This window comes from Apibacter sp. ESL0404, from assembly GCF_019469245.1.
Taxonomy (GTDB): domain Bacteria; phylum Bacteroidota; class Bacteroidia; order Flavobacteriales; family Weeksellaceae; genus Apibacter.
Genome location: NZ_CP048267.1, coordinates 1,038,086 through 1,095,756, shown reverse-complemented (window position 1 = coordinate 1,095,756; position 57,671 = coordinate 1,038,086). Strand labels below are relative to the sequence as shown.

47 protein-coding genes and 2 tRNA genes (2 of these 49 running past the window's edge) are annotated in these 57,671 nt (G+C 30.4%); 21 read left to right on the top strand and 28 right to left on the bottom strand.

Annotated features, from left to right (window positions below):
- The 4 genes in view from metK to GYM72_RS04610 are tightly spaced (at most 42 nt apart) and all read left to right on the top strand, a layout consistent with a single transcriptional unit that may run on beyond the window.
- Positions 1–1,109: the 3' portion of a methionine adenosyltransferase gene (metK, locus tag GYM72_RS04625; RefSeq protein WP_160556621.1), read on the top strand. It extends 160 nt beyond the left edge of the window; 1,109 of the gene's 1,269 nt are visible here — the last part of the coding sequence; its start codon lies beyond the left edge, outside the window; it ends in the stop codon at positions 1,107–1,109.
- Between the two features lie 16 nt (positions 1,110–1,125).
- Positions 1,126–1,536 carry a Holliday junction resolvase RuvX gene (ruvX, locus tag GYM72_RS04620; RefSeq protein WP_160556620.1) on the top strand — a complete coding sequence of 137 codons (411 nt, stop codon included), beginning with the start codon at positions 1,126–1,128 and terminating at the stop codon, positions 1,534–1,536.
- A gap of 4 nt (positions 1,537–1,540) precedes the next feature.
- Positions 1,541–2,116 carry a peptide deformylase gene (gene def / locus GYM72_RS04615; protein ID WP_220264878.1) on the top strand — a complete coding sequence of 192 codons (576 nt, stop codon included), beginning with the start codon at positions 1,541–1,543 and terminating at the stop codon, positions 2,114–2,116.
- A 42-nt stretch (positions 2,117–2,158) separates the two neighbouring features.
- Positions 2,159–2,728 carry a DUF5606 domain-containing protein gene (locus GYM72_RS04610; protein ID WP_160556618.1) on the top strand — a complete coding sequence of 190 codons (570 nt, stop codon included), beginning with the start codon at positions 2,159–2,161 and terminating at the stop codon, positions 2,726–2,728.
- A 136-nt stretch (positions 2,729–2,864) separates the two neighbouring features.
- Here GYM72_RS04610 and dnaJ read toward each other — a convergent pair whose 3' ends face one another.
- The gene (dnaJ, locus tag GYM72_RS04605) at positions 2,865–3,983 is read right to left on the bottom strand and encodes a molecular chaperone DnaJ (protein WP_160542127.1); all 1,119 of its coding nucleotides are present in this window, start codon (positions 3,981–3,983) and stop codon (positions 2,865–2,867) included.
- 28 nt (positions 3,984–4,011) lie between these two features.
- Positions 4,012–4,557, bottom strand: coding sequence for a nucleotide exchange factor GrpE (locus GYM72_RS04600; RefSeq protein WP_160542128.1), 546 nt, complete (start codon positions 4,555–4,557; stop codon positions 4,012–4,014).
- 133 nt (positions 4,558–4,690) lie between these two features.
- On the opposite strand from GYM72_RS04600, the gene GYM72_RS04595 reads away from it, so the two are divergent.
- From GYM72_RS04595 to GYM72_RS04580, 4 genes are all read left to right on the top strand, one after another.
- The gene (locus tag GYM72_RS04595) at positions 4,691–5,671 is read left to right on the top strand and encodes an acyl transferase (RefSeq protein ID WP_220264876.1); all 981 of its coding nucleotides are present in this window, start codon (positions 4,691–4,693) and stop codon (positions 5,669–5,671) included.
- A 133-nt stretch (positions 5,672–5,804) separates the two neighbouring features.
- A complete protein-coding gene (locus GYM72_RS04590) occupies positions 5,805–6,389 on the top strand; it encodes a YdcF family protein (protein WP_220264875.1) in 585 nt (194 codons plus the stop codon).
- 33 nt (positions 6,390–6,422) lie between these two features.
- Complete coding sequence (locus tag GYM72_RS04585; RefSeq protein WP_220264874.1) at positions 6,423–9,125, top strand: PD-(D/E)XK nuclease family protein; 2,703 nt, start codon at positions 6,423–6,425, stop codon at positions 9,123–9,125.
- A gap of 62 nt (positions 9,126–9,187) precedes the next feature.
- Positions 9,188–10,414, top strand: a complete 1,227-nt coding sequence (locus GYM72_RS04580; RefSeq protein WP_220264873.1) for an aminotransferase class V-fold PLP-dependent enzyme — start codon at positions 9,188–9,190, stop codon at positions 10,412–10,414.
- 176 nt (positions 10,415–10,590) lie between these two features.
- Here the strand turns inward: GYM72_RS04580 and GYM72_RS04575 are convergent, their stop codons facing one another.
- The 7 genes from GYM72_RS04575 to GYM72_RS04545 all read right to left on the bottom strand — a co-directional run bounded on the left by GYM72_RS04575 (position 10,591) and on the right by GYM72_RS04545 (position 19,439).
- Positions 10,591–11,391, bottom strand: coding sequence for a YgcG family protein (locus GYM72_RS04575; protein ID WP_220264872.1), 801 nt, complete (start codon positions 11,389–11,391; stop codon positions 10,591–10,593).
- Entirely contained in the window at positions 11,375–11,797 is a 423-nt protein-coding gene (locus tag GYM72_RS04570; RefSeq protein ID WP_160565188.1) for a TPM domain-containing protein, read from the bottom strand. The genes GYM72_RS04575 and GYM72_RS04570 overlap by 17 nt, the downstream gene beginning before the upstream one ends.
- A gap of 24 nt (positions 11,798–11,821) precedes the next feature.
- Positions 11,822–12,439 carry a LemA family protein gene (locus GYM72_RS04565; RefSeq protein ID WP_220264871.1) on the bottom strand — a complete coding sequence of 206 codons (618 nt, stop codon included), beginning with the start codon at positions 12,437–12,439 and terminating at the stop codon, positions 11,822–11,824.
- A 121-nt stretch (positions 12,440–12,560) separates the two neighbouring features.
- A complete protein-coding gene (locus GYM72_RS04560) occupies positions 12,561–13,940 on the bottom strand; it encodes a tetratricopeptide repeat protein (protein WP_220264870.1) in 1,380 nt (459 codons plus the stop codon).
- A 9-nt stretch (positions 13,941–13,949) separates the two neighbouring features.
- A complete protein-coding gene (gene gyrA, locus GYM72_RS04555) occupies positions 13,950–16,562 on the bottom strand; it encodes a DNA gyrase subunit A (protein WP_220264869.1) in 2,613 nt (870 codons plus the stop codon).
- 173 nt (positions 16,563–16,735) lie between these two features.
- Positions 16,736–17,239 (bottom strand): anaerobic ribonucleoside-triphosphate reductase activating protein, encoded by a 504-nt coding sequence (nrdG, locus tag GYM72_RS04550; RefSeq protein ID WP_220234290.1) that lies wholly within the window; start codon positions 17,237–17,239, stop codon positions 16,736–16,738.
- On the bottom strand, positions 17,232–19,439 hold the full coding sequence (locus tag GYM72_RS04545; RefSeq protein ID WP_220264868.1) for an anaerobic ribonucleoside triphosphate reductase: 2,208 nt from the start codon (positions 19,437–19,439) through the stop codon (positions 17,232–17,234). Before GYM72_RS04545 ends, nrdG begins: the two co-directional genes overlap by 8 nt.
- 454 nt (positions 19,440–19,893) lie before the next feature.
- On the opposite strand from GYM72_RS04545, the gene GYM72_RS04540 reads away from it, so the two are divergent.
- Complete coding sequence (locus tag GYM72_RS04540) at positions 19,894–20,313, top strand: hypothetical protein (protein WP_105297550.1); 420 nt, start codon at positions 19,894–19,896, stop codon at positions 20,311–20,313.
- A gap of 2 nt (positions 20,314–20,315) precedes the next feature.
- Here the strand turns inward: GYM72_RS04540 and GYM72_RS04535 are convergent, their stop codons facing one another.
- The 5 genes from GYM72_RS04535 to GYM72_RS04515 form a co-directional block, all read right to left on the bottom strand.
- On the bottom strand, positions 20,316–21,320 hold the full coding sequence (locus GYM72_RS04535) for a glycosyltransferase family 2 protein (protein ID WP_220264867.1): 1,005 nt from the start codon (positions 21,318–21,320) through the stop codon (positions 20,316–20,318).
- Positions 21,321–21,336: 16 nt separating this feature from the next.
- Entirely contained in the window at positions 21,337–22,650 is a 1,314-nt protein-coding gene (gene murA / locus GYM72_RS04530) for a UDP-N-acetylglucosamine 1-carboxyvinyltransferase (RefSeq protein WP_220264955.1), read from the bottom strand.
- Positions 22,647–23,291: a DUF4290 domain-containing protein gene (locus GYM72_RS04525; protein ID WP_166003667.1), complete on the bottom strand. Its 645-nt coding sequence runs from the start codon at positions 23,289–23,291 to the stop codon at positions 22,647–22,649. The genes murA and GYM72_RS04525 overlap by 4 nt, the downstream gene beginning before the upstream one ends.
- A 584-nt stretch (positions 23,292–23,875) precedes the next feature.
- Complete coding sequence (gene ccsB, locus GYM72_RS04520; protein ID WP_220264866.1) at positions 23,876–27,115, bottom strand: c-type cytochrome biogenesis protein CcsB; 3,240 nt, start codon at positions 27,113–27,115, stop codon at positions 23,876–23,878.
- A 106-nt stretch (positions 27,116–27,221) separates the two neighbouring features.
- Complete coding sequence (locus GYM72_RS04515) at positions 27,222–27,875, bottom strand: DUF4294 domain-containing protein (protein ID WP_220264865.1); 654 nt, start codon at positions 27,873–27,875, stop codon at positions 27,222–27,224.
- Positions 27,876–27,935: 60 nt separating this feature from the next.
- Between GYM72_RS04515 and GYM72_RS04510 the strand changes: the two genes are divergently transcribed.
- A complete protein-coding gene (locus GYM72_RS04510) occupies positions 27,936–29,021 on the top strand; it encodes a M42 family metallopeptidase (RefSeq protein ID WP_220264864.1) in 1,086 nt (361 codons plus the stop codon).
- 85 nt (positions 29,022–29,106) lie between these two features.
- Here GYM72_RS04510 and GYM72_RS04505 read toward each other — a convergent pair whose 3' ends face one another.
- Entirely contained in the window at positions 29,107–29,523 is a 417-nt protein-coding gene (locus tag GYM72_RS04505; protein ID WP_160565208.1) for a hypothetical protein, read from the bottom strand.
- Between the two features lie 194 nt (positions 29,524–29,717).
- A complete protein-coding gene (locus GYM72_RS04500; RefSeq protein ID WP_220264863.1) occupies positions 29,718–30,260 on the bottom strand; it encodes a YqgE/AlgH family protein in 543 nt (180 codons plus the stop codon).
- A gap of 50 nt (positions 30,261–30,310) precedes the next feature.
- Between GYM72_RS04500 and pdxH the strand changes: the two genes are divergently transcribed.
- Positions 30,311–30,955 (top strand): pyridoxamine 5'-phosphate oxidase, encoded by a 645-nt coding sequence (gene pdxH / locus GYM72_RS04495; protein WP_220264862.1) that lies wholly within the window; start codon positions 30,311–30,313, stop codon positions 30,953–30,955.
- Positions 30,956–31,058: 103 nt separating this feature from the next.
- Here pdxH and priA read toward each other — a convergent pair whose 3' ends face one another.
- The 3 genes from priA to GYM72_RS04480 form a co-directional block, all read right to left on the bottom strand.
- Complete coding sequence (gene priA, locus GYM72_RS04490; protein ID WP_255571587.1) at positions 31,059–33,482, bottom strand: primosomal protein N'; 2,424 nt, start codon at positions 33,480–33,482, stop codon at positions 31,059–31,061.
- Positions 33,483–33,576: 94 nt separating this feature from the next.
- Positions 33,577–34,503, bottom strand: coding sequence for a tRNA epoxyqueuosine(34) reductase QueG (gene queG, locus GYM72_RS04485; protein ID WP_220264861.1), 927 nt, complete (start codon positions 34,501–34,503; stop codon positions 33,577–33,579).
- 94 nt (positions 34,504–34,597) lie between these two features.
- Positions 34,598–34,669: transfer RNA gene (locus tag GYM72_RS04480), tRNA-Arg, on the bottom strand.
- Positions 34,670–34,822: 153 nt separating this feature from the next.
- On the opposite strand from GYM72_RS04480, the gene GYM72_RS04475 reads away from it, so the two are divergent.
- The gene (locus tag GYM72_RS04475) at positions 34,823–37,267 is read left to right on the top strand and encodes a cation-translocating P-type ATPase (protein ID WP_220264860.1); all 2,445 of its coding nucleotides are present in this window, start codon (positions 34,823–34,825) and stop codon (positions 37,265–37,267) included.
- Positions 37,268–38,542: 1,275 nt separating this feature from the next.
- On the opposite strand, the gene GYM72_RS04470 is transcribed toward GYM72_RS04475, so the two are convergent.
- The 3 genes from GYM72_RS04470 to GYM72_RS04460 all read right to left on the bottom strand — a co-directional run bounded on the left by GYM72_RS04470 (position 38,543) and on the right by GYM72_RS04460 (position 42,444).
- Entirely contained in the window at positions 38,543–38,680 is a 138-nt protein-coding gene (locus GYM72_RS04470) for a hypothetical protein (protein ID WP_220264859.1), read from the bottom strand.
- A 210-nt stretch (positions 38,681–38,890) separates the two neighbouring features.
- A tRNA-Arg gene (locus tag GYM72_RS04465) sits at positions 38,891–38,964 on the bottom strand.
- 30 nt (positions 38,965–38,994) lie between these two features.
- Entirely contained in the window at positions 38,995–42,444 is a 3,450-nt protein-coding gene (locus GYM72_RS04460; protein WP_220264858.1) for a DUF2723 domain-containing protein, read from the bottom strand.
- 194 nt (positions 42,445–42,638) lie between these two features.
- On the opposite strand from GYM72_RS04460, the gene GYM72_RS04455 reads away from it, so the two are divergent.
- Together GYM72_RS04455 and GYM72_RS04450 are read left to right on the top strand one after the other, a co-directional pair.
- Positions 42,639–44,141 (top strand): GH3 auxin-responsive promoter family protein, encoded by a 1,503-nt coding sequence (locus GYM72_RS04455; protein ID WP_220264953.1) that lies wholly within the window; start codon positions 42,639–42,641, stop codon positions 44,139–44,141.
- A gap of 48 nt (positions 44,142–44,189) precedes the next feature.
- Positions 44,190–45,044, top strand: a complete 855-nt coding sequence (locus GYM72_RS04450) for a glycosyltransferase family A protein (RefSeq protein ID WP_220264857.1) — start codon at positions 44,190–44,192, stop codon at positions 45,042–45,044.
- Positions 45,045–45,086: 42 nt separating this feature from the next.
- Here GYM72_RS04450 and GYM72_RS04445 read toward each other — a convergent pair whose 3' ends face one another.
- On the bottom strand, positions 45,087–45,803 hold the full coding sequence (locus GYM72_RS04445; RefSeq protein ID WP_220264856.1) for a class I SAM-dependent methyltransferase: 717 nt from the start codon (positions 45,801–45,803) through the stop codon (positions 45,087–45,089).
- A gap of 55 nt (positions 45,804–45,858) precedes the next feature.
- Here GYM72_RS04445 and GYM72_RS04440 point away from each other — a divergent pair, with 55 nt between their 5' ends.
- The 4 genes from GYM72_RS04440 (at position 45,859) to GYM72_RS04425 (ending at position 49,736) form a co-directional block, all read left to right on the top strand.
- A complete protein-coding gene (locus GYM72_RS04440; protein WP_220264855.1) occupies positions 45,859–46,746 on the top strand; it encodes a glycosyltransferase in 888 nt (295 codons plus the stop codon).
- Positions 46,747–48,228, top strand: coding sequence for a lipopolysaccharide biosynthesis protein (locus GYM72_RS04435; protein WP_220264854.1), 1,482 nt, complete (start codon positions 46,747–46,749; stop codon positions 48,226–48,228).
- Between the two features lie 93 nt (positions 48,229–48,321).
- Positions 48,322–49,146: a hypothetical protein gene (locus tag GYM72_RS04430; RefSeq protein ID WP_220264853.1), complete on the top strand. Its 825-nt coding sequence runs from the start codon at positions 48,322–48,324 to the stop codon at positions 49,144–49,146.
- Positions 49,147–49,220: 74 nt separating this feature from the next.
- The gene (locus tag GYM72_RS04425; protein ID WP_220264852.1) at positions 49,221–49,736 is read left to right on the top strand and encodes a PaaI family thioesterase; all 516 of its coding nucleotides are present in this window, start codon (positions 49,221–49,223) and stop codon (positions 49,734–49,736) included.
- 81 nt (positions 49,737–49,817) lie between these two features.
- Here the strand turns inward: GYM72_RS04425 and GYM72_RS04420 are convergent, their stop codons facing one another.
- The 4 genes from GYM72_RS04420 to prmA all read right to left on the bottom strand — a co-directional run bounded on the left by GYM72_RS04420 (position 49,818) and on the right by prmA (position 52,795).
- Positions 49,818–50,771: an electron transfer flavoprotein subunit alpha/FixB family protein gene (locus tag GYM72_RS04420; protein ID WP_220264851.1), complete on the bottom strand. Its 954-nt coding sequence runs from the start codon at positions 50,769–50,771 to the stop codon at positions 49,818–49,820.
- Between the two features lie 43 nt (positions 50,772–50,814).
- Positions 50,815–51,561: an electron transfer flavoprotein subunit beta/FixA family protein gene (locus GYM72_RS04415; protein WP_220264850.1), complete on the bottom strand. Its 747-nt coding sequence runs from the start codon at positions 51,559–51,561 to the stop codon at positions 50,815–50,817.
- Between the two features lie 119 nt (positions 51,562–51,680).
- Positions 51,681–51,968: an ATP-dependent Clp protease adaptor ClpS gene (locus tag GYM72_RS04410; protein ID WP_220264849.1), complete on the bottom strand. Its 288-nt coding sequence runs from the start codon at positions 51,966–51,968 to the stop codon at positions 51,681–51,683.
- Positions 51,965–52,795, bottom strand: a complete 831-nt coding sequence (gene prmA / locus GYM72_RS04405) for a 50S ribosomal protein L11 methyltransferase (RefSeq protein ID WP_220264848.1) — start codon at positions 52,793–52,795, stop codon at positions 51,965–51,967. The genes GYM72_RS04410 and prmA overlap by 4 nt, the downstream gene beginning before the upstream one ends.
- A gap of 226 nt (positions 52,796–53,021) precedes the next feature.
- Here prmA and GYM72_RS04400 point away from each other — a divergent pair, with 226 nt between their 5' ends.
- Positions 53,022–53,855, top strand: a complete 834-nt coding sequence (locus tag GYM72_RS04400; protein WP_220264847.1) for a hypothetical protein — start codon at positions 53,022–53,024, stop codon at positions 53,853–53,855.
- Between the two features lie 11 nt (positions 53,856–53,866).
- Positions 53,867–54,481 carry a deoxynucleoside kinase gene (locus tag GYM72_RS04395; RefSeq protein WP_220264846.1) on the top strand — a complete coding sequence of 205 codons (615 nt, stop codon included), beginning with the start codon at positions 53,867–53,869 and terminating at the stop codon, positions 54,479–54,481.
- Positions 54,482–54,617: 136 nt separating this feature from the next.
- Here the strand turns inward: GYM72_RS04395 and recQ are convergent, their stop codons facing one another.
- On the bottom strand, positions 54,618–56,813 hold the full coding sequence (recQ, locus tag GYM72_RS04390) for a DNA helicase RecQ (RefSeq protein ID WP_220264845.1): 2,196 nt from the start codon (positions 56,811–56,813) through the stop codon (positions 54,618–54,620).
- Positions 56,814–56,897: 84 nt separating this feature from the next.
- On the opposite strand from recQ, the gene GYM72_RS04385 reads away from it, so the two are divergent.
- Positions 56,898–57,671, top strand: partial view of an SIS domain-containing protein gene (locus tag GYM72_RS04385; RefSeq protein WP_370626053.1) — the 5' portion only. It continues 189 nt past the right edge of the window; 774 of the gene's 963 nt are visible here — the first part of the coding sequence; its start codon is at positions 56,898–56,900; its stop codon lies off the right edge, out of view.

The following is a 57,671-nucleotide window of genomic DNA, read 5'->3' as shown; positions in this document are numbered from 1 at the left end:
GAGAAATTAAATCCAACACATATATTGATGTTCAGCATATTACCAGAGATATTATAAAAAAAATAGGCTATACGAAAAGTGAATATAAATTTGAAGCCGAATCTTGCGGTATTTTATCCGCTTTGCATGAACAATCGCAGGATATAAACCGCGGAGTGGATAAACAGAATAAAGAAGAACAGGGTGCAGGTGACCAAGGGATGATGTTCGGCTATGCCACCAATGAAACGGATAATTATATGCCTTTGGCTTTAGATATTTCACATAGCATCTTACGTGTGTTAGCACGAATAAGAAAAGAAGGTCAAATTATGACCTATCTTCGTCCGGATGCAAAATCTCAAGTAACTATTGAATACGACGATAATAATAAGCCGATACGTATTGACACGATAGTTCTTTCTACACAACATGATATGTTCAATGAGGATGAAAAGGTTGTATTGGACAAAATTGCCAAGGACATTATTTCAATTGTTATTCCTGAAGTTAAGGCAGAATCAAAAGATGAAATAAAAGCATTATTTGATGATAATATCACTTACCATATAAATCCAACCGGAAAATTTGAAATCGGAGGACCACATGGAGACACCGGATTAACCGGAAGAAAAATAATTGTTGATACTTATGGTGGTAAAGGAGCTCATGGCGGTGGCGCATTTTCCGGAAAAGATCCTTCTAAGGTGGATCGTTCTGCTGCCTATGCTACAAGACACATAGCTAAAAATTTAGTAGCGGCAGGGGTTGCTGATGAAGTTTTAGTACAAGTTTCTTATGCTATTGGTATCACTGAACCGTGCGGTGTTTATATTAATACTTTTGGCAGTTCAAAAGTTAACCTGTCCGATGGAGATATAGCATTAAAAGTTGAGAAATTATTCGATTTAAGACCTTATGCTATTGAAAAAAGATTGAAATTAAGAAATCCAATATATACGGAGACAGCAGCCTATGGACACATGGGAAGAAAGAACGAAATCGTTACAAAAAAATTTGTAAGAAATCGTGAGAATGGAAAGACAGAAATAAAAGAAATCGAAGTAGAATTATTTACTTGGGAAAAATTAGATTATTTAGATCAAATTAAAGAAGCTTTTAATCTGTAAACTAACATTTATTTTCATGTCAAAAATACTGGCCATCGATTATGGTGAAAAAAGATCCGGATTAGCAGAAACGGATGATATGCAAATTATTGCCAGTGGGTTGGCCGGAATTATGACTTCTAATCTGATTCCATTTCTTGAAAAATATATAGCTGAAAATTCTGTCGAAAAAATAATTATTGGTTTACCTGTTCGATTAAACGGAAAACTTTCAGATGTTGAAATTTCAATTCAAAAATTAATCAAGAAAATTACTTCTCTTTTTCCAAATATTCCGGTTGAAAGAGTGGATGAGAGATTTACTTCAAAAATTGCTTCTCACTTTATAAGTTTGAGTGGAAAAAATAAAAAAAATAGAGAAAATAAGCATTTATTGGATGAAGTAAGTGCTACTTTAATTTTACAAACCTATTTAGAGAAAAAATAAAATTATGATTTTACCTATTTATGGCTATGGAGAACCTGTTTTAAGAAAAAAAACAGTAGAAATCGGTAAAGATTATCCCGATTTAGATCAATTAATTGAAAATATGTATGAAACCATGTATAAAGCACATGGAATTGGTTTAGCAGCCCCACAAGTAGGATTGAATATACGTTTATTTGTTATTGATGCATCTCCATTGGCAGAAGATGAGGATTATGTCGACATAAAAGACGAGTTAGCCCTTTGTAAGAAAGTTTTCATAAATCCGAAAATAACTAAAAGAGATGGTGAACTTTGGAAGTTTAACGAGGGTTGTTTAAGTATTCCTGATATTAGAGAAGATATTAAAAGATTGGAAAATATTACAATTGAATATTTTGATCAAAATTGGAATAAAAAAACTGAAAACTTTAGTGATGTTCGTGCGCGAATTATTCAGCATGAATACGATCATATTGAAGGAATTCTGTTTACAGACTTATTATCTTCACTTAAGAAAAAATTACTAAAAGGTAAACTTGCCAATATTAGTAAAGGAAAGGTGGAGACTGAATACCGAATGAAATTTCCTTCTCATTAAATTTTAAAATAAATTAATTAAAAATATAATTACAATATTGATATGGATCTTACTAAAATCATTGCAATTACAGGGAAATCCGGTTTATTTGAATTATTATCTCAAACTAAAGGAGGTTTCATTGTTAAAGATTTAGTTGCTCAAAAGAAATTATCTATTAATGCAAATAGTCAGGTAAGTTTACTGCAAAACATTTCAATCTATACTCAAGATTCTGAAGTATCATTAATTTCAGTTTTAGTTTCAATTTCCAAAAAACATCAATTTAAAGAAATTGAATTTGATAAAAATGATACCAATACGTTAAGATCTTTAATGAAAGATGCTCAACCGGATTATGCAGAAGACAGAGTATATAATTCAGATCTTAAAAAGCTTTTTACTTGGTATAATATATTGGTTAAAAATGGTATCATAACTGAAGAAAGCGTAAAAGCCTATGAAGACAATCTAGCTAAAGCTTCGGATGATAGCCAAAAAGAAAATTCAGAAGATTGTAACATTTCACAAAAAACAGCTACTAATGAGATATCAAATGATGATACAAAAGATGAAGCCGGTGTAACTAAAAAATCTACGAAAAAAACACCTGCTAAGAAAAAAGCTGAATAGTATAAATAATTTTAAATATTATTAATGAAAAGGTATCAATGTAAAGTTGGTACCTTTTTGTATATAAACTATAAAAAAATCTTTGAGTATAATGATACTCAAAGATTTTTTCTATATATAAATTCCGGATAACTTTTTACATGAACATATCTTTGATCTTTTCAAAAAATGTTTTATCATTTTTTGATGGTTTAGGATGAAAATGTTCATTATCTAACATAGATTCAAAAAATTCTCTCTGCTCTTTAGTTAATTTATTCGGATTAGGTGTCCAAACATTGATATGAATAAATAAATCTCCGTATCCATATCCTTGAACTTGAGGCAATCCTTTATCTTTCAATCGTAGAATTTTCCCTGATTGAGTTCCGGAATCTACTGTAATTTTCACTTTTCCCGTAATCGTAGGAATTTCTTTTTTCGTACCTAAAATAGCTTCAGGTACAGAAATATACAGTTCATAATGAAGATTATCCCCTTCCCTTTTTAAATTTTCATCCTCAATTTCTTCAATCACAACGATTAAATCTCCGGGAATTCCTCCAAATGGAGCATCATTTCCTTTACCTCTAACTTGCAGTTGAACTCCTTCTCTAACACCGGCAGGAATTTTAATGGATACTTCTTCTTCAACTTTAATTAAACCATGATTATTAGCACCCGGCGGTATATGATCCGCAACTTTACCGGTGCCTCCACAAGTATTACATACTGATTGAGTTTGCATTTGTCCAAACGGAGTATTCATGATTCTTCTCGTTTGACCGGTCCCGTTACAGGTAGGACAATTTTTTGAGGTAGCTCCCGGAGCTAATTTAAATCTTTTTACTTTAACGGTCTTTTCAACACCGTTAATAATTTCTTTAAGAGTTAATGATAAACGGATACGTAAATTGGAGCCTTGAACTTGTTGAGGTCTTGAAGAAAAGCCGCCAAAACCGCCTCCGAAGGCACTACCGAAAATATCACCAAAATGGGAAAAGATATCTTCCATATTCATTCCCCCTCCAAAGCCACCACCGGCAGCCCCTCCTACTCCGGCATGACCGTATTGATCATACCTTGCTCTTTTTTGAGGATCACTTAAAACTTCATAAGCTTCAGCAGCTTCTTTGAATTTTTCTTCAGCTTCTTTATCACCGGGGTTTTTATCCGGGTGATATTTGAGTGCTTTTTTCCTATAGGCCTTTTTTAACTCTACTTCAGTTACACTCTTAGAAACCTCCAATACTTCGTAATAATCTCTTTTAGACATAATTTTTTATATAAACCTCTTTGAGTTCTTAATTTCCAATAACTACTTTTGCATATCTAATTACTTTTTCATGCAATAAGTACCCTTTTTGAACCACATCTATAATTTTACCTTTTAGACTTTCATCAGGAGACGGGACTTGGGTAATTGCTTCATGATAATCGATGTTAAAATCATCACCGGCCTTTACATCAATAACAGTCAATCCTCTATCTTTCAAGGTATTAAACAACTTATTATAAATAAGTTTCACTCCTTCTAAAACTGAAAGATCATCCTCCTTTTTTTCAAGTTCGGTAATTGCCCGATCAAAATCATCCAATACCGGAAGTAATGATTCTAATATATCTTTGTCCGAATATTTAAGAAGATCCTGTCTCTCTTTAATTACACGTTTTTTATAGTTATCAAATTCAGCAAATAAACGGATATATCTGTCTTTTTCTTTTTCAAGTTTTTCTGTTAAGTCAGAATTATTGTTAGGTTCTGACATATTTTCAGTATCCTTTAAATTTTCTTGATTGTTATTTTCTTCAATTAATTCGTTTTCTTCGTTATCACTTTGAATTGACATGGTTAAATTCTTTATTGGTTACTGATATTTATCAATTTTATTGCCATAGTAAAAATGCTGTCAAATCGACCTATATTTAAAAAATTATTTAAATACTTCTTATTAAATTTGCATATAAAGTAAATATATTCAAATGTTGAAAAGTTTTGATATTTTTTCAATCAAATCGGAGGAAGAATTTAATTCACTCGCCATCCAAATTTTTTTGTATCAATATAAAAATAATATACCCTATAGAACTTTTGTTGATTTATTATCTATAGATTGTAATAAAATTCTCAATTATCGGCAAATACCTTTTTTACCGATTGAATTTTTCAAAACCAATACAATAGTTGATAAAAATTTCTCACCGAATTTATATTTTCAAAGTAGCGGTACTACTTCCGAAAACCTATCCAAGCATTATATAGCAAATGAAGATATTTATAAACAAAGTATTTTACATTCATTTTCAATTTTTTTCGGAGACCCTTCCGAATACATATATTTAGGTTTGCTTCCTTCTTATTTGGAGAGAAATAATTCTTCACTTATATATATGGTAAATTATTTAATGGAGCAATCGGGAAAGGTGGAAAATGGTTATTATCTACATAATTTTAATGATTTACATGTTATTATAAATCGACTGGAAAAAGAGAATAAGAAAGTTATTCTTTTTGGTGTTTCCTATGCATTGCTAGATTTTGCAAATTCTCATCCTCAACAACTGAAAAATACTATAATTATAGAAACTGGAGGAATGAAGGGAAGAAAAAAAGAAATGACAAAAGATGAATTGCTAGCAGAATTAAAAAATTCTTTTCAAACCGATAAAATTTATTCAGAATACAGTATGACGGAATTATTATCTCAAGCTTATTCTTTATCTAATAATGTTTATAAATGTCCTCCCTGGATGAAGATTTTAATTCGAGATGTGGATGATCCTTTTGAATATGTTGAGACAAACAGATCGGGAGGTGTCAACATCATAGACTTGGCAAATGTTCATAGTTGTTCATTTATATCTACCCAAGATATTGGTAAAGATGAAGGTAAGAAAGGTTTTAAAATTTTAGGAAGAATGGATAATTCAGATATAAGAGGATGCAGTCTTTTATTATTATAAAATATAAAATTTACTAATTAAGCTTTTTTTAACTAATATTTATATTTATTTTTAAACTTTTTTTTACAATAAAATAATATATTTAATAAAATTATATAAATAAGTTTAATTTTTCGGAATTGTAAATTGTAATATGTCTTATTACAGAAAATTAATAAAATATATTATTACAGGAATTATACTTTTATTCTTGTGGTTTATTCTTCATACCATTGCTATTATTATTGATGGGAACCAAGAAGATACCAGGGATGCAGACGTAGGAGTTATTTTTGGAACAAAAAATAAAAAAGACGGTTCTATGCCTATGTCTTTAATTCGAAGACTAAATATTGGTTTAAAATTATATAACGAAGGTCAAGTTCAAAAATTAATTGTTTCCGGAGGTTTAGCTAATAAAAACTTTTGTGAAGCTGATCTCATGCAGGAATATTTATTGGAACACGGCGTGCTTTTATCTGATATAATTTTGGATAATAAAGCCTTAAATACTGAAGAAAATGTAGAAAATTCATTAAAAATAATGAAAGATAATAATTACAGAAAATTAATTATTATATCACAATATTATCATATTTCACGTATTAAGCTGATGTATTACAAGCTTGGCTTTTATAATTTAGGTTCTGCAAGTTCTCATCACTATAGTAAAAGGCATCATTATATGTCATTAATAAGAGAATTTTTTGCCTATTACTATTATTATTTTTTTAAATAAATTAATTCTTTAACAAGCGCTTTTTATATATTTATGCATACAAATTTTATAGAAAAAGTAATTGATGAGTTATTGGAAAAAAATAATGATTTATCTAAATTTACTATCATTATTACCGGAAGAAGACCTATCATATTTTTTAAAAGATATCTTATTAAAAAAGGGTATAACGGATTTTTGCCCACTTTCTATACCATTGAAGATTTTATATACAAACATTCCCATTTAGTTAAAATTGAAAATATTCCTCTTTGGTTGGAAGCTTTTCAGATACAGAAAAAATTCGTAAATGCAGAGGAAACTCTTGATGAATTTTTAAAATGGATCCCTACTCTTCTTAAAGATTTTAGCGATATAGAAATTTTCTCTGATAATCCTCATAGGGTTTTAGAGCATATGGCTTCCATTGAAAGAATGGAAAATTGGGTGAATAAGCTGGATACCACCAGTGAAAAAAAATTATATTATAAAAATGTAAAATTTTGGGAAAACAACATAATTTTATATCATAAATTAAAGGATTCTTTGGAAACTAAAGGATTGGGCACGTATGGAATGATTCTAAACCATGTGTTAAGCCAATTAACAGATATTCATATTCCTGAGAATGATAAGTATGTTTTTGTCGGATTAAATGCCTTAACGCCCAAAGAAGAAAAGCTGATTAAACATTATATATCACATGCCGAAACGTATTTATATTGGGATGCCGATAAATACTATTTAAACAACAGTAATCAAGAAGCCGGAGATTTTTTAAGGAAATATAAAAATTGGAATTATTATGCAACTCGAGATTTCAAATGGGTAACTGACGATTTCAACCAAAAAAAAAATATACATGTAGTGAGTACTTCTCAAGACGTAGCTCAAGCCAAATATATCAGTTCAATCTTATCTACCCTTCCTGAAGAAGAGTTACACAATACCGCATTAGTATTAAGCGATGAATCAATTCTTCCGGCAATATTGGAAAGCATACCTAAAAATATATCCCGAGTTAATATAACTATGGGATTTCCTCTTAAAAATTCATTTTTAGCATCATTATTTAAGCAAATTTTTAAATTACACATATTTAGAGAAAAAAATACATCCAAAGGATATTACTATAACGATATCTTATCCCTTCTTCAGAATCCATTACTACATAATACTATATCTCTTATTGAATTTATATCTGAAATAAAAAGGAATAATCTTATCTATTTAACTGATTCTCTCATATATAAACGTTTAGGTAGTTCTTACTATTATTTTATATTTAAAGAATATGCAAATCCTATCGATTTGATACATAAACTTTATGAATTTTGTACTGAACAATTTTGGAAAACAGATTCTGATCATCAGGTGTTAAAAGAAAATTATTTAAAATTTAAAAATCTTTTCTCCATTTTACATACACAATTATCGCAAGATCTTTCCATTCAAAGTTTTTCTCTTCTTTATACATTTTATCAGCATGTAATCAATAATGAAACTATTGATTTTATTGGCGAACCGGTAGAGGGACTTCAAATTATGGGAGTTTTGGAAACTCGTTTGCTAAGCTTTAAAAATATACTAATGACCGGAGTTAATGAAGGAATTTTGCCGGGTGGAAAAAATGATAATTCTTTTATTCCTTTTGATGTTAAGAAAAACTACGGAATCAATACTTTTCTTGAAAGTGATGCCATCTATGCGTATCATTTTTATAGACTAATACAACACGCACAAAACATTACCTTAGTTTATAATAATTATACTGAAGGTATTAACTCCGGAGAAAAAAGCAGATTTATTAATCAATTAGAATTTGAGTCTCAACATACCATAATAGAATCTGTAGCCTCCTATGGAGGAAATTTAAAACAATCGAAGGAATTAATCATAGAAAAATCTCCTGCTGTATTGAATTCAATTCAAGATTGGCTAAAAAATCCTATTTCTCCTACTCATTTAACCAATTATCACTACAATCCAATCAATTTCTATTTGCAAAAGATTTTAAAGATTAACGAACAACAAGAGATGGAAGAGGAAATTTCTGCTTTAAATTACGGAAATTTGATTCATCATACTTTAGAATCTATTTATTCCCCATGGCAAGGAAATAAACTAACGGAAAAGGAGTTACTTTCAGCTTTAAAAAATTATTCTGTTTATTTAAATAAGTATATCGAAAAAGAATTAAATCCAGACTTATTTAAAAAAGGGCAAAATTACTTACAAAAGCTGCTAGCGGAAAAAACCATTGAAAAAATATTATTAAGAGATTTAACCGACATAAAAAACGGTAATATCATTATCTTAAAAGAAATTGAAAAAGAACTTAGTTCCACTATTAATTTACCTGAAATAGACACCTTATTTTTGAAAGGATTTGTAGACCGCTGGGATAGTTTTAATGGCCGGGACCGAATTATAGATTATAAAACATCATCTATAAATACTCTTATATTTAAGTCAGAGAGATTTGATCAAATTCAAGAAGATAAAAATTTTAAATTTTATATTCAGCTTGTTTTTTATGCTTATATGATTTTACATGAAAAACTTTCAGAATCGGTAAAGGTGGGAATTTGGAGTTTTAAAAAACCTTTTCGAGGATTGGAGATTTTAAAAATTGATTCTTCTGAAAGTTTAAACGAATCTCAAGCTACTATTTTATTTGAGGAAGTTTCCCGATTGATCTTAGAAATTGCTGATCCGGATATTCCATTTGTAGAAAAATCTTCTTTTATTAAATAATAACAAAAAAATAATTTTTAATTCAATTAAATCATTTAATTTTGAAGTTTAACTTTCTTACCATGAACGAAGATTTAAAAGATATAAAAAATATTTTTCCTATACTGAATCAGTTAGTAAATGGCAAACCTTTAGTCTATCTTGATAATGCTGCAACTACTCAAAAGCCGATTTCCGTAATAGAGGCAGAAGAAAAATATTATAAAACTATAAACTCTAATGTTCATAGAGGAATTCATACCCTTAGTCAATTGGCTACCGTGGAAATGGAAGAATCCCGAAAGTCTGTGCAACAATTTTTAAATGCAAAAAAGGATTACGAAATTATTTTTACTAAAGGAACGACCGACAGTATCAACTTAGTAGCTACAGGAATAGAACCCTTACTTAACGAAGGCGATGAAATTATTATATCCAATTTAGAACATCATTCGAATATCGTTCCTTGGCAATTATTAGCCGAACGAAAAAATCTAAAAATTAAAGTTATTCCTGTGTATGACAACGGAGATTTGATGATGGATGAATATGATCGACTCCTTTCTGAAAAAACTAAAATAGTAGCTGTAAATCATATTTCCAATGCATTGGGAGTAGTTAATCCAATTGAAGAAATAATTTCCAAAGCTCATAAAATGGGTTCATATGTGCTTATAGACGGAGCGCAAGCCGTATCCCACCGAAAGGTTGACGTACAAAATTTAGATGCTGATTTTTATGTATTCTCTTCACATAAGCTTTATGGTCCTACGGGAGTGGGTATTTTATACGGTAAAGAAAATATATTAGAATCCATGAAACCCTACCAGGGAGGTGGAGAAATGATTAAAGAAGTTACTTTTGAAAAGACGACCTATGCAGATTTGCCTTTTAAATTTGAAGCAGGTACTCCGAATATTGCCGGTAATATTGTCTTAAAAAATGCAATAGATTTTGTGCAAACTATAGGTTTTAAAAATATTAGTAAGCATGAAGACGAAATTATGAAGTATGCTAAAAATAACCTTTCGCAATTAGATAATATAATTATCTATGCTCAAAATGCAAAACATACCTCCGGAGCACTTTCTTTTAATTTAGATATCGAAAATATTCATTCGTCAGATGTCGGGTTTATTTTAGATAAACAAGGGATAGCAGTAAGGACAGGACATCATTGCGCTCAACCCATTATGCAACGTTTGGGAATAAAAGGTACAGTACGAGCATCATTTGCCATCTATACAAATAAGAAAGATATTGATCAACTGATTGAAGGGATGTATTTAGCTCAAAAAATGCTTAGATAAAACTAAATTATCATTAGTAATCAGTTATTTCAATCGTCGAATAAGTATGAAAATAATTAATTGGAAAAGTCTGGTCGGCAATTATTTAGTATTATTTTATTCCTATTCATTTCCATATTAACACGAATAAAGAATGAGAAAAATAAACGGTAGCTGATAGTTATATTTTTTAAAAATTACCAACTACCACTAGCACCGCCGCCACCGAAGCTTCCTCCTCCGCCAAAACCTCCAAAACCACCACCTCGGGAACTACTGCCCCCACTACCGCCAAATATACTTCCGCCGATAAATCCACCTAAACCACCCCAAAAATCATCATCATTATTTCTTCTTTTACCATTTCGGTCATAATATGTGTTGTTTCTATTGTTTTTATGCATTAATATATACAACAGTATAATGAAAAATAAAAATACGGCAACTATGATCCCTGAAGTAGTATCATCAGTATCCTCCGGGTTATCTGCTTTAAATTTCCCTTGAAGAACCTTTATAATTTGATCCGTACCGGAGTTTATAGCACCATAATAATCATTTTGTTGAAGATAAGGAATCATATATTGATGAATAATAGTACTGGAAGTATAGTCAGTCATGACATCTTCCACTCCCCGTCCATTCTGTATAGCTAATTTATGATCATCGGAAGCTATTAATAATAAAATACCATTATTTTTATATTTTTGTCCGATTTGCCATTTTTCACCCCATTTGGCTCCCACATAATTGATATCGTCACCATTTAATGTTTTAACAAGACAAACAATTATTTCCGTGGAGGTTGAATCGCTATAAGATATTAGCTTATTATTTAATTTATTTTGTTGCTCTTCCGTAAGAATATTAGCATAATCATTAACGGGGTAAATTATATTTGGTTTTTCCGGGATTTTAAATTCCGTTTGGCCGTAAATGAAATTATTTAAAAATAATACGCCAAAAAGGACTAAAATAATTTTAACGGGATATTTCATTGGGTAATTCATTTTCTATATTTTTTCCATCTCTTGGAAAAAATTTTTTCAATTTAGTTCCGGTTTTTAAAATTGCGTTGATTAATCCTTCTTTATAATTATCTTTTTTAAATGAAAATGTAATTTCCTTTAAAAGTCCATCCCAAAAATTTTGATGCACATATTTATGAATGTTGACATCTCCAATTACAGCAATTTTTTTCTTATTTTCGGATACATAAAATAAGACACCATTTCTATCTTTTGTTTTTTCCATACCCAATTTGGTAAAGAGGGATTGCGCTGTGGCTAACGCATCCCCCGTTAGGTTTTGGTCTATATGTACCCTAATTTCCCCTGTAGACATTGCTTCGGCTTGTCTAATGGCTTCAATAATATCTTCTTCGTCCCGGGGTGAAAATAACATTATTCTAAAAGTAGTTTTTTTAAATTATTTACCGTTTAACAATTGATCAACATTTGGGGCTTTTTCAGCACCTGCATCTGCTTTAAATGTTCCTTTTTCTTTAAAATTTCTAAAATTAGCTACAATACTTGCGGGAAACTTTTGTATATAATTGTTATAGGTTGTAACAGATTGGTTGAAGTTATCTCTATCGATTTTAATTCTATTTTCTGTTCCTTCCAACTGATTTTGAAGTCCTAAAATATTTTGATTGGCTTTTAAATCAGGATATTTTTCAATAGTAACTAATAATCTGCCTAAAGCAGAACCTAAGCCGGATTGCGCTCTTTGATATTCAGCTAATTTTTCAGGAGATAAATTTGAAGGATCAATCTGTACTGAAGTTGCTTTTGCTCTGGCTTCAATTACAGAAGTAAGAGTTTCTTTCTCATAATTGGTTGCTTTATTAACGGTTGCTACTAAACCGGGTACTAAGTCTGATCTTCTTTGATATGAACTTTCTACAGCACTCCATTTTAAATTTACATCGTTATTTAATTCAATCATATTATTATTAATGCTTACCCCCCACATAAATACTCCGATTACAATTATAGCGATTAATCCTATAATACCACCTCCGATTAAACATCCTTTTTTCATAATTTTTACTTAAATTTATATTTACTATTTATTATATTATCCAATATCAAATATTATTCCTAAAAAGTAAGGGAAGTTTTCAACTACTTCCCTTACAATATGTTGTATTATATTATTTTCTTTATAAAGCAGATTCTGCTTTTTTCATTTCTTCCATTTTATCCTTCATCTGTAAAACTCTATACGCTTCTATTAGTGCTTGAATAATTCCTTTATCTTTTTGATCATAACTGTATGCTTTCACCATATAAGGTAAAGCCTGTTTGAACATTGCTTTTCTTTTTTCGACTAAAGCATCATATTTTTGTTGATCAGCTCTTGAAGATCCTAAGGCTTTCATTTTTTCTACAATTTCTTTATCAGGAGCTAATAATAAAGCTGCCAAATTCAGATATGCTGCTGGATAATCAGGCTTAATAAGTATAGTCTTATTATAATATTCTTTAGCTAATTCAGCTGTTTTAGGATCTTTGCTGTATAATACTCCTAAGTTATAATAAGAAATATAATCATTAGGTTTTTTTACAATAGCTTCTCTTAATTTAGCAATGTATTTATCTGTTTGACCGGTTTGATAGTATAATTCTCCTATTTGAGAATTTAAATTAGTATCATTCGGAAATTTTTTCAATCCTTTTTCAGCTAAAGTCATAGCTTCATTATACCTTTTATCTGCAACTAATAAGGAAATTGCATAATTGTATAAATCTGCTTCAACGGAAGGTGATTCCTCTTTTTTAAAGTCAGAAAATCCGGAATTAGGTGCCGATTTGAATAAATTGTATTGTTCTTCGCTTAAACCGACTCTTTTACCGTTTTGTAACGCTGTATACGTGGTTGTCTTACCTGTATAACCTTCATTTAGTAATTCTAAGTACAGTTCAAGAGCTTTTTTATTATTATTGGCTGCATGATAAGAAATTGCTGCATAATATTTAAAAACTTCATCCGCATTTCCTGCTGCTTGAGTTAAATAAAAGGATTCTAAGAAATCATCAGCCGCTTTCGAAAATTGTTTTGCATTATATTCAGAAGTTGCCCTGCCGGATAATTCTTGTCTTTTTTGTTCTAAAATCGGAATTATTTTTTGAATATAGTTTGTACCCGATTTTGTTTCTTTTAAACCTGTAAAACCTTCTGATTTAAGTTTTTCTGCTTCTTCTTTAGTAAGAACAAAAGCCTTTTCTTTAGTATTTTTATTTTTTAAAGAATAAATAGGGCCTTTTTCATAAAGGGCTAATTTGGAAAATATTTTAGCAGATTCAAGAGTTTTTCCTTGTTCCAATAAAGAATTTCCTTTTATATATAAATATTTAGCATATACGTCGGGATTGATTCCGGATATATTAGAACTAAGCGTTGGTTCTACTTGCTGTATTAATGACTCTGCCTGAGTTTTATTTCCTTTCTCTAATGCATTAAAAGCATCTTTTATTTCTTTCTCTTGGCCAAAAGACCATAAACTAACTAATATAAATAGAGAAACTGATATTTTTTTCATATAATGGTTTTAATCCTGTGATTCTGAATTATTTTCTTCGTTTGATTCATTTAAATCATTTTCTGAACCGTCAGAATCATTTAATTTTTCATTTGTTTCTGTAACGTTTAGCGAGGTTTCACCATTAATAGTATTTCCATTTTCATCATATTCTTCTTCATCAACCCCTTCTTCTTTTTCAATTTTAGTTATGGCAGCAATTTCATCGTTCTTTTTAAGATTAATTAATTTAACTCCTTGTGTATTCCTGCTCATAACTCTAAGTTGTTCTACAGACATTCTGATGGCTACACCGGATTTATTTATAATCATTAAATCGTTATCATCGGTTACTTTTTGGATAGCTATCAGATTACCGGTCTTATCAGTTATATTTAAAGTTATGACTCCTTTTCCTCCTCTATTAGTAATACGATAGGCATCGGCATGAGTTCGTTTTCCATATCCTTGTTCTGATACAACTAAAATAGTGTCATTTTCAGGATCTGAAATAATAACCATTCCAATTACTTCGTCATCCTCATCGCCAAGAGTAATACCTCGTACACCTGAAGCATTTCTACCGATGGGTCTTAATTTTTCTTGAGGGAAGCGAATAGCTTTTCCATATTTGGTAGCAATCATTATTTCATCGTTACCGGAAGTTAAACTTGCGCTTACCAAAGTATCTCCTTCCCTAACATTAATAGCATTAATTCCGTTGGCACGTGGTCTGGAATAAGCTTCCAATGTTGTTTTTTTGATGGTTCCTTTTTGGGTAACCATTACTAAAAACGTATTATTTATATATTCCTCATTTTTCAAATCATGAGTTAAAATATAAGCTTTGATTTTATCGTCTGATTCGATATTTATTAAATTCTGAATAGGTCGTCCTTTAGCTATTTTGGAACCTTCTGGAACTTCAAATACTCGTAACCAGAAACATTTACCTTTTTCTGTGAAGAAAAGCATATACTGATGTGCAGTAGCGGAAACAACATATTCAAGGAAATCTTCATCTCTGGTAGATGCTGCACGGTTTCCAACGCCACCTCTTGATTGGGTCTTATATTCAGAAAGAGAAGTTCTTTTGATATATCCCATTTTAGAAATAGTTAAAACAACTTTTTCGTCAGGAATAATATCTTCAATACTCATTTCACCACCCGCAAAATTGATTTCAGTCTTACGCTCGTCACCGTATTTTTGCTTGATTTCTTCTAATTCTTCTTTAATGATAGAATATCTTAGTCCTTCGTCATTTAAAATAGTCTTAAGGTATTCGATCTCTTTCATAATGGCATTGTACTCATCTCGGATTTTATCCAACTCCATTCCGGTTAAACGAGCCAATCTAAGATCCAGGATCGCTTGAGCTTGTATTTCCGTTAATTCAAATTCTTGAATTAAGCCCGTTTTTGCTTCGCTGGGACTTGAACTTTCACGGATTATTTTGATGGCTAAATCTAAAGTATCTTGAGTAGCAATAACTTTCATAAATCCTTCCAAGATATGGGCTCGCTCTTGAGCTTTCTTAAGAAGGTATTGAGTACGTCTTACTACTACGTCATGTCTGTGCTCAACAAAATGATGAATGATATCTTTTAAATTAAGCTGAACGGGTCTTCCGTTTACTAGTGCAATGTTATTAACACTAAATGAGGTTTGTAATGCTGTATATTTGTATAAAAGATTTAATACTACATTTGGAATGGCATCATGTTTAAGTTCATAAACTACTCTCATTCCATTTCTGTCAGACTCGTCTCTGATTTCAGAAATACCTTGTAATTTATCTTCTTTGATTAATTCGGCCGTACGAGCAATCATATCGGCTTTATTTACCTGATATGGAATTTCTGTAACTACGATGGCTTCTCTGCCGTGTACTTCTTCGAAATTGGCTTTTCCACGTAAAATTATTCTTCCTCTTCCTGTTTCAAACGCAGATTTTACCCCTTCATAACCGTATATAATACCACCGGTAGGAAAATCGGGAGCTTTAATGTGCTGCATTAATTCATCAATAGTAATATTTCTGTTATCAATATATGCACAAATGGCACTAATAGATTCAGTAAGATTATGAGGAGCCATATTGGTAGCCATACCAACCGCGATTCCTGATGCACCGTTCACTAACAGAATAGGAATACGGGTAGGCATCACTTTAGGCTCTTCTAACGTATCGTCAAAGTTAAGTTGAGTATCAACCGTATCTTTATCTATATCCGATAATATTTCTTCAGAAATCTTTTTTAGTCGGGCTTCAGTATACCTCATTGCTGCAGGCGGGTCGCCGTCTACGGAACCGTAGTTACCTTGACCGTCTACCAGCTGATACCTCATAGACCATTCCTGAGCAAGCCTTACCATAGTGTCATATACTGACGAGTCTCCATGAGGATGGTATTTACCCATAACCTCCCCAACGATTCTTGCAGATTTTTTGTAAGAACTGTTGGCAGTAACTCCCAATTCATACATCCCATATAAAACCCTTCTATGTACGGGTTTCAAACCATCTCTTACATCGGGTAGAGCCCTGGAAACTATCACAGACATTGAATAATCAATGTAAGATGATTTCATTTCATCTTCAATATTAATAGGAATTAATTTTTCCCCTTCTCCTATCATAAGTGTACTTGTTTATTTTTTCTTTAGTATATAAGACCGTAAAGATAATGAATTTTTATCGAACACGCAATTAGACATGCCTTTTAAGGATTTTGTGCGATTATAGTTCGTATTTATATATCAATTTGGATTCAAATGAATTTATCTCAATGGAATATTTACTTATTAAATTTTTATATAAATTGGTTCTCTCTGATTACTATACTTTTATGCAAAAGTGTTTTTTGGACATCAATTATTCTTTGATTGGTACTTCCTCTAAATGGTAATCCTTCTTCGTATAAAGTATTCACGTATTTACCGTCTACAAGTACGTCTATATAAGGTAAAATTTGTGATAATTTTTTGGATTTATGTATTTGCTCAAAGGTAAATCCGGTGTAACACCAAATATTTTTATGCGAAGTAGCTTTAATTTCTTTGGCTAGTTCGGTAAATTCTTTTACTTGTATTAACGGGTCACCGCCCGTAAAAGTTACATTTGAAAATTCTGATTGATTTATAATCTCAATCAGCTCATTAATTGTATATGGTTTTCCATTATCAATATCCCAAGATTCCGGATTGTGGCATTCTACACATTTATGAATGCAACCTGCCGCATAAATTGAAGTCCTAAAGCCGGGCCCGTCCACCGTTGTATCCTGTATAATATCTAGTATAGATAGTTTAGTCATGAATAATTCGGTCGTTTAATTCCGCTAACTTAGCATAATTCCATCTATCGGTTGTCCCTACTAAATATCCCGTAATTCTTTGCAAACGGTCAATATGGGTGCTTCCACATTTTGGGCATTCGTCTAAATGCGCAGAAGCATTTTCATACCCACAGGGTAAACATCTGTTTCGAGTATGATTCACGGAAGAATAGCCGATGTTATATTTATCCATCATATCCACTACAGCCATGATTGATTCGGGATTGTGAGTGGCATCTCCATCTATTTCAACATAAAAAATGTGTCCACCGCGAGTTAAATCATGATAAGGTGCTTCAATTTTAGCTTTTAAGTGAGCGCTGCATTTATAATATACAGGAACATGGTTAGAATTAGTATAGTATTCTCTGTCCGTGATACCTTTAATACTTCCAAAGTCTTTTTTATCTTTTCTGGTGAATCTACCTGCAATGCCCTCTGCCGGTGTAGCTAGAATACTATAGTTGTGTTTATAATTTTCTGAAAAAGTTAAAGACTTATCCCTCATAAATGTAACTATTTCCAGTCCTAATTTTTGAGCCTCCTCATCTTCCGCATGATGTTTTCCTATTAAAGCAACTAATGCTTCGGCAAGTCCTATAAACCCGATTCCCAAAGTACCTTGATTGATTACTTTTTCTACTGTCTCTTCAGACTTTAGTTCTTCGGATCCATTCCATAATGTCGACATTAATAAAGGAAATTGTTTGGGAGCTGCTGTTTTTTGAAATTCAAAACGTTGATGCAGTTGCTCGGCAGCTATATGTAACGTATGATCCAGCTTTTGGAAAAATTGATGTTTTCTTTCAGTTTCATCATTTATTTCGCGGGTTTCTAATGCCAATCTAACTAAGTTGATTGTTGTAAAAGAAAGATTACCTCTACCTATGGATGTTTTCTCTCCAAATCTGTTTTCAAACACACGCGTACGACATCCCATAGTGGCTGTTTCGTATTGATATCTTTTAGGATCTTGTGCATTCCATTTTTCATGATGATTAAACGTAGCATCTAAGTTCAAAAAGTTTGGAAAAAAACGTCTGGCGCTAACTTTGCATGCTAATTTATACAGGTCATAATTTGGATCCTCCGGTAAATAACTTACTCCTCGCTTTTTCTTCCATATTTGGATAGGAAAAATCGCAGTTCCACCGTTTCCAACACCTTCGTCCGTACTTGTTAAAAGTTCTCTTATCACACATCTTCCTTCCGGAGAAGTATCCGTACCATAATTAATGGAACTGAATACTACTTGATTTCCTCCCCTGGAATGGATCGTATTCATATTGTGGATAAATGCTTCCATGGATTGGTGAACTCTGCTTACGGTTCTATTGATGGCATGTTGTACGATTCTTTCATCACCTTGTTTATGACCAAGTTCTTCCTTAACATAATCCTTAATCGCGTAGTCATACAGGTGTTCATAATTTTGACCGTTTATATTTTCAAGAATTTTTATTTCCTCAATATAGCTTTTTCTAACAAACGGCGCTAAATAAAAGTCAAATGCCGGAATTGCCTGTCCTCCGTGCATTTCATTTTGAGCGGTTTCTAAAGAAATGCAAGCCAACATGCTGGCAGTTTCAATTCTTTTTGCCGGTCTTGATTCTCCATGTCCTGCAAAAAGACCGTTTTCTAAAATTTTATTTAATGGATGTTGTACACAAGTTAGACTTTTAGTCGGGTAATAGTCTTTATCGTGAATGTGTATATAGTTGGAAAGGACCGCTTCTTTGGCTTCAGGACTTAAAAGATAATCATCCACAAAGGGTTTGGTTGTTTCACTGGCAAATTTCATCATCATTCCTGCGGGGGTGTCAGCATTCATATTTGCGTTTTCCCTTGTAACCTCATTGGATTTAGTTTCAATAATCTCCAAAAACATATTGCATGTTTTAGCCTTTCTTGCAACATTTCTTTGATCTCTATAGGAAATATATTTTTTTGCAACTTCTTTACGGGGACTGTTCATTAATTCCATCTCTACCATGTCTTGAATGGCTTCAACCGTCATTTCTACATTGCCTGTTTGGGATATATCTTCAGTAATTTTTTGTATTAAAAAAGAATCCACTCCATTTTCCGTATTTTGCATAGCTTTGCTAATCGCATTAAAAATCTTATTTTTATTAAACTCGACAATGCGTCCATCTCTTTTAATAACTGTCTGAATCATTTTATGTTTACTTTATCTATTGCAATTTATGTAAGATGAAAACCTTATACTTGGAGACATAAAATTTAATTGTCGCCAAATACAGGGTTATATATGAAACTTGGAATACTAATAATTGTAACGTAATTATTGAATATTCAATAATTTAAGGTAGTAAGAATACAGGATTTTTTCCTATTATTGGTCATGTATTCGATAAAGCTTCATATGTTAGTACAAAGATAATTTTATTTTTACTTAGCTTTTTTTATTTAAGAATTTAATTTTCAACATAATTATTTCTTATGATATTATTACTAAAATTTATATAAAAATATCAATTATTGATCGAATCGTCTAAAAAAATAAATAAGTCAAAATAATAAATAATCACATTTTAAAAGATCAGCATTTAGGTAGTAAAGTTATTAACAGGGACTTAAATTTGGAGATATTATTTTACTATATTTGAGACATGAAAAAACTATCAGTACTTTTATTTTTATATACTTCTTTTATCTGCTATGCTCAGGAAAAGAACCTTACCTGTCTTGACTTTAATCGGGGTGAATTCAGAAATATTAGCGAAAATTCCAATTTAAGTTCTCTTATTGTGAGAAATGGCAATAAACAGTTGGAAGTTACCAACGGAGTTGAATCTTTTAAAAGGATTGAATGGTTAAATGATTGTGATTATATATTATTTTTCTCTAATCGAGACGCTAAAAAGGACAGTTTTAAAAGATTTATTAATAAAAATGGAGGGATTAAAGTAAAGACTGTTAAAATTGAAAAAAACATTTTATACTATAATACCTATTATTTTGATGGTAAAAAAGAAATTATGGGAGAAGGAAGATTGCTTAAAACAAGTAATCATGCTTCATTTAAATAAAACTAATAAAAGTGTGATGGAAATGCCTCTTTAGGTTCCCTATTTAAGATATTTAATTTTATATAGGATTGTAAAAAGCCAAATCCATAGGAAAAAAATTGAATAAATGTTGTAAGTAAAGATATGAGACCGATTTTGATGCTCCTGTTTTTATAGCTTGAATCAAGGAAAATAGCACAGCAATAAAAAAGCAAAGGAAAGATACACCTATAATTAACTATCGATAATACTAAGGACAAAACAGTGAATATCAAAAAAAGAGAAGGATACCAAAAAGTAATTTTTGTAAAGCTAGGATGTCTTTGGTTCAATATGGGACGGGCAATTCCGAAATGATATACTTGATTAGCAAATTTCTTAAGGGAAGTTCTTCTTTTATGAAAAACCTTGCATTCAGGAAAAAATCGGGTTTTAAACCCTTTTTCCCAAAGAGTAAGACTTAAATCGGGATCTTCTCCTACCCTCAGTTCCGAAAATCCGCCAACACTTTTAAATGCTTCTTTGGATATACCCATATTAAAACTTCTGGGCTGGAATTTATTTATCGCTTTTTTACTGCCACGAATTCCTCCCGTGGTTAATAAAGAAGTCATGGAATATGAAATTGCTTTTTGTAAATCATTAAAATTTTTATCTGCCGAATCAGCTCCACCAAAAGCATCCACATAATTTAATCTTAATTCTTTACGCACATTTTCTATATAATGAACCGGAGCAATACAATCTGAATCTAAGAAAATATAATAATTTCCTGAGGCGTGTTCCGCTCCGTAATTTCTTGATAATCCTGCTCCGGAATTTGATTTGTAATAATATTTAATATCCAATACTTCTGCATATGTGGAGATTATAGGCTCTAGTTTTTCTTGAGATCCATCGTCTACAATAACAATTTCAAAATTTTTATCCGTTTGATTAATTAAACTAAACAGTAATTCCTGTAGTTCATCTTTTCTATTATATACTGCTATAATAATTGAAATTTTTAAATGTAAATCTCCATGCATAGTTTTGTTTTATTGATTATAGATCCATCCGAACAATATCGGCGCCTAAGGCCCTTAATCTCTCATCGATGTTTTCATAGCCTCTATCGATTTGATAGATATTATGTATTCGGCTGGTTCCTTTTGCTGACATGGCGGCAATTAGTAAAGATATGCCGGCTCTGATATCCGGAGAAGTCATTACTGTTCCTCGTAAAGGAATTTCATGATTTAATCCGATAACTGTTGCTCTGTGCGGATCACAAAGAATAATTTGTGCCCCCATGTCAATGAGTTTATCAACAAAAAACAGTCTGCTTTCAAACATTTTTTGATGTATTAAAACACTTCCTTTAGCTTGCGTGGCAACTACTAAAATAATACTTAATAAATCGGGAGTGAATCCCGGCCAAGGAGCATCGGAAATCGTTAATATAGATCCGTCTATAAAATTTTGAATTTTATAATGTTCTTGTGAAGGAATATATAAGTCTTCACCTCTTTTTTCGATTTGAATACCCAATCTTCTAAAGGTATCCGGTATATTACCTAAATTTTCCCAGCTAACCTCTTTGATGGTAATTTCCGATTTAGTCATGGCAGCCAAGCCAATGATACTTCCAATCTCAATCATATCAGGGAGTACAATGTGTTCGGCACCGTTAAGTTTGGAAACGCCATAAATAGTTAAATAATTAGAGCCAATTCCTTCAATCTTTGCGCCCATTTTAATTAACATCTTACATAATTGCTGGATATAGGGTTCACAAGCTGCATTATATATTTGAGTTTTTCCTTCAGCCAAAACTGCAGCCATAATGATGTTTGCAGTACCTGTTACGGAAGCTTCTTCTAAAAGTAAATAATTACCATTTAACTTTTTAGCTTTTACGGAATAAAACTTTTCTTCTTCGTCATATTCAAATTGAGCTCCTAAATCAATAAAGCCTTTAAAGTGAGTATCTAATCTTCTTCTACCGATTTTGTCACCGCCGGGAACGGGAATATAAGCTTCTCCGAATCGACTTAAAAGAGGACCTAATAGCATAATGGAACCTCTTAGCTGAGCTCCGTTTTTTCTAAATTCTTTACTTTTCAAAAATTCAAAATCAATTTCTTCAGAACAAAAGGTATAATCTCCCTTAACATTTCGGGTAACTTTTACACCCACAGTTTTTAATATTTCAATTAGTATTAAAACATCTTGAATTTCGGGTATATTTTTTATCCTAACTGATTTTGATGTTAAAAGAGTTGCACAGATAACTTGAAGAGCTTCGTTTTTGGCACCTTGCGGAAAGAATTCACCATGAAGAGGCTTTCCACCGCAAATCTGAAAAGTATTCATTATTTATTTTTGTTTTTAGAAAAATTATTTTTCTTTTGATTTCTATAGTTACTATTGTTGTTTCTATTCTTATTTTTATAAGAAGTATTTGAATTAGTCTGAACCGGCACATTCATTAAAGCTTCTTTTGAACTCAATTTTAAGGAACCGTTAGATAATTCTTCTAAATGATTAAATATTACTTCATCTTCTACCTGATCTTTGTTCCATTTCAGGTAATTTTTTTTCATTTGATTAGCGATCACATATTTCAATCCTTCTTTCTTATCACCTTCTTCCCATGATTTTGCTATTTCAATCATTTTTTTCACATTCGTTCCATAATATCTGTATTTAGATTCATTGGAAGGATAGGCCATTTTTTTGGGAGCCGTGTTCATTTCTGCCTTGGTTGGAATCGGGTAAGGTGAATCTACTTTTAATTCAAAATTGGCCATTATAAAAAGTTGATCCCATAGCTTATGTTGAAAATCCGGCACATCTCTTAAATGAGGATTTAAATCTCCCATAACATCAATGATTGATTTGGCAAATTTATTTCTTTCATCATCGTCCTCGATCGTCATACAATGATCAACTAATTGTTGAACATGTCTTCCATATTCCGGGATAATTAATTTTTTTCTTTGAGTATTATACTCCATATTTTAATTTTAAAATTAATAATACAAATATTATTTTGTGTAAAATTTACTGTAGAAAAGACTCCTTTTTTCCGACCTATTAGGTAAGCTAATGGTTTATATATAAGACCGTGTAATTTACATTAACATAAACAAATTGCCATAAAGAAATTTTTGTCATAAAATTTCTGAGTCTCTATTTATTTAGCTTATACTTTAGTCTTATAAAGTATATTTTTGTTTTTATTATATAGTAAACTGTAAACTCCTGACTAAATCATAAACATTTATGCGACTTATAAACAATGTCATCGGAAATTTTTTTTAAAAGGAACAATAGTTTTAGTAAATTATAAATCTACTATTTGTAGGTTGCAAATGTAATCATAATTCTTGATATTTTCCTTGTAATTAGTATTTATTTATCATATAGTTAATTTTTTTTCATTAATAAATAATTAATTGATGTAAATAATTTTATTTTTATGCAATTAATAAGGTTATCTAGGAATGTAATTGATTTTAACAAGCTTGATTCTCTATTAATTTATCTTTTTAGAATATTTATAACTATATTTTATATTTTGTTTATTTATTTAATTTTTTTAGAAATTGAATTTTCTTTTTTGGGCTATATATGAAGTTAATCCTAATATAGCAACCAATAATAGTACAATATATACCCATAAAGGGATAGGAACCGGATCTCCTTGTGCGTAAGAGTGTAAACCCGATAGATAATAATTTACACCAAAATATGTCATTATAATGGTCGAAAAAGCTACTAAAGATAAAAAATTAAATAGGTATTTACCCCTCCAATTAGGAACTAATCGCAGATGTAAGACAACCGCATAAACTATTACGGAGATAAATGCCCAAGTTTCTTTAGGATCCCAACTCCAGTACCTCCCCCAGCTTTCATTTGCCCAGATACCGCCCAAAAATGTTCCGATGGTTAATAAAAAAATACCAATCGTCAATGATAGTTCATTTACAATAGTTAATTCTTTAATTGAATTTTCAACTTTATAAGAAATATCTTTACGGTTTATTATAAACAAAAATAAAACTACGGTTCCTATTAAGGCACTCAATCCGAAAAAACCATAGCTGGATGTAATTACCGCAACATGGATCATTAGCCAATATGATTTCAATACAGGAACTAAGGGTGTAATTTGTGGATTCATCTGATCTCCTCCATGAGCAAATCCCATTAAGATAACTGCAACTAAGCAACCTGCCGCAGGGATAAATCCATTTCTGTTTCGATATAAGAGAAAACCGGCAAGTACACTTATCCAACTTATGAACAGTACCGCTTCGTATCCATTGGACCAGGGTTCATGTCCTGAAACATACCATCGAATCCCTAATCCCATTCCATGTATAAGAGCAGTTAGTATAACTAGGCTTAACAAAATACCCTCTAACCAAGAATAAAGCTTATAGTTTTCAGTAAATAGCTTAGTAAATGCCAATATTAGTAATACAAGTCCCAATACGGCATATATTATCATAATTTTAAAAAATACATCCCAATTATTATATCTTAATTCCCAATTGATCTTGGCTTGAGAGGGTATAATTTCTTTCCCCCATTTGAGTTGATAATCGGATATTTTTTCCAGGGCTTCATCCGCTTGATTCCAATTATTATTTTTTTCAGCCACCACTATCGCTTTAAAATATCCTCCCAACAAATTCAAAGCAACGCTATCAGTTTTCATATCGGGTAAAATCCAGGAAGTCCAGGTATGATTTTTATCGTTGGGTATCGGAATAAATTTTAAATAATACCCGCTGATTAATCCTTGCATTACTTGGAGCTTATCATTTAACTCAATTATTTCTTTATCATAATTTGATCTTTCTGCCGGCTTTTTTCTAAATGCTTTTTTAAAATCATTTTCCAAAATAAAATCGGTAGATCCATCCGGTTGGGTAGTAAATAAATTCATTAAGGAGGTATAACCTTCTGTATTTGCTTTAGTAATTTTTTTTAATTGGTCCCCTCCCTTAGTTCCTATTTTGAATAAAGGAACATTTGCCCAAAGCATAGGACTGATAGATATGGAAATAAAAAATTGATTAGCGTCCAACTCATAAAATTTTTCGCTTTTATGTAATTTTCGCAAAATTTCTAAAGCCAATGTATTCACCGGTTCTATTCGTCCCTCGGATGATTGAACCAAAAGTGCCCCAAATTTATCTGAATGTGATTTTGGAATGTGTATACTTTTACTAAAAGATTCCCCGTCTACTACTTTTGAATACGTTGTATTTTTACTATGGGTATGCTCATGAATTTCCGGTTTATGGACGGAAGATTTTGGTAAGGTGTCTAGATCTTTTTGCTCCGGATTTTGACTAAAAGCATATTGACTGAATAAAAGAAATAATAAAAGAAATGATTTTTTATGAGCAGCTATTTTTTTAAGTTGAACATTAAGTTTAGAAAATCTTGTTCCCTTCCAAAATAAAGTCATATAAATTCCCACAATTAATAATGCATAGCCTATATAGGTAAAAGTTGTCCCCCAGAAATCGTGATTAACGGAAAGGACGGTTCCTTTTAAATCTGAATCAAAACTGGATTGAAAAAATCGGTATCCTTTGTAATTGAGTATGTGATTCATATAAATTTTAAAAGGTGTTTCTTTTCCATTATCTAAAATGGATATATCGGATTCATACGAAGATGGACTGTTACTTCCCGGATAATGTTCCATAATAAATTTATTCAGTTTTAACGAAAATGGAGAAGTAGTATAGATTTTAGAACCATAACCTATAGAAATAAGCAAATTATCTAGGGCTACTTGTTTTTGAACACCGGTTAACCCTTTTTTTCCATAAAATAAAAATTCTTTAGATTGTTGATTGGTTGAGGCTTTCATGTAAATAAGATCGGGATCCTCAGTATTTTTATTTTTATCCCCTTCATAATAAATAATTTTACCCGATTGAGGAGTAATCGGTATCACAAAACTTACATTGGGAAATTGATAGAGACTGGCAAAATGTAATTTTTGTTTTTTATCGCTTCCTTCAACCGGAAGTTCTTCCTGTGTTGTCATGATCATACGCCTTCCCATCATGGGCGAAGAAATATAGATTTCTTCATTTTCTGTGGTAATATTTATGGCTCCTTGAAGATAATTATTGAAACTTAGGGTTGAATTTTGAACTTGTCGGGCACTTCCTTCTTCAATATAAATAATTTCTCTTCCCTTTGATCCTGAACAAATTACTTTTAATATTTTTTTACCTGAAGGTGTTATTTGTACTGAATCTTGAGCTCTCGGAATAAATTTTACAGATTCTAATTTTACCTTTTGACCTAAAAAATCGTAATTGGCAGAAAATTTCTTTTGAAATGGCTTAAGTAAAAAAGGAATATTTTCTGAGGTTAAAGTGAAAGGAATATCTTTATATGCTCTTGTTTCTCCTTGAAAATTTGAAATTTGTACTTTAAAGTAGGTTGCGTCTGATATAATTTCATTACTAGTCTCTCCTTCTCTAATATGCATTTGTCCTTCATAGCTGATATATCTTGTGATTGCACCTCCTAAAAAAATAAAGATAAAAGATAAATGAAAAGTTAAAATGGGCCATTTTTTTAAAGACCAAAGCTTATATTTTTTAATATTTCCTATGAAATTTAAGATTAAAATGAGCATGATCAGTTCAAACCATTTCGAATTGTATATTAATGCCTTAGCAACTGAAGTACCATAATCATTTTCTACAAAAGTTGCCCATGCCATAGAGAGAGCATAAATGACCAACATAATCGCTGTTGTTTTAGTAGAAAACAACAAGTCAAGAATTTTCTTCATTGGTTTTTTTATATTATTTTATATAAACTCCCAAAAATACATCAACTTACCTCTTCATCAAAATGTTTATAAAATAAATAGTTAAAACATGATTTTTTTTAATTTTTTAATCATGTAATTCATTGGGCGGAATCAATTCTCCTCGTTGGAAAGCTCTTTGAAGTATCGATTCTACAAAGGCATCATCACGGATATGATAAGGATCAAAAGGTTCTTTTAAATCAATATCGAAAGCTCCCGCTTTTGCATTCCACCAAAAAGCCGACCAACCGTTCCTTAATTCTTTAATAATTTCATAAACGGTTTTACCGGTGTAACGATACATTAATTTGGAAAATATTCTGCCTTCTGTTTTGGTTAATCCTTTTAGTTTACCTTCATATTCTTCGGACAGTTGCTTTTGCCTTTTTTTTAAATATTTACGAAAAGCAGCATTATTTAAATTCAAGTTTAAGGAATCATGTAAATTATTATATTGTTTGAGTGCTATAAGAAAATACGGATATACTCTAAAAACTCTTTTTTTAAGCCAGTTGTACTGATTCTTATCTAAGTTGTTGTTAAACTTAGGCATACCTTCTACTTGTATTGTTTTTAAGTCAATTAATACACTGTCTTTCCTAATGCTGTACTGGGATGATTCATAACGCATTACTGAATCAGAATTAAAATGAATACTAGTTTCTAATGAATCTGTTTTTTGACATAGAACGATGTTGAAAATCAAGATAAATAAAAGAGTAAAAATTCTTAAGTTCATAAATTTTATCCCGTCAAAAACTATTCCCAAATTTGTACATTTGTAAAAAAACAGGTTAATATGAAAAATTCAATTATAAATGAAAATTCGTTGAAATTTTTAGAAAAATATATTAATACTCCTTCACCCACCGGAGCCGAAAGTAAGGGACAAAAATTATGGATAGATTATATTACCCCTTATGTGGACGAAGTCAGAACCGATAATTACGGAACTGCTTACGGAATTATTAATCCCGAATCAAAGTATAAGGTAGTAATAGAAGCTCACGCAGATGAAATATCTTGGTTTGTAAATTATATCACTGATGACGGCTTAATTTATGTTATTCGTAATGGTGGATCCGATCATATGATTGCTCCTTCTAAAAAAGTTCATATACATACTAAAAAAGGTATCGTAAGCGGTGTATTTGGTTGGCCGGCAATTCATACTAGAAATTATACCGGAGTTGAAGAACCGCCTAAAGTTGAAACTATATGGGTTGATTGTGGTGCCACCACTAAAGAAGAAGTTGAAGAATTAGGGATTCATGTGGGATGCATCATCACATATCCGGATGAATTTTTTATATTAAATGATACATACTTTGTCGGCAGAGCTCTAGACAATCGTGTTGGCGGATTTATGATTGCAGAAGTAGCTAAGCTTATTAAGGAGAATAAAGATACGCTCGATTATGGTTTATATATCACTAATGCTGTTCAGGAGGAAGTTGGATTGCGAGGAGCTGAAATGATCACGCAAACCATTAAACCTGATATAGCTATTGTTACGGATGTTACTCATGATACTACTACTCCCATGATAAATAAGATGAAGCACGGAGAAATAAAATGTGGTAAAGGTCCGGTAATTTCCTATGCGCCGGCCGTACAAAATAATTTAAGGGAATTAATAATTGATAGTGCAGAAAAAAATAATATTCCTTTTCAGAGACAAGCTTCCAGTAGAGTAACCGGAACCGATACAGATGCTTTTGCTTATTCGAACGGAGGTATTCCTTCTGCATTGATCTCTCTTCCTTTGCGTTATATGCACACAACTGTTGAAATGGTGCATAAAAAAGATGTTGAAAGCACTATTCTTATGATTTATAATGCTTTAAAAGCAATAAAAAATAATCAAAGTTTTAAATATTTGTAATATAAATTTAAAAAGGAGCTACAAAAATAGCTCCTTTTACATTCTTTGTTATTTCCATTGTGTGATATCAATGGTTTTAAATAGTTTATGATATTTTGGAAAAATAAACAAAGTGGGTCTCTGACAATTCAAAGACATCTATTATATATAATTTATAGTTAGTTACGATTTGAGTTTTGAATGGGTTTACTTTAAATGCATGGGTTGTAATGCCTTTATTGGTAGATGAAGTGTTGAATATATATTGATTACATAAATCGCGGAAACAGCATAGAAAAATATTTTTAATTCCGTAATTCCTTGCTAATTTTTTTGAGGTGGTTGAAACAAAATTTTCAGTATGAATTTTTAAATCTGTTGATTTCTTATTTTGATGTAAATTATTGAAGTAAAGATTAGAATATGACTTACCAATAGTAGTTTGCCCATTGAAATAATTTATTCTATTAAAACAGGCAAAAATTATTAATATTAAAATTAATAATAATTTGTGAATTTTCATGATAATATTGGTTAGCTAAATAAGATAATGTTAACTTATCTGCAAAAATATTAAAAAAATTGTTAAAATTCACAATTTTATTATAAATTTCATTTTAGCAAGGTTTAATGGTGAAAAATTAAAAAATAAACAAATAATTTTTTATTATTATATCATATCATTGTTTTATAAAAAAACATTTATATTAAAGAATATTAGTTTAATTTTGGATTTTTAGGAGAATTTATCCAAATTATATTCTTTTTATCTACTTTTATCAATTGGTTTTTCCATAAATGATCTTCCCATTTTAATACATTTAACTCTTTATTATCACTTATCAACCAATCATCATTTTTAATTTCATTTTCTAATTGATTAGCTTTCCAACCGGAATATCCGATAAAAAAACGAATTTCATCCGGTTTTATAAGACTATCTTTTAAAGCTGTTTTAATATCTTCAAAATCTCCGGACCAATAGTATTTCTCGTTAATTGAGATACTGTCCCCAATTACATCAGGTCGAGAATGGATAACAAAAAGATGATCTGAATCAACCGGCCCTCCCACATAAACATCCATATCTATATCAATATCAGGGACTAACTCCGATAGTTTTTGATGATATATTTTTGTAAGAGTGAAACCTATAGTACCTTTTAACATATCATAATCTGTAATAAAAATTACACTTTTAGAAAAAAAAGAATCATAGCTGATAGGTTTTGAAATTAAAAATTTACCTTTGTAATCCATTTTTATCTTCTTTTATAACTTAGAGACATAAAATTACATATTTTTTACTAATGGAAGACTTATCTGATCGCAGAAAAATATACAAACAAGGTTCGCTAACTGAATCGGATATAACAGACAATCCGATGGAACTATTCAGAGAATGGTATTTACTGGCTGAACAAAGTGATCAAGTTTCTGAAGTCAATGCTATGGCTCTTTCAACTGTTGAAGATAATTTGATTCCCCGAACTCGCAGAGTTTTATTAAAACAATATACTTGGGAAGGATTTATTTTTTATACTAATTACCACAGTAGGAAAGGCAGAGCAATAAGTAAAAACCCTAATGTTTGCCTGAATTTTTATTGGGAAAGTCTTGAAAAACAAGTTACCATTAATGGAATAGCAGAAAAATTGGCACCTAATTTATCTGATGGATATTTTCATTCCCGACCTTTGGGTAGCCAGTTAGGTGCAATTGTATCTCCACAAAGTGAAGTAATACCTAACCGAGATTATTTGGAAAATAAATTAAGGGAATTGGAACTTTCTACTAAAACTAAGGATGAAATCAAAAGACCCGAACATTGGGGAGGATATTTAGTTAAACCATATCAAATTGAATTTTGGCAAGGCAGACCTAATCGCCTACACGATCGGATTGTTTATACATTGCAAGATATGGATTGGATTAGCCAAAGGTATGCTCCATAATTCTAATTTTAACTATTTCTACTTTCACTCAATATAAAACCCACCCAACTGTTTTATTCAGCTTTATCTAATTGTAATTCAAAAAATAGGATATATAAATTGATTAAGAAGGATCAACGTCTACATCAATTTTTACCGAACGAAACGACGAGAGACTTTGTAATTTTGAAATAGCTTCTTTTATGAACTTTTTACTAGTTTTAGTAGATTTTGTAGATGGTATTTTTAAAAGAATATTATATATAAACTGATTATTTATCCTCGGTATCAATCCTTCTTCCGGTCCTAAAATGAACGGTTCATGAATAAAATTTTTTAGATAATCTCCTACAATTGCAGCTGCTTTTTTAACCTTTTCATTATTTTTATGCTTGAAAGTCAATTCAATCAATCTAAAGTAAGGAGGATATAAATATTCTTTACGTTCTCTTAAAATACCTTCTTTTGCCAAATTATAGTTATTCTCTTTAATAAATAAATAAAACGGATTTTCCGGGTCAAAAGTTTGAATTAATACTTTTCCTTCTTTTCGTCTTCCTGCTCTACCACTTACTTGAGTCAAGAGTTGCAACGCTTTTTCTTCTGCTCTGAAAATGGGCAGATTTAATAAAGAGTCCGAACGTATGATTCCTACCAACTGAACGTCATCAAAATCAAGTCCTTTGGTTACCATTTGTGTGCCGATAAGGATATCAATTTCTTTAAGAGCCATATTTTCAAATAATATTTCATAGGCATGTTTGCGTTTCATAGTATCAACATCCATACGGGCAATATTAGCATCGGGAAAAAGCTGTTTTACCTCTTCTTCAATTTGCTGGGTTCCAATTCCTTTCGTTTCTAAAGCATGGGAATGACAGCTTGGGCATGATTGGGGAAATGCCATGGTATATCCGCAATAATGACAACGAAGGGTTGAGCTTACCTTATGATACGTAAGAGTAACATCACAATTAGGACACGACGGTGAATGTCCGCAGTCATTACATTCCAAAATAGGTGAAAATCCACGTCGGTTATGAAAAAGAATAACTTGTTTTTTCTGAATTAAACATTGATGGATTTCTTCTTGTAACCGATACGATATATTGGGGGTTACTGTGGGTTTACATAAGGAAACCATTTCTATTTCAGGAAGTTTTACATTGCCAAACCTTTCCTTAAGCTCTACTAAACCAAATTTTCCTTGCTCATGATTATAAAAACTTTCCATAGAGGGGGTGGCAGATCCTAATAGAACTTTTGAATTATTTTGTTGCGCTAAGATTTGTACACAATCTCTTGCTTGGTAAAAGGGTTTTGTGTCCGTTTGTTTATATGAGCTGTCATGCTCTTCATCAACAATAATTAATCCGATGTTAGATAATGGTAAAAAAATAGACGAACGAGCTCCGATAATTACTTTATACTTATTTTTTAAAGTATTTTTCCAAACTTCCACTCGTTCATTTTGATTGAGTTTAGAATGATAAACTCCTACTTCATCGCCAAAACGTTTTTTTATTTTACTTACCAGTTGCGTTGTGATGGATATTTCCGGTAATAAAAAAAGGGAATTACGAGAATTAGAAATTTGTTTTTCAATCAATTGAAAATATAATTCGGTTTTTCCGGAAGAAGTGATGCCATGCAATAAAACCGTCGAAAATTTTTGAAATTGCTTTTCAATCTCTCTTAATGCTATATCTTGAGCGTTAGAAAGTTTATAAGAATCTTCGATATGATCATCATATTCTTCTATACGATCTTTTTGGAGTTGAAATTCTTCTAAATATTTTTTTTCAATCAGAGATTTAACGACAGAGGGTGATGATATTTCTATCAGCTCTCTTTTTTGTATGAATGTTGCTCTCTGTTGTTGCATTTTAATAAATAATAGTAACGCTTCTCTTTGTTTTTCCGCCCTATTAATATCGACCAATGCTTTTTGAAATAGTTCTGAATCTTCAAATAAAGGATTTAATTTAATATAAGTTAGTTTCTTGGGTTTATATTTATCAATGATTTGCTCATCTAATTCAATTAATTTTTTATCATATAAAGATTTTATGGTAGGAATGATGTATTTTTTCGCTAAAAAAGCTTCTATTTCTTTTAAATTAATTGCAGTTTTAATTTCGAGATTCTGCATAATAAACGTTTCCTTTTCGTCCAACTCTTCCCAAATTATATTTTGAGATGTTTTTCGGATAAATGTTTCACTTTCCAATTTTAAAGCTGAAGGAAAAGCATTTCTATATACATCCCCTAAAGAGCACATATAATAATCAGCAATCCATTTCCAAAATTCAATTAATTTTGGAGTTGCTAAGGGGTAATCTTCAAGGATGGTATATATTTCTTTGGTTTTATATAGTTCCGGCTTCTTATTATGGAGACTTTCCACTATAGCCGTATATAATTTTTTTTCTCCAAATGAAACAACCACCCGTTGCCCGATTTGAATGTGGTTTTGTAATTCTTTGGGTATATGATAGGTAAAAACACCCTCTAATGAAAGTGGAATAATTACGTTTGCAAACTCCAATTGATATATTTTTTAAATAACAAAGATACAGTATTTAATATTTACAGTTTTTTATTTTAAACCTATAAGTATAAGAATAATTAAGTAGATATGGTTATGTTTTTTTGTTAAAGAAAATATTTCTTTGAAAACCTGAAAATTTGGTTCGTTTAACAGCTGAATTTTTAAATAGTATTTTAAAGGCTTCTTCATTAATATCATTCCAATCATTTTTAGTATAGGATAACAAATCGGGATGCGGATTAAATTTATCTTCTGTATGTGGTATAGAAAATCTATTCCACGGACAAACATCCTGACAAATATCGCATCCAAAAATCCAATCTTTCAATTTTCCATCAAACTCCTTTCCGATCTGATCTTTTAATTCTATAGTTAAATAGGATATACATTTTGTGGAATCTATGACCCTTTCGGATATGATGGCTCGGGTGGGACAAGCATCCATGCAACGGGTACAGCTTCCGCAATGATTGGTTGGAAAAGCTTCATCATAGTTCAATTCGAGATCGCAAATGATTTCAGCAAGAAAAAAAAATGAGCCTTTTTGTTTGGATAATAAGAGTGAGTTTTTTCCGATCCAACCTAAGCCGGATTTTTGCGCCCATGTTCTTTCCATCACGGGAGCCGAATCTGTAAATACTCTATAGGAAAATTGACCGACTTTATCTTGGATTTCTTCTACAAATTTTTGTAATTTTTCACGTATTACTATATGATAATCTTCTCCAAATGCATATTTAGCAATATGGTAACTTTCTGTATTTTGTTTTTCTTGCGGGTAATAATTATATAAAAAGGAAATAACTGATTTTGCACCGTCAACAAGTAATCCGGGATTAAGCCTTTTATCAAAGTTATTTTCCAAATATTTCATGTTTCCATGATAACCTTCTTTAAGCCATTTTTCTAATTTTGGAGCTTCTTCTTCCAAAAATCTTGAACAAGAGATCCCACATCCAATAAAAGAATATTCTTTGGCTTTTTCTTTTATGAAATATGTAAGTTGCTCTTTATTCAATTGGTTTGTAGTATAGATAAATTATAATAGTGAAGGTCATGTACATAAAAAAAGACTCAAAATACTGCAAACAATAGATTAAGTCTTTTCGTAGTAGCCCCAGCGAGGATCGAACTCACATCTAAAGTTTAGGAAACTTTTGTTCTATCCATTGAACTATGAGGCCTTTTTTTTAAATCTTTTGCAAAAATATGAAAAACTAGGGAAATTTAGTACTATAAATTTATTCCATAATTGTATAACATATTCCAATACTTTTCAACCTACTTTTGTATAGGTAAATAGATAGTTAAATTTATATTCAGTCTGAAATAAAATTATGAATTCTTCTAAAAAAAATAATCCGGTATATTATTACATACCCTTCAATAATAACATTGATGAATCTGATGTTTCCAAGATTACCCATGCTTTACAATCTATAAAAGAAATTGATACATGCAATTTAGAATTAAATAATCAAAAGATCCGTATAACCAGTAAATACCCTGATGAAGCCATAGCCAAGGCTGTTCCGATTCTCACAGACTTACAAGTTAAAGTTCCGGTTACTAAAAACAACTTCCCTTTACTCAACTTAAGTTGCGCATCTTGTGCCAATAGCAGTCAAAATATTCTTAGAATGCAACCGGGCGTGATAAACGCCTCGGTAAATTATGCAAATGAAATGGCATACATTGAATACATACCTTTAATGATAACCCCGCAAAAATTGAAAGACTCTCTCCAAGAAGCAGGTTATGATTTGATTATCAAAGAAAATGATGATTCGCAAAATTCATTGGAAGAAATACAAAAAAATCATTACAAAGCTCTAAAAAGGAAAACCATCGGTGCCATGATTTTTTCCATTCCTTTACTAATTATAGGAATGACACCGTCACTCATGCATCAACATTGGGCAAATTACATCATGTGGATCTTAGCTACTCCGGTTATTTTTATTTTTGGAAAACAATTTTTTACGGGAGCTTATAAACAAGCAAAACATAGAACCGCCAATATGGATACCCTGGTATCGGTAAGTACGGGAACGGCATACATTTTTAGCGTTTTTAATACATTATTTCCTTCGTTTTGGATTAAACGCGGATTGCAACCGCATGTATATTTTGAAGCTTCGGCTGTAGTTATTGCATTTGTTTTATTAGGTAAAATATTAGAAGAAAAAGCAAAAGGAAATACTTCATATGCCATCAAGAAGTTAATAGGTTTACAACCTAAAACAGTTACTATAATTCAAGGAAATGAGCAAAATGAAATTCCCATTAAGTCAGTTTCTATTGGAATGACCATTTTAGTAAAACCGGGTGAAAAGATTGCGGTGGATGGAACTGTTCTTTCGGGTAATTCGTATGTTAATGAAAGTATGATTAGTGGTGAGCCCATTCCAATTGAAAAAGTAAAAGGTTCAAAAGTATTTGCAGGAACGATTAATCAGAAAGGAAGTTTTCAATTTCATGCAGATAAAGTGGGTAAAGATACTCTTTTATCTCAAATTATTCAGACGGTGCAAGAAGCCCAAGGCAGTAAAGCTCCTGTTCAAAAATTGGTTGATAAAATTGCCGGTATTTTTGTTCCCGCAGTTTTTATTATTGCTTGTTTATCGTTGATTATTTGGATTATTTTCGGCGGTAAACAAGGGATAATTTATGGCTTTCAAAGCTTTGTAACCGTATTGGTTATTGCTTGTCCGTGTGCTTTAGGATTAGCTACTCCAACAGCCATTATGGTAGGTATCGGTAAAGGTGCGGAAGAAGGCATTTTAATTAAAGATGCAGAAAGTTTGGAAAATACAAAAAATATAAATGCGATAGTTTTGGATAAAACCGGTACGATTACAAAAGGTAAACCTCAGGTTGAAGATTTCAAGTGGTTTACTTCAATGCATGATCTTGAAAAAAATATTTTATATAGTATAGAACGTTCCTCTGAACATCCTTTAGCCGGAGCTATTGTTAGTTATTTGAATGATAAAAGCATAACTTTTATTCCTGATATGGAAATTACTAATGTATCAGGGCAAGGAATTATTGGTATTTACAATAATCAAAAATATTTTATTGGAAATCTTTCTTTGTTATCTATACATTCAGTTCCCATTGATAATGAAGTTAAAAATTGGCTGGATAATAAATTTAAACAAGCTACTACTACTATTTTATTTGCCAATGAAAATACTATACTTGCAGGAATATCTATTTCAGATAAGATTAAACCAACTTCCCTAACTTCTATTAAGCAGATTAAAATGTTAGGAATTGAGGTTCATATGCTAACGGGTGATAATCCTACTACTGCTAACTATGTAGCTAAGGAAACAGGAATTAACAAATTTAAAGCCGAGGTTTCACCACAGGATAAAATTGATTATGTGAAAAAACTTCAAGCTTCGCCTAACAATAAAATTGTGGCTATGGTTGGTGATGGTATTAATGATAGTGCTGCCCTCGCCCAAGCGGATGTTAGTATCGCAATGGGTCGTGGATCTGATATTGCCATTGATGTTGCTAAAATGACTATAATTTCAGGAGATCTTCAAAAAATACCTGAGGCAATTAAACTTTCCAAGCAAACGGTTAAAACTATTAAACAAAATTTATTTTGGGCATTTATTTATAATATAATAGGTATTCCTATCGCTGCGGGTATATTATATCCTATCAATGGATTTTTATTAAATCCAATGGTTGCCGGTGCTGCCATGGCTTTAAGCAGCGTTAGTGTGGTTAGTAATAGTTTGCTTTTAAAATTAAAAAAATAACTGTCGATTCATTTAAATCATTGCTTAATAAATTAAAAGAGCCTCCTATAATAGGAGGCTATAATACAAAACTCAAAAAATAAAATTAATCTATAATTATTTTATTATCTAATTAAAATACGTATACTAACATATACAGCACAAATCATTGCTATAAAATAAATTAAGGTGAGTAATGAAATAGAGGGTCTAATATGCTTCATAAAGTTTAGTGTTTAAGGTTTATACTAAATTGAATTATATAAAAATTAAAATAAATTAACTATCTGTTATTTTAATACTACAAATATATAAAATTATTTTATTTATATAAATATAATATTTATCATGTATAAATATTATAAAATACGATTTTAGTATTAATGTATAATATTAATACTAATTCATATAATTTATAATGTTATATTATTTATCGTATATATAAAAAAATATAAAAAATAAAACATTATTTTTTATACTAAAATCATGCTAAAAGTAAATTTAATTCCGTTAAAAAAAATTATAAATATTAAATTGATAAAATAATTTACAGTTATTTAAATATTTATAATTAAATATTATTTATATTAAGACAAAATAATACTTAATTTTATAAATTCTATAAATAGTCACTCTTATATTTAATTTGATATTTGAAAATGATATAATTTAAGATTATTTAATATTGTTTTTTATTTTACGGATTTCCGTAATGCAACCATTTTATTTATTTTTAACTTCATAAAAAAGCAAATAATAATTTAATTAAAAAAATTATTTTTTAAACTAATTAATCACTTGCAAAAACTGTCTGATTTGTCTTTAAATAATCCTGAGCAAATGCTCAGGATTTTTTTAATTTTCAAAATAAATATTTATAAAAGATAAATAATTTTTTAAGAATTTTTAAATTAATAACTGAATATATAATGATTAAATTGATTGTAATTAAAAATGAAATTTAATGTTTTAGGAAAATTAAAATTGTTTTAAGATTTAAGATTATTTAATCTTTTATTAAGAAAAGTAAGTAACCTATCCGAGGTATTTAGATGTAAAAAAATAATTATATTCTTAAAAAAACTTCTACAAGAAATATTATAAATATTAAATTCAATTACCTAAAAATTTCTTTTTAAATAATACATATTCGATTTTTTGCTATACAAAATTCTTTTGAAAATATTGTTTATATTTAAAAGAGCATATGATTTAAAATTTTATAAATTAGTTAAATTTTTCATAGTATAATACCCTTTTTATTAAATCAGTATAATAAAAAAATTTAAATTATTCTTACTGTTTAGTATTCCTTGATTTAAAATAATCCTTTAAAAGTAGTTGCCTATATTCTTCCATAATCTTTTGTTTTTCCGACATAGGCTTAGGTTTTAATTTTTTTTCTTTCTTTTCTTTTACTTTAACATACCCCATTTTTTCAAATTTTATTCTGGGATTGCATTCAATATGTTTTCCTTATGGATCTGAAATTTTTTTTTCTTATTTAGAACAAAAAAAATTCTTGTTCTATATTCTGTTCTAAAAATTTAAAAAAAAGCCAAATTATAACTCAACGAATTTTACTTATATACCCTATTATTTCAGTAGGTTACTTGAATTTTAGTGTTTTTTTTTCTTGTTTTGTGACCACGGAGGGATTCGAACCCCCAACCCTCAGAGCCGAAATCTGATATTCTATCCAGTTGAACTACGTAGCCGAAAATATTTTCTGCAAGTATACTAATAATTTAGTCTAACTTCATAATAATATTTGAAATTTCTTCTGCTTTTTCTTTTTCATATACAGAATCAATAGGATGCAAAACTTGAAGCATCTGTCCGTAGGAATACATCAAATTCTGAAGAGATACTTTTTGATCTTTCGCATTATTTTTACCTAGCATTTCAAAAGTTTTTAATCTTTTATCTAAAGGTTTCATTGATTCTGTGATATAAGCTATAGCTTTATCTCTTTGATTTAATTCCAGATAAATATTTACAATATTATCAACAATAAGTGTATAATAACTGGATAGTTTACTCATATCATCGGTAGCAAACGTTTGATCGTGCAATGGTAATGATAAATAATAATTTAATTCCTTAAAAATTTGATCTTTATATGCTTCTGCTAGTTTTAACCCTTCTTTTTCTTTTCCAATAAGAAAATAACCGGATATAATTGAATTATAAGAAGGCGTAGCCGGATACATAGATATAGGTATTTCTTTATTGATTAACTCTAAAATATCATTAGCCCTTTTTTTGTCTCCACTTTTAGCTAAAGCTATAGCAGCTCTTCCACAAGACATTCTATAATTTAAAATATTACTTCTACAAGTTTCATCAAAATATGCTTTCGGATCTTTTAAATTTCCAAATTTATAATTCATAACTAAGTTATAAATCGTATTAGGATTTATTCTTCCTTGTTCCCCGTTATTGGTTTCGGGAGTATATATAGGCACTAATTTTGAAATTAAACCTTGATACTCCAAGTAATTTTGTGCAAACATGATATTAGATTGAGAATAGGTTCCCCCTGAACTAAAATAAATGGAACGATCCCAATTGTAATTGGCAAGTAAATCCAACATAGCTAAACCGTCTTTATATAAAGCTTGTTTATTTATTGATAGTACTACCTTGTTTACCATCAATTTAGAATCTTCGGGTTTAACTATTCCATATTTTAACGCATTCTCCTTGTTTACAGGCAAAGATATTTTATTAACAGGAATAAATCCAACATCTGTTCCTCTATAATCCCTTTCGGTTACATATGTATATAAATCTTTAATAGCAGATTGTTCTTTTTTGTTTCTAAGAAAATTAATGGCTTCTTTAGCAGATATAGTATCTGAAATTGCATATTTCTTAAATGGAAGAATATCCGCAGGTATACTGTCTGCCGGAAGATTATCAAAAATTTGCTTCCAAAAATCTCTATTTAATAAAATAACCTGATCATTAACGCCATCTCTGAATTCTTCATGAGATAAAGAAGAAGGAATACCGGGTGCTTTATAAGTTCTTCGCTGTACCTGATCAATATACCATGCCGTACCCAATAAAGTAAAATTAACCACTTTGGCATCTGATCTAAATTCTTCGGTTTCTTGTAATGCCCATAAAGGATACGTATCGTTATCTCCATATACAAAAAGTATAGGATGATTTGCATCTAAACTTTGTAAATAGCTTTTTGAAAAATCATAAGCCGTATATCTCCTGCTTCTATCATGATCGTCCCAATTTTGGAATCCAACCAAAACAGGAACTCCTAAGGCAAGAAAACCAATAATAAGTCCTATTTGCCTTTGTTTAAGTTTATTTAATAAAAACATAATTGCTGTCACTCCCATCCCTATCCAAATAGCAAAAGTGTAAAAGGAAGTCACTAACGCATAATCTCGTTCCCGGGGTTCAAATGCTTTTATACTGGTATATAAGATAATACCCACGCTGGCTAATAAAAATAAAGCAATTAAAGAAAAGTTTCTACCCGGATCTCTGTTCAGTTGAAAGAAGAATCCTACTAAACCTAACAATAATGGTAAAAAATAATATTTATTGGTAGCTTTGTTCACATATGCTTGAGGTAATTTGTCTTGGTCTCCCAAACGTAAATTATCTAAAAATTTAATACCGCTGATCCAATTTCCTTTGGTAGATTCATAATTTCCTTGTAAATCATTTTGACGACCGGCAAAATTCCATAGAAAATATCGTATAAACATATATCCCATTTGATAGGTCATCATAAAATCCAAGTTTTGGCCTAAGGTTGGTTTTTTAACATTAATTAGTTCATTTTGTTTAGCCATTTGATAATCACGAACAGATATTTCTCCCGTTTTCTTTTTCCTCACTAACTCATCAAAAACCTTTTGTGCTTCAGGATTACCAATATATTTCGAATTTAAAGTAAAATCGGGGTAACCTTCCATTAATCCGTAATTTTCAATAACACTAGGATCAGGATTATACATTCGAGGAAATATACTGACTTGCTCCGGATTAAACTTATAATTAATTCTTCTGCCTGTTTCAATATACCTGCCTGAATTTTCATCCTTTTCATAAATAGGACCATTATCCTCGGTTCCAATTATTCCGTTAGGATCTAAATATGCAGTATAATTAGCTCCGTAAAACACCGGCCAATCACCATATTGAGCCCTGTTATAATAATCCAACATACCTATTGCATTGTCGGGATCATTTAAATTTATAGGAGGATTTGCTTTAGCACGTATAGGAAGTACCACCCAACTTGAAAAACCGATAAGCATAAACAAAATCGATAAAATAATGGTATTTCCTGTTTTATATCCATGATTGGATGTATATCGTAAGGCAAAATAAAAAGCAATAATTAAAAGTATGAATGCCACTACCGAACCTGTATTAAATGGCATTTGAAGATTATTTACAAAAAATATTTCACATTTTCCGAAGAAAGACATCGTAAAAGGAAATATAATTTTAAAAACGGCTAAAAATACACCGCCAATAGCAATATTGGCCCATATAAAACTTTTCCAAGTAAAGGTATATTTTTTTGCATAATAAATATATCCTAACGTAGGAACCACTAGTATTACCATTAAATGGATTCCAACAGACAGACCGATAAGTAGAGAAATTAAAATAAGCCACTTATTGGATCGGGAATCAGATAAATCATTTTCCCATTTGCACATAAGCCACAACAGCAAAGCGGTAAAACAGGAAGCCGCCGCATAAACTTCTCCTTCAACTGCTGAAAACCAAAAAGTATCGGTAAAAGTAAAAGTTAACGCCCCTACTGCCCCGCTTAATAAGATGGTAGCAATCTGATAGGAAGTAAATTCTTTGGGTTCGGTTTGTAAAAATAGAGTTTTACGAACCATATGAGTAATTGTCCAGAATAAAAATAATATGGCAAATGCACTCATAATAGCAGACATAGCATTTATAACTATGGAATATTTAGTGGGATCGCCAAAGGCTAAGATCGCCCAAACGGCACCCAATATTTGAAAAAATACGGCTCCCGGTGAATGAGTAACTTCCAGCTTAACCGCTGAAGATATATATTCACCACAATCCCAAAAACTGAAATTGGGTTCAATAGTTAATAAATAAGTTATTGCTGCTATAATAAAAACAACCCATCCGGTAAGGTTATTCAATTTATTGTAATTTAACTTCATTTTACCTTAATTCTTGTTTGCGAATATACTAATAATATTAATTTTAAAAGTTTTCATTTTATATTTTATTCTCTTTTTATATTAATTGTTAGAAAGTTATTTATAAAAAATTATAAGCTTTATTATTCTTTAGATTTTAACATACTAAAATTAAATTACGATATTTGTTACGTGATAAATTCATACTAGTTACCATGGGTTTTTTAAAAAAGAAACTGGCACAAGGGTGGGCATCCCTTCACAATAAAAATGAGCAAAAATGGATTGACAATCCGGTGGAAACACAAAACTATTGGTTTGAAAAACTCATTAAAGAATCTCAAAATACATATTTTGGCGTTGATTATTCTTTTTCTAAAATAAGTTCTATTTCAGATTTTCAAAAAAATGTTCCTGTTCAGAATTATGAAACGTTAAGACCTTATATAGAAAAAATTAAATCGGGACAAGATAATATTTTATGGCCTAATAAGCCCCTTTATTTTGCAAAAACCTCAGGTACCACCTCAGGCACTAAATACATTCCTATTACTAAAGAATCCATGCCCTTTCATATAGAAGGAGCTAAAAGTGCTTTACTTCATTATATATATAAAAGAAAAAATCCTAATTTTATCAATGGTAAAATGATTTTTTTACAAGGAAGTCCTGTTTTGGAAAATAATAATGGGATCATGACGGGAAGGCTGTCAGGAATTTCCGCCCATTTTGTTCCGAAATATCTTCAATACAATCGTATGCCTTCCTGGAAAACCAATTGCATTGAAGATTGGGAAACTAAAGTTGATAAAATTGTAGAGGAAACTGTTGATAAGAATATGACTTTAATCAGCGGCATTCCTCCTTGGCTGGTTATGTATTTTGAAAGATTGATTGCAAAATCGGGTAAATCTATAAGTAAAATTTTTCCCAATTTACAGCTTTTAGTAACGGGGGGTGTAAATTATAAGCCCTATGAAGATAAAATAAATGAATTAATTGGTAAAAAGTTGGATATTATCCAAACCTATCCGGCTTCGGAAGGATTTATAGCCTTTCAGGATGATGTGGACCATGAAGGATTATTGCTTATGTTGAATCATGGTATTTTTTATGAATTTATACCTTCAGAAGATATTGGTAAAAATAATCCGAGACGTCTTACTCTGGAACAAGTAGAATTTAATACGGATTATGCTATATTATTGACAACGAATGCCGGATTGTGGGCTTATGAAATAGGTGATTTAGTCCGATTTATCAGTAAAGATCCGTATAAAATTCTTGTCACCGGAAGAACTAAACATTTTACTTCTGCATTTGGTGAACATGTCATTTCATTCGAAGTAGAAGAAGCTATTAAAGAAACCATGGAAGTATCTGGATGTATTGTTCAAGAATTTACTCTTGCTCCTCAGGTGAATCCTGCAGAAGGGCTACCCTATCATGAATGGTTCATAGAATTTGAAAAACCGCCGATCAACATTGATGAATTTGAATCAAATTTAGATCAGGCTCTTAGAAAAAGAAATTCCTACTATAATGATCTTATTACGGGTGCTATCTTAAGACCTTTAAAAATTTCAACTATCAAAAAAGGAGGATTTAATGAGTATATGAAAGAAATTGGTAAGTTAGGAGGTCAAAATAAACTTCCTCGTTTGTCTAATGATCGAGCTATTGCCGATAAACTTGAAAAATATGTTTTGAAAAGTTAGAATGAAAATGTTATAGTAAATTAAAATCATATTGAAAGAACATACTATTTGAAAATTTTAGTTGTAATACCGGTATTTAATGAGTCTAAACATATATTGAAATGTTTACAATCTTTCTATGAACAATCCTATAAAAATATTGATTGGATTTTAGTCAATGATTCTTCAACGGATAATTCAAAAGAAATTATTGAAGAATTTATTAAAGATAAACCTACTTTTCGCTTTGTTAGTTTGATTAATAGCTCTGAACATGTACCGGGTGCAAAAGTAGTTAAAACGTTTTATGCCGGATTAAATTCAGTAAATTGGAAACAGTATGATGTTTTAGTTAAACTGGACGCCGATATAATTCTCCCTGAGAATTATTTTGAACTCATTGTAAATGAATTACAGAACAATCCAAAAATTGGCATTATCGGTGGATTGGTGTACATAAAAAAAGGGAATCAGTGGGTTTATGAAAATATTTCAAATAAAAATCATGTACGCGGCCCCATAAAAACTTATAGAAATGAATGTTTTATTGATATTGGTGGCCTTCGTATGACGTTGGGTTGGGATAATCTCGATATATTACTTGCCCGTATGCATCATTGGGAAGTTAAAGTCTTAAAGAATCTTTTTGTAAAACACCTAAAACCAACTGCACACGTTTATCAAGAAACTAAATCTAGAAAATTGGGTGAATATTTTTACAATATCGGACTATCCAAAAAATTAGCCTTTATATCCTGTGCAAAATCTTCATGGAAAGAAAAATCTTTACGACATTTTATAATTTCATTTAAAACTTTTATTTCTTTAGAAAAAGAAAAAAAAGAACGAGTGATCACTCAAGAGGAAATGAATTTCATTCGCAAATTTCGATGGAATGAAATGATTAAAAAATTCAAAAGGTAAATTTTTCATCTTTTCTTTTATACTATTTTATATGTAAAATTATTATTCCTTTCCTAAGAAAATTTCAATAGGTACTAGATTTAAAAGTTCTTTTCTATGTGAAGCCAAAAAAGAGTATTCCAATTGTGGAATATCTTCATTTGATATTGAATCAAAAACAGGAGGTAAAACTTCTTGGGTCGGAATTTTTTTGACTACTCCTAATCCATGATCGGTATCTAAAACACTTACAGTTAATTCAGGATGATTTTTTCTAAGAAAAACGATCGTTTTCCATACATCGCCGTTCCAAATATTTTTCCAACTTTTATGAGATGAAAATTTAATTCTTACATCTTCAATATTACTCGCAGGAAAGGCTGCAATCTTATCCTGAGGGTTGCAATCATGTATGATAATAATTCCTTGATCAGACAAATACTTAAGCGAATTTAGCGTATCTTTGAGAGATTGACTGAAAGTGTGTAACCCATCGATAAAGGTTAGATTTATCGGATTATTTTTAAGAAATTTATGATGCATGTCAAAGAAACGATCACTGGTCATCTCAAAATATTTGTTTTTAAAATTATGGGGATTTTTAACTAAATATCTAATTTTTTTGATAAAGCTAAAATTAAAATAAGGATCCACTGCAATTCTTTGTTTTGCTCCTTTGATATTAAAAAAACATTTTCCTCTGTTTACACCGATTTCCAAATAGTTTTTAACATTATTTACTTTTATTAAATAATTTAAAACATCAACTCTAGTAATCATAAGGTTTCTACTATTTTATTATTTATATATTTGTAATAGGTTTTATATCATGTAAATGTACAACATTGTAAGTGTAATTGTTACATATAATGGGGAAAAATGGATAAAAAAATGTTTGGATTCTTTATTGGCATCTAGCATACATACAGATATTTACCTTATAGACAATGGATCGACCGATAGCACTTTAAAAATTGTCGAAAATTATCCCCATGTAATTTATATGGAAAGTGGACGTAATATAGGGTTTGGACAAGCTAACAATATCCTTTTAAAAAAACTATATAAAGAAAAAAACTATACCCATTATTTTCTCATCAATCAAGATGCTTGGATAGACAAAAATTGTCTACAATATTTAGCTGATGTATCCATTAAAAATCCAAAGTTTGGTATACTAAGTCCCATACATTATAACCATGATTTCTCTGAAATGGATTTTAATTTTAAGGAATATTTAGCGAAAAGTAAAAAGAAAAACCAAGTTATTTTAGAAACTAATTTCGTTAATGCCGCTTTTTGGTTAATTAGTAAAAAATGTTTGGAAAAGACGGGTGTTTTTAATCCTTATTTCACCCATTACGGAGAAGATAAAAATTACTGTAATCGAGTCATTTATTCCGGATTAAAAATAGGAATTGTTACCACGGCTAAAGCCAATCATGATAGGAGTAAAACGACAGATTTTAGTAAAATACAAAGATTATCAAAAATAAAATTGGATTGTATACTTTTAAATCCAAATAATAATCTTTACAAAGCATATTTTGAAGCTTTTATTAATGTTTGGGGAATACCTAAGTATTATTTTAAAATGTTATCTATTAAAAATACTTCCGTATTATTTTATAAATTAGGGATTCACTATATACATTTGCTTTTCTCTAAAGAGATCCGATTGAATCGTAAACAACAAAAGGAAAACTTATTTAGCATATATTAAATGGGAATAGTAGCACGTCAAGGGATAAAATACAGTCTAATTAGTTATCTAAGTTTTTTACTGGGTACATTTTCAACCATTTTTATCTATCCTTCCAATCCTGAATTTTTGGGTAAATTAAGGTTCATTCAGCCATCTGCTGAACTGATCTGTCCCTTCATCCTTTTTGGACTTAGTTATGCAAACATAAAATTCCATCAAAAACTTAAAGCAAAAAATCAACAGGTCGACTTTCTTTATGCTTCAATTAAGTTTGTGTATCTCAATTTTATTTTTATCTCATTAGTATATTGGATAATCACTCGAGTGATTCCAAGTATTCAAGAATCTGATTCCTGGAAAATGAAACAGTATGTTTTGCCGGTCGCTTTGTCTCTTGCGTTAACTCAATTACTTTCAAAATATATCTCTAATTTAAAAAGAATAACAGTTCCCGGAATTTTTGAAAATTTTTTTCCTAAACTGGGAGCTCTTACAGCTTTTATCTCCTGTGTGTATATAGGAATATCACAAAAAAATGCTCTATATATATTCGTATTATTTTTTGTGATTGCTATGATTGGGCTGGTATATTATTTTGTAAAATTAAACAAAGATCATAAGAGCGGATCATTAGATATATTGAAAGATAAAAATTTTAGACTAAACTTATTAAATTTCTGTATATTTTCAGTTCTTGGAAGTATTGGAAATAGATTGGCTCTACAAATTGACAACCTGATGATTCCCGAACTGTTGGATTTTAAACAAAACGGGATCTATTCTATTTTAACGTCTATTGTGGGTTTTCTTACCGTTCCTTTGATGGGTATTTTCACCATATCCGGTCCTATAATTGTTGAAAAGCTGGAAAATAATAAATTAGATGAACTAAATGATTTCTATAAAAAAGTATCCAAATTTTTATTCTTATTTGGTACGGTCTTGTTGTCTTGTATTTTAGTCGGAATAGACTATCTATTCTTATTCATGAAAAACGGAAAAGAATTATCGGATGCAAAAGTTATTATTTACATTCTAGGAGCAGCCACCTTATTTGATTTGGCAACCGGTTTTAACAGTAATATTATTTCTTATTCAAAGTATTTTAGATTTAATATTTATGCAATGCTGTTTTTAGCGATTTTTACAATTATTTCAAATATTATTTTTATTTCGTATTTCAAATTAGGTATCGAAGGTATAGCTTTAGCAACGGCCTTATCTTTAACATTGTTTAATTTAATAAAATTAGGCTTTAATTACCGTAAGTTCGGCATACAACCGTTTTCAAAAGAGTATACGTATATAATAGTAACCGGAATAATGGGTGTTTTACTTGTAAATTATATACCCGATTTTTCCAATAATTTATTTAATTTAATTACTAAGCCCCTACTCATTTTATGCATATTTTTCGTCGCCAATAGTGTATTTAAATTTATTCCGATAAAAGAAATACTATCCACAAATATTAAATCTTTTTTGACGGGTAAAAAATAAAATATATAATTTTTTCAATAATAATAATTAATTTTTAATGAGTTGATAGATAATTGTTGTATTTAATGTATTTTTGTTAGGTAATTTCAATACATGAAACTTTTCTATACTTATTTTTTACTTTTATTTACCATAATCATCTTTTCTCAAGATAGAAAACAAATTAAAGGAAAAGTATATATTCTTGATAAGTATCATGAAATGGTTTCCGGTATTTATGTTAAAAATCTTTCAACCAATTACACAACGTTAACCGATATAACCGGTAAATTTTCTATTCCTGCACTCATTGGAGATGCCATTACTTTTCAATCATTCAATATCGAAAAAAGAACTATTTTGGTTACGCAAGACATGTTTGATCATTTGCAAATGAAAATTCAATTAGATCTTAAAGAAAAGCAATTAGAGGATATTTATGTTACTCCTTTTAAAACTTTTGGAAGCCTTGAATTGGATGTCAAACGAATTCCAATGATGAATAAAACCAACGAGATTTTAAAAAAATTAGGCAGTTTAAATCCATCACAAAAAATGGATGGAAGTACGGATGTTGATTCCGAAGCTTCAAAGTTATCTTCCATGAAATTTGGTATTGAGGGTATTTTGGATTTTATATCCGGAGAGGTTAAACGTAAAGAGCGCTTATCAATTTTTGAAGAGCAGTCAACCATAATCAAAAATGTTAGAGACTATTTTGGAGATGCTTACTTTGAAGAATTAGGTTTGAAAAAAAATGAAATCAATGATTTTATATTGTATGCTTATTTAAATCATAATTTAAAGTTTTATTACGATCATGATAATTACTTCCAGATTTTAAATATTTTCGATAAAAATATTCTTATCTACAAATCAAGAAAAAACAACGAAAAAAAGATTACACCAAAAATTGGCAAGCCTTATTTTCCTCAATAATGTAACCTTTCTCTATCTATTTGTATAAATAATTTTTTAACTCTATTTTTATAGGGTTAAAGACATCAATTGGTATGTACAAAAAAATATATAAGCTCCTTACTACTTTGTTTAAACCCTCAATCATTTATAAATATTTTTTTAACATTTCTCCTCTTTACATAAGGACAACAGGAAATATCAAATATGTTTCAGATGATGTACATAAAATAATAGTCGAAATTCCTCTTACGTACAAAAACCGAAACTATTCGGGAACTATGTTTGGTGGAAGCATACTTTCAGCTACGGATCCTATCTATATGTTGCAGCTCATACATATTCTGGGAACTAATTATATCGTTTGGGATAAATCTGCTTATGTTGATTACATAAGGCCGATTAATAAAAAAGCCATAGCTCTATTTGAATTTCAAAAAGAAGAAATAGAAAAGATAAAAGAAATGGTTAAAAATGATAATGAAATAGTTATCAAAAAGCAAATGAACATTACCAATTCAGAAGGTCAAATTTATTGTTATTTAGAGAAAAAAATCTATATAGCAGACAGTCAGTTTTATAAAGCAAAATTAAAAAGTAAAACTCACTGATAAATAAGTATAAATAAAAAGAATCAGCTTTGTAATTAAACTGATTCTATATAATTTATAGCTTAGAGTAATGACGAATAATTAATGTGCATCTTTAAAAGCTTTCAATTTTTTAGTCAATTCCGGTACAACTTCGAATAAATCACCAATTACACCATAATCAGCCGTTTTAAAAAAAGGTGCTTGCGGATCGTTGTTTATAACGACTATGGTTTTACTTTTAGTAATCCCGGCAACATGTTGAACAGCTCCCGAAATACCGATTGCTATATATAGTTTAGGAGAAATAGTTTTCCCTGTTTGTCCTACATGTTCGGCATGAGGTCTCCATCCTAAATCGGCTACCGGTTTAGTACAAGCTGTAGCTGCTCCAAGTACATTTGCTAAATCTTCAATTATTCCCCAGTTTTCCGGTCCTTTCATTCCTCTACCCGCTCCAACTACCAATTCAGCCACTTTAACATCTAATTTCCCTGTAGCTACTTCTTGTTGTTTTACTTGATATGTTGGATCTGCAACTGTAGTTACCGTAATTTTTTCTTCGGTACCGGAAACGGGATTTTCTTTTGCTCCCACAGAATTAACGGAAAGTGTTAGAACTATAGTAGATTCTTGAGTTTCAACGATAGCAATTCCTTTTCCTGAAAAAACAGATCTTTTAACTTTAAACGGTGTTACGGACAGCGGCCTCGAAATGGCTTGTGTAATATAAGCCGCAGATTTTTTTTTGACAATATAAGGAGCTATAGATACACTTTCATTAGTATGTGTAAAAAGAATATAGTTACCGTCAATTATTTTTGATAAAACCGAAGCGTATACTTTTGGATTAAAAGATTGCAAAGAATCATCTTGAATATTTATAACTTTAGTTGCTCCAAATTTGTATAAGTGTTCTGAAGAATCCTCAGAATTTATAGTTAGTGCCGTTACTGAATCTCCAATTTCATCTGCCAAAATTTTAGCGTATGTTATTAATTCGTAGGCCTCTTTTTTATATTTTCCTTTAGAGTTTTCTATATATGCGTAAATCATTTATTTCAACGTTTGTATTACAAAATTGATAGTAAGTTTATACTTAAATTACTTTCGCTTCTTCATGAAGCAAGCGAACCAATTCATCTAAGTTATTTTTATCTACATAAACCACTTGAGATCTAGTCTTTGGCTTTTCAAATTCTGCAATGATAACCTTATTTCCGGAAAATTTAGGTTCAACAACCGTAAAGGGTTTATTTTTAGCAGTCATAATACCTCTTATATTAGGAATTTTTAATTGATTTTCAGGAACAAAACCTTCTTGACCTGCTAAAACAGCAGGTAATTCAATTGAAATTGTTTCTTTTCCATTATCAATTTCCCGTACCACCTGTATGGTTTTTCCTTCAACTTCAAAACCGGTAACGGCATTAACAAATGGGTAATCTAATTCAGCGGCCACTAAACCCGGAACCAATCCTCCGTTATAATCAATCGATTCTTTACCTAAAAGTACCAAATCATAAGCTCCCTCTTTTGCTACGGCTGCAATTTCTTTAGCCACTAATTCACTGTCCGTAGGTCGAATATTAACCCGAATGGCATTATTAGCACCGATTGCCAAGGCCTTACGCATTACCGGCTCAACAGTAGTATCTCCAACTGTAATAATGGTTACTTCAGCTCCCTGTTTTTCTTGAAAATATAATGCTTTGCTTAGGCAATATTCATCTTGAGGATTAATTATATATTGAATTCCATTAGTATCGAATTCTTTTTGATCATTCGTAAAATTAATTTTGGATGTAGTATCCGGTACGCTACTTATAGCTACTAATATTTTCATCAACGTATTTTTTCCTGTAACTAAATTAAGTAAAAATAATAAAGTATTTTTATTTATTTACTTCTTTTACTAAGAAATTAAAGTAAATAAAATAAAAAATATAGGAATGTGTATATAATTTAGACAATTTGTGAAGAAAGCCCTTTTTTCAATAATGCTTGATGGATCGGAGTTAGATTTTCTAAAGATCCGGTTTTAACTTCACATTTTCCTTTGTAATGAACTAAAAAAGTACATTGTTGGGCTTGTTCTAAAGTATGTTCACATATCTCTATTAAGCAATCGATGACATAGTCAAACGTATTAAAATCGTCGTTATGCAAAACAATTACATGAGGAGCAGCTTCTTTTACTAACGTATCAACACTCTCCTGCTCTTTCCAACTGGGTTGATTATTGTAAATCATATTTTGTTTAATAATATTGAAATCCAATTATTTTTACTTAATTTCTGAACAAATTTTAAGCCATTCCCGGTAGCTTCTGCAATAATGTCATCAAAATCATGTTCAAAGATACCACTTACCAAAACGTATCCATTAGGACGCAGATTTTCAACGTATTTTGACATATCTTTTAATAAAATATTTTTATTGATATTGGCTAAAATTATATCAAATGAGTGATTTCCTAATAAATCGGCATCTCCCAATTTTATATCTATATCTACTTCATTTTTTTTAGAATTTTCCAGAGCATTACCGTAAGACCATTCATCAATATCTATCGCTTCAACATAATGGGCTCCCCTCTTTTTTGCAAAAATTGCCAAGACTCCGGTTCCGCTGCCCATATCTAAAACATCTTTACCTTCAAAATTCATTGTCAACATTGCATGAAGCATGTTATAAGTGGTTTCATGATGTCCCGTACCAAAAGACATCTTCGGATCAATTTTTATGGAAAAAGGAAGATCGTTTCTGACAGGATGAAAATCTGCATGTAAATAAATTTGATCTTCAATGACTACCGGTGGAAAATTTTTTTCCCATTCTTCATTCCAATTGATATCGGGAGATAATTTTTTTTCGTAAGATATTTCAACTTCAGGAGAAGACATAATAGGTAATTCCTTAATTAATTGCTCATCTTCTTCTTCAACCTTAATATAAGTTAAAAAACCCTGTTCGGTTTCAACAAAACTTTCAAAAGGCAACTCTGATAAAAAAGCGATTAAAATGTCTCTCCAAGGTTCTAATGGTTTTACGTTGAAATGGTATTCTGTATATTTCATGGAATCATTTAAGTATCGCAAATTTAAAAAATTAATAGCTTATTTTCTTAAGGATCTATAAAATTCATCCACGTTATATATTATAGCTACGCTTTGTTAATGGTTGATAATCTATAGCTGAAAATCCCTATCCAATTATTGAAAATTATTTTCTTTGAGAAGATTTTTTGGAATCAAACAAGTAAAATTATTTTTTTACTTTTACTTTATATTTATTGAAATTTCAATGTCACGATTCATCAATTTGCTGGTTTTACTACTATCTATCAACATTTCATTGGGACAACAATTGGTTTTACAAGATAGTATTAAAATTGAAGTTCCCGAATCGTTTAATTTTCAACAAGCAGATATTTTCAATTCATTATATTTCGTTTCTCAAAAAGATAACACTTTATTAAAATACGATTTAACTTCACAAAAAACATTTATACTTAAAAATTTTAATACATCCAAAAAACTGTTTATCGTAAATCCTTTATTTTTAGTAACTTTTGATAAGATGAACCAAGTTCTTGAATTTTATGACGATAAGCTAATCAATACTCAGGATAATGTTTCTATTTTAACCGATCAACTTATATATCCTGACTTAATTTATGTTCAAGACAATCATTCTTTATTATATTTTGATGAGTTGAACTCTCAAAGCTTTATTCAATACGATTACAGATCAAAAAATACAATTCTTTTTTCAAATACTTTGTCTAAAGAACTTTCAGATAATTTTGTTCTAAAGGATATCTACAGTTCTAAACAATCAAAATTTCTTCTTTTAAAAAGTAACAACGAATCCAACGAAGCTTATCAATACAAAATTTGTAAGCAAAATAATCAAAAGGTTTATACTTATGTAATACCCGAAATGGAAGACTATGGATGGATGGAACAAAATTTTTATTGGATACATAATGGTTATTTATATATCTATGATTTTGAAAACAAACCCGTTCAAATACCCTTGCCGAATTTAGGTGAAAAATATTATATTTTAAATAAACATTTATTTCTATGGAAATCTAAGGTTATGTACCTTTACACATTAGAAACTAAAAAATAAATTTATTAAGAATGCATATTGCTATAACCGGAAATATCGGCGCAGGAAAAACTACATTAACTAAATTATTATCAAATAATTACAATTGGATTGCACAATTTGAAGACACCGAACAAAATCCATATCTAGACGATTTTTATTACGATATGGCAAAATGGTCATTTAATTTGCAAATCTATTTCTTAAGTTCTCGTTTTAAACAAATAAAAGAAATTAGAGAAAATAAGAAAAATACAATCCAGGATAGAACTATTTATGAAGATGTATATATTTTTGCTTCAAATCTTCATGAAATGGGATTGATGCAAACTCGAGATTATGACAATTATTTGAATCTATTTAATTTAATGAAAGAGTATATCCAAGCTCCGGATCTTCTGATCTATCTTCGCGCCACCGTTCCTACTTTAGTAAATCAAATTCAAAAAAGAGGAAGAGAATACGAAACGTCCATTAGCATTGATTATCTTCAAAGATTAAATGAAAAATATGAAGAGTGGATTTCAAAATATACTGAAGGAAAATTATTGATCATCGATGTTGATAATATGGATTTTGTTGACAATAAAGAAGATTTAGGAAAAATTATTGATAAAGTAGAGGCTAATATTCACGGTTTATTTTAAAAGAATTCCGTCTTTATACGATTAAAATTATACTCTCTAAAATTTTAAAAAAAAATAGTAAATAATTTATTAAAATTATTTACTATTTATGTTATAGTTTATAGGGTGAATAATTGTACTATTTATCCAACTAAATTTAGTTAGCAACTTCGCTAATAAATTTAATTCTCATTATTCGTAATTCATCTTCTGAATAGTCTTCTCCAAATTCATCCAACAAGACGGACATTTTATCACTTTCAGACTCCATCAAAAAATCTATTATTTCGTCTTGTTGCTCTTCATCCAATAATTCATCTACATAGTAACCAATGTTTAGTTTAGTTCCTTGATAAACAATACTTTCCATTTCATTAAGTAAATCATTGATTGTTAAATCTTTTGCTTTTGCAATATCTTCAAAATCCAATTTCCTATCCGTACTTTGAATTATGAATACTTTATGAGACGATTTATTGGCTACTTGCTTAATGACTAAATCATCAGGACGTTCAATTTCATTTTCTTCAACATATTTGGCAATATATTCAACGAAATCTTTTCCAAATTTCTTTGCTTTACCCTCTCCTACACCAAACACATTGGAAAGTTCTGAAAGGGTGGTCGGATAATGTAAAGCCATATCTTCCAAGCTTGGATCTTGAAAAACAGCAAACGGAGGAATTGCATTTTTCTTGGCAACTCTTTTTCTGATATCTTTTAAATCATCAAATAATTTTTTATCTAATGCATTGCTACCCGCCGCTTGAGGGGTGACGATCGGAGTTTCCATTTCCTTTTCAAAATCAACATCCTCGGCTATTAAAATTTCTTTGGGATCATTAATAAATGTTTTGCCTAATTCAGATAATTTTAATAATCCGTAAGTTTCTATATCTTTAGTAAGAAAATTATGGACAATGGCCTGTCTGATGATGGATTTCCAGAAATTATCCGATTTATTTTTACCAAAACCAAAATAATCTTCAAATCCCAATTTATAGGATTTAGTAATGGCTGTTTCTTTTCCAACAGCTACATTAACCAGATCTTTTAATTTTAATTTTTCTTTCGTTTTTTCAACTACGGTAAGGATTTGTTTCATTTCTTCCGCAACATTTACCATTGTTTTCGGATTCATGGAATTATCATCCATTTTTGCTCCCAAGCCATTTTTTTCGTCAAAATCTTCTCCAAAATAATGAAGTAAATATTTTCGTCTGGACATGGATGTTTCCGCATAACCTACCACTTCTTGTAAAAGTTGTAAGCCTACTTCTCTTTCGGAAACAGGCTTTGAAGCTAGAAACTTTTCTAATTTCTCAACATCTTTATAATCGTAGAAAGCAAGACAATAACCTTCTCCTCCATCCCTTCCGGCTCTTCCGGTTTCTTGATAATAACTTTCTAAACTTTTGGGTATATCATAATGAATTACAAAACGCACGTCCGGCTTATCAATACCCATTCCGAAAGCTATGGTTGCACAAATTACATCCGTTTCCTCCATTAAGAATTTGTCTTGATGGGCTGCTCTGGATTTACTGTCTAATCCGGCATGATAAGGCAAAGCGTTTATTCCATTGACTTTTAATAATTCAGCTAATTCTTCTACCTTTTTTCTGCTTAAACAATAGATAATTCCGGATTTACCCGGATTGTCTTTTATATATTTTATAATTTGTTTTTCAGGATTTATTTTAGGTCTGATTTCATAATATAAATTCGGCCTGTTAAAAGAAGATTTGAAAATTTTAGCATCCGTCATTCCTAAGGTCTTTTGGATATCATCCTGAACCTTTGGCGTTGCTGTAGCCGTCAGGGCTATTATAGGTGTTTTACCGATTTTTTCAATTATGAATCGTAAATTTCTGTATTCAGGACGAAAATCATGCCCCCATTCAGAAATACAATGCGCTTCATCAATCGCAAAAAATGATAATTTTATAGTTTTTAAGAACTCTATATATTCTTCTTTGGTTAAAGATTCGGGAGCTACATAAAGCAATTTGGTTGTCCCGGATAGTATATCATCCTTAACTCTTTTTATTTCTGTTTTATTTAATGAAGAATTAAGGACATGTGCTATTCCTTCACTTGAGGATATACCTCTGACAGCGTCAACCTGATTTTTCATTAAGGCTATTAAGGGAGAGACAACAATCGCTGTACCCTCTAATAATAAGGCAGGTAACTGGTAACACAAGGACTTTCCGCCACCTGTAGGCATCAATACAAATACATCGTTGCCGCTCAACAAATTCGTAATTACTTCTTCTTGCGGCCCCTTAAATGAATTAAAACCAAAAAATTTTTTTAATAATTTAGGCAAGTCTTTTTCCAAAGATTTCATTCTTAAACTTTAGTTTTTTATTAAATTTGCTGTTTATTAAATTAAATATACAACAAATTTCTTAAACAAAAAAAATTATTTATTTTGGATGATCAAATGATTTTAAAAGCAGGCAAAGATACTATTTTATTTGAAACAACCGAATTACAATCCTTATATAATCGTTTAGGTGATGATTTTGTTAAAGCGGTACGTTATATACTTGATTCTAAGGGTAAACTTGTTTTATGCGGAGTCGGAAAAAGTGCACATATAGCCAATAAATTAGTAGCCACCTTTAATTCTACCGGAACACCATCACAATTTTTACACGCTGCCGAGGCAAAGCATGGCGATTTAGGTATTATTTCTAAAAATGATGTGGTCATCTGCATTTCTAACAGCGGTACTTCCTCAGAAATTCAAGAAGTAGCTCCTTTTCTTAAAGAATATTCTTCGGTATTAATAGCCATGACCTCTAATAAAAATTGCTTATTGGCAGAACTTGCTGACGTGGTTTTAGATACTCAAGTGGAAAAAGAAGCCGATCCTAATAATCTGGCACCCACCACTTCCACTATAGTACAATTAGCTATGGGGGATGCTCTCGCAGTTGCCTTACTTCAGGCTAAAAATTTTACTTCTACCGATTTTGCTAAATATCATCCGGGAGGTGCTTTAGGTAAAAAACTGCTTCTAAAAGTGGAACAATTGGTAAAACCTGACCGAAGGCCTGAAGTTCAACTATCTGCTCATCTTAAAGAAATTATCAATTCCTTAACGTATTCATCTTACGGTATCACTGTCGTTATTGAGGATCATAAGGTTAAAGGAGTAATTACCGATGGAGATGTAAGAAGGACGTTAGCTAAAGATGTA

Excerpts from the sequence above, each read along its gene's own strand:
- GYM72_RS04445 (WP_220264856.1), bottom strand. The coding sequence starts at position 45,803 with ATGATTACTAGAGTTGATGTTTTAAATTATTTAATAAAAGTAAATAAT.
- GYM72_RS04470 (WP_220264859.1), bottom strand. The coding sequence starts at position 38,680 with ATGGGGTATGTTAAAGTAAAAGAAAAGAAAGAAAAAAAATTAAAACCT.
- GYM72_RS04570 (WP_160565188.1), bottom strand. The coding sequence starts at position 11,797 with ATGTTATTTTCACCCCGGGACGAAGAAGATATTATTGAAGCCATTAGA.
- ccsB (WP_220264866.1), bottom strand. The coding sequence starts at position 27,115 with ATGAAGAAAATTCTTGACTTGTTGTTTTCTACTAAAACAACAGCGATT.
- GYM72_RS04580 (WP_220264873.1), top strand. The coding sequence starts at position 9,188 with ATGAACGAAGATTTAAAAGATATAAAAAATATTTTTCCTATACTGAAT.
- GYM72_RS04515 (WP_220264865.1), bottom strand. The coding sequence starts at position 27,875 with ATGAACTTAAGAATTTTTACTCTTTTATTTATCTTGATTTTCAACATC.
- ruvX (WP_160556620.1), top strand. The coding sequence starts at position 1,126 with ATGTCAAAAATACTGGCCATCGATTATGGTGAAAAAAGATCCGGATTA.
- dnaJ (WP_160542127.1), bottom strand. The coding sequence starts at position 3,983 with ATGTCTAAAAGAGATTATTACGAAGTATTGGAGGTTTCTAAGAGTGTA.
- GYM72_RS04525 (WP_166003667.1), bottom strand. The coding sequence starts at position 23,291 with ATGGAGTATAATACTCAAAGAAAAAAATTAATTATCCCGGAATATGGA.
- GYM72_RS04535 (WP_220264867.1), bottom strand. The coding sequence starts at position 21,320 with ATGCATGGAGATTTACATTTAAAAATTTCAATTATTATAGCAGTATAT.
- GYM72_RS04575 (WP_220264872.1), bottom strand. The coding sequence starts at position 11,391 with ATGAAATATCCCGTTAAAATTATTTTAGTCCTTTTTGGCGTATTATTT.
- GYM72_RS04455 (WP_220264953.1), top strand. The coding sequence starts at position 42,639 with ATGGGTTTTTTAAAAAAGAAACTGGCACAAGGGTGGGCATCCCTTCAC.
- GYM72_RS04410 (WP_220264849.1), bottom strand. The coding sequence starts at position 51,968 with ATGATTTACAATAATCAACCCAGTTGGAAAGAGCAGGAGAGTGTTGAT.
- GYM72_RS04610 (WP_160556618.1), top strand. The coding sequence starts at position 2,159 with ATGGATCTTACTAAAATCATTGCAATTACAGGGAAATCCGGTTTATTT.
- GYM72_RS04595 (WP_220264876.1), top strand. The coding sequence starts at position 4,691 with ATGTTGAAAAGTTTTGATATTTTTTCAATCAAATCGGAGGAAGAATTT.
- GYM72_RS04565 (WP_220264871.1), bottom strand. The coding sequence starts at position 12,439 with ATGAAAAAAGGATGTTTAATCGGAGGTGGTATTATAGGATTAATCGCT.
- def (WP_220264878.1), top strand. The coding sequence starts at position 1,541 with ATGATTTTACCTATTTATGGCTATGGAGAACCTGTTTTAAGAAAAAAA.
- GYM72_RS04585 (WP_220264874.1), top strand. The coding sequence starts at position 6,423 with ATGCATACAAATTTTATAGAAAAAGTAATTGATGAGTTATTGGAAAAA.
- GYM72_RS04505 (WP_160565208.1), bottom strand. The coding sequence starts at position 29,523 with ATGAAAATTCACAAATTATTATTAATTTTAATATTAATAATTTTTGCC.
- GYM72_RS04425 (WP_220264852.1), top strand. The coding sequence starts at position 49,221 with ATGTACAAAAAAATATATAAGCTCCTTACTACTTTGTTTAAACCCTCA.
- GYM72_RS04590 (WP_220264875.1), top strand. The coding sequence starts at position 5,805 with ATGTCTTATTACAGAAAATTAATAAAATATATTATTACAGGAATTATA.
- GYM72_RS04510 (WP_220264864.1), top strand. The coding sequence starts at position 27,936 with ATGAAAAATTCAATTATAAATGAAAATTCGTTGAAATTTTTAGAAAAA.
- GYM72_RS04395 (WP_220264846.1), top strand. The coding sequence starts at position 53,867 with ATGCATATTGCTATAACCGGAAATATCGGCGCAGGAAAAACTACATTA.
- GYM72_RS04545 (WP_220264868.1), bottom strand. The coding sequence starts at position 19,439 with ATGATTCAGACAGTTATTAAAAGAGATGGACGCATTGTCGAGTTTAAT.
- GYM72_RS04500 (WP_220264863.1), bottom strand. The coding sequence starts at position 30,260 with ATGGATTACAAAGGTAAATTTTTAATTTCAAAACCTATCAGCTATGAT.
- GYM72_RS04475 (WP_220264860.1), top strand. The coding sequence starts at position 34,823 with ATGAATTCTTCTAAAAAAAATAATCCGGTATATTATTACATACCCTTC.
- pdxH (WP_220264862.1), top strand. The coding sequence starts at position 30,311 with ATGGAAGACTTATCTGATCGCAGAAAAATATACAAACAAGGTTCGCTA.
- gyrA (WP_220264869.1), bottom strand. The coding sequence starts at position 16,562 with ATGATAGGAGAAGGGGAAAAATTAATTCCTATTAATATTGAAGATGAA.
- GYM72_RS04415 (WP_220264850.1), bottom strand. The coding sequence starts at position 51,561 with ATGAAAATATTAGTAGCTATAAGTAGCGTACCGGATACTACATCCAAA.
- recQ (WP_220264845.1), bottom strand. The coding sequence starts at position 56,813 with ATGAAATCTTTGGAAAAAGACTTGCCTAAATTATTAAAAAAATTTTTT.
- GYM72_RS04440 (WP_220264855.1), top strand. The coding sequence starts at position 45,859 with ATGTACAACATTGTAAGTGTAATTGTTACATATAATGGGGAAAAATGG.
- GYM72_RS04420 (WP_220264851.1), bottom strand. The coding sequence starts at position 50,771 with ATGATTTACGCATATATAGAAAACTCTAAAGGAAAATATAAAAAAGAG.
- nrdG (WP_220234290.1), bottom strand. The coding sequence starts at position 17,239 with ATGACTAAACTATCTATACTAGATATTATACAGGATACAACGGTGGAC.
- GYM72_RS04560 (WP_220264870.1), bottom strand. The coding sequence starts at position 13,940 with ATGAAAAAAATATCAGTTTCTCTATTTATATTAGTTAGTTTATGGTCT.
- GYM72_RS04600 (WP_160542128.1), bottom strand. The coding sequence starts at position 4,557 with ATGTCAATTCAAAGTGATAACGAAGAAAACGAATTAATTGAAGAAAAT.
- GYM72_RS04400 (WP_220264847.1), top strand. The coding sequence starts at position 53,022 with ATGTCACGATTCATCAATTTGCTGGTTTTACTACTATCTATCAACATT.
- GYM72_RS04460 (WP_220264858.1), bottom strand. The coding sequence starts at position 42,444 with ATGAAGTTAAATTACAATAAATTGAATAACCTTACCGGATGGGTTGTT.
- GYM72_RS04430 (WP_220264853.1), top strand. The coding sequence starts at position 48,322 with ATGAAACTTTTCTATACTTATTTTTTACTTTTATTTACCATAATCATC.
- GYM72_RS04435 (WP_220264854.1), top strand. The coding sequence starts at position 46,747 with ATGGGAATAGTAGCACGTCAAGGGATAAAATACAGTCTAATTAGTTAT.
- GYM72_RS04540 (WP_105297550.1), top strand. The coding sequence starts at position 19,894 with ATGAAAAAACTATCAGTACTTTTATTTTTATATACTTCTTTTATCTGC.
- prmA (WP_220264848.1), bottom strand. The coding sequence starts at position 52,795 with ATGAAATATACAGAATACCATTTCAACGTAAAACCATTAGAACCTTGG.